A 55,866-nucleotide genomic window follows, 5' to 3' on the forward strand; every position below is an offset into this window, starting at 1 on the left:
GCGTCGACGATGCCCAGCTCGCGCACCATTACGCCGGCGCGGACCTGCTGGTGATGGCCTCGCAGGGTGAAGGCTACGGGCTCCCCATCGGCGAGGCGGCACGCGCCGGCTGTCGGCTGCTGCTGCGGGATATCCCCGTGTTCCGCGAGGTCGCGGGCGAACATGCCGGCTATTTCGGCGCCAGCCGGTCGCTGCAGGCCGCGCTGCGGGATTTCGTGGCGATGGGCGGCGCTGCATTCCCTGATCCCCTGGCCCGCGCCTGGCCTTCCTGGTCCGAGTCTGCCCAGTCGATGGCCCGGGAAGTGATCGAGATCCGGAGGCGGGCATGACGCTGGACGTCGGCAAAGTGATCGCCGAGGTGAGAAGCGAACTCGCCCGTCGGATGGGTCGAGCGAGTGCCGCGGAACCGCGGGCGCCGGCCGACTTCGCCCGGACCTGGACCGGCTCACTGCCGCGCCTTGAGAACAAGGCCGAATATGCGCTCGAGGAGCTGCTGGCCTACTCGGACCGGGCGTTCGTGGAAGCGGCCTATGCCGCCATCCTCCGTCGGACCCCGGACCCCCAGGGGCTTGAAACCCACCTGGGCAAGCTGCGCCGAGGCGAGGCCAGCAAGGTCGAGATCCTTGCCCACCTGCGTTGGTCTCCCGAGGGCGAGGCGCGCGGCGTGCACGTGGACGGGTTGCTGGGCCCCTACAAGCTTCATTGCTGGCGAAGGAAACGCATCATCGGGCCACTGATCGGCTGGGCCCACGGGCTGCTCCGGTTGGGCTCCCTGCCTTCGCGGATGGCGTGGGCCGAGGCGGTGCAGGCGCGCGAAACGTCCGGGCTCGCCGCGCGGGTCGATGAGCTAGCGGCCCGCGTGTTCAGGCGGCTCGACGACATCGAGGAAGAGACGCGCCGCGTCGCTGCCGAACAGGCCCAGGCGAACGACGCCGTGCGGTCGGTGCTGGCGGAGCTGAAGGCGGAAGCCGGGGCCACTTCCGCGGCGGTCGCGGCCGGGCTTCGTCGGGGCGAGCAGCTCACCGCGGACCTTTCGGCAAGTGTCCTGGCGTTAACTGGCCGCGAACAGGAGCTCCGGACCAGCCTGGTGGAGCTCGCGGCGGATGCCGCCGCCCGACGTGAGTCGGTCGAGCGCCAGGCGCAGGCAGTGGCGGCGCTGCGCGAGCTGCTGGAGCAGCGCGAACAGGAGCTGCTGCGCCAGGGGCAGCAGCTCGGTCGCCTGGACGAGTTGGGCCATGCCACGGCCGAGCAACTGCGCCAGATGGTGGCCCTTGGCGAAGCCAATGAGCGCGACGCCTCGCGGCAGCAGCGTTCGCTCGACACCCTGTACGTCGAGTTCGAGGAGCAGTTCCGCGGCAGCCCCGAGCTGATCCGCGAGCGCGCGCTTCCCTATCTCGATTTCCTGCGTGAGGCCGAGGCCGGGGGTCTCTACACTCCGGTGCTGGACCTGGGCTGCGGCCGCGGAGACTGGCTGGACGTCCTGCGGGAGCACGGTTTCAATGCCCACGGCGTCGACAGCAACGAGGCCTTCGTCGGGATCTGCCGTGACCGCGGCCTCGACGTCACGACGGCCGACGTGATCAGCTACCTGCGGTCCCTGCCAGATGCCAGCCAGGGCGCGGTCACGGGCATGCACATCGCCGAGCACCTGCCGTTCGAGGTGCTGATCGAGCTGTTGGACCAATGCCATCGGGTGCTTTGCGTGGGCGGTCTGCTGGCGCTCGAGACCCCCAATCCGGAGAACCTTACCGTGGCAACACTCACTTTCTACATGGATCCCACCCATCGCAATCCCCTGCCGCCGGAGGCGTTGCGCTGGATGGTCCAGTCGCGCGGCTTCGAACGCGTGCACATCGAGCGCTGGACGGTGGCGCGCGACATGGGTGCGCCGCCGCTGCTGGCCGCGGACCTGCCGGGCGCGCCGTCCGTGAACGTGCTGTTGTCCCAGATGCACGCCGCGCCGGACTACGCGATCATCGCGAGGCGACTCTGATGGCCGGGAAACTGATCGTCACCGGCGGCTCGGGCTTCGTTGGCCGGCATGTTCGCGAGGCGTGTACTGCTCACGGCGCCCTGCCGGGCTGGGAATTCGTCGAGGCGCCGGCCGGCCTGGACATACGCGCCGCCGACCAACTCCGGGACTGGGTGGTCGCGGAGGCGCCTGACGCCGTGCTGCATCTGGCGGCCCAGAGCTTTGTTCCGCGCTCGTTCGAGGTCCCCCGGGAAACCCTTGAGATCAACTTGCTCGGGACGCTTGGCCTGCTGGAAGCCCTCAAGGCCGCGAAGTTCACCGGCCGCATGATCTATGTCAGCAGCGGCGACGTTTACGGGCGCGTCCCGGACGATGCGCTGCCCGTCGACGAGACACGCGTGCCCGAGCCCCGCAGCCCGTACGCGGTCAGCAAACTGGCCGCCGAGAGCCTGTGCCTGCAGTGGCATCGCACCGACGCGCTGGACGTGATGGTGGCGCGGCCCTTCAACCACATCGGCCCCGGGCAGGATGCGCGCTTCGTGGTCCCCGCGATGGCGCGCCAGGTCGTCGCGATCGCCGGGGGCAAGCAGGCGCCGGTGGTGGACGCGGGCGACATCGACACCACGCGCGACTTCACCGATGTCCGGGACATCGTTGCCGCCTATGGCGCCATGCTGGCCCGCGGCGCGCCGGGAGCTACCTACCTGGTCGGCAGCGGCATCGAGCGCCGGGTGCGCGACTTGCTCGCGACCATGTGCGCCCTCGAGGGCGTGGACCCGGAGATTCGCCAGGACGCAGCGCGCCTGCGGCCCGCCGAGCAGCGCCGCATGGCCGCCGACGCGGGCCTCCTCCGCCGGCATACCGGCTGGGCGCCGCGTATCGCCATCGAGACAACCCTCAAAGACATTCTGACGGACGCAAGGAAAATTTCATGAGCAACAAAAGTGCATTGATCACGGGAATCACCGGCCAGGACGGCGCCTACCTTTCCAAGCTGCTGCTGTCGAAGGGATACGACGTGTACGGCGTGCTCGCGCGTCGCAGTACCGACACCCTCTGGCGCCTGCGGGAAGTGGGCGTGCAGGACGACGTGCGGCTGATCGATGGCGACCTGACCGACCTGTCCTCGCTGATCCGCGCGATGGAGACGTCCAAGGCGGGCGAGGTCTACAACCTCGGGGCCCAGAGCTTCGTGGGCACCTCCTGGCAGCAACCGCTGCTCACCGCCCAGGTGGATGGCGTGGGTGCGCTGAACGTGCTCGAGGCGGTGCGGATCGTCAACAAGCAGGCCAGGTTCTACCAGGCCAGCACCAGCGAGATGTTTGGCCTCATCCAGGCCGAGATGCAGGACGAAACCACGCCCTTCTATCCCCGCAGCCCCTACGGCGTGGCGAAGCTGATGGCGCACTGGGCCACCGTGAACTACCGCGAGAGCTTCGGCATGCACGCGTCCAGCGGCATCCTGTTCAACCACGAATCGCCGCTGCGCGGCATCGAGTTCGTGACCCGCAAGGTCACCGACGCCGTGGCGCGTATCAAGCTCGGCCGTCAGAAGGAACTGCGACTCGGCAATATCGATTCCAAGCGCGATTGGGGCTTCGCAGGCGACTACGTCGAGGCCATGTGGCTGATGACCCAGCAACCCGCCGGCGACGACTACGTGGTTGCCACCGGTCTCACCACCACGGTGCGCGACATGTGCGAGATCGCCTTCGGCCACGTCGGCCTCAAGGCCGACGAACACCTGGTGATCGATCCGGCGTTCTTCCGGCCCGCCGAAGTGGACGTGCTGCTGGGCAACCCCGCCAAAGCCATGGCCAAGCTGGGCTGGAAGCCAAAGACGTCGCTCGAGCAGTTGATCACGATGATGGTGGACGCGGACATGCGCAGGTTGTCGGCCTGAGTAGGGCAGGGCAGTCCCGGGCCGGAAGGTGGACATGAGAGTCATCATCGATACACAGGCGTGCCAGACCGAGTCCCGTTTCCGCGGAATCGGTCGCTATTCGGCCGACCTGACGGCTGCTTTGCTGACCGAGCTGGGCGACGCCGAAACCCTGCTCGGCATCGATGGCACGTATCCGGACGCGGCTCGGGCCGTGGCGTCTGGGTTGGGCGCCGGCCTGCCTCGCCGGCGGCTCATGCGCTACTACTATCCGGGGCCTAGGCTTCCCCACGGCGACCCGGCCGATGGACTGCGGCCCATCGCCGAACACATCGTGCGCGCCGCCTACGCGTCCGTTTCCGCGGACGTGGTCCACGTCAACAGCCTGTTCGAGGGTTTCGTCGAGCACGCGGCGGGCCTGGGATCGCTGGCCGGGCTGCCGGGCGCAATCTCTTCGGCAACGCTGTATGACCTCATTCCCCTGAAATTCCCGGACCAGTACCTCGTCGACCCCGCCTACCGGGCCTGGTATGAGCGCAAGGTGGCCTGCCTGTCGGATTTCGACGTGCTGCTCTGCCTGTCGGAGGCGACCAAACGGGATGCCATCGAGCTCCTGGGGATTCCGGAAGCCAGGCTGAGCGTGATCCACGCGGGCGTCGCTGACCATTTCAAGCCCGCGACCGACCTGGCGGCCACTCGTGCCCGCGTGCGGCTGCGCTTCGGCATCCGCGGCCGGTTCGCGCTGTATACCGGCAACGATGACTACCGGAAGAACATCGAAGGCGCCGTGGTGGCCTTCGCCAAGGTGCCCAAGGCAGCGCGACGTGGCGTGCAGCTGGTACTGAACCAGGTCGGCGATCGCCATAAGCTCATGAAACTCGCAAGGTCCTGTGGCCTGTCCGCCGACGATGTGGTCATCACCGGGCGCGTTTCCGATAGCGACCTGATCGAGTTGCTCCAGTCCTGCGACGTATTCTTCTTCCCGTCGCTTTACGAGGGCTTTGGACTGCCCTTGCTCGAGGGCATGGCCTGCGGGGCGCCGGTGATCGCCGGCAACAATTCCAGCCTGCCCGAAGTGCTCGATCGCGCCGACTCGCTGTTCGACGCGAACTGCGCGTTGGATACCGCGCGGCTGCTGGAGAGGGTGCTGGTCGACGACGCCTTCAGCGACATGCTTCGAAGCGTCGGGCCGGCGAGGGCGGCCGCCTTCACGTGGCGCAAGTGCGCGCAGGCCAGCGTGCAGGCATGGACTGCGGCGCGCGCGAGACCTGCGGTGAAGGACGGGGCGATCGGCCCGGCCAGGCGCAGGATCGCCGTGGTGACACCGCTGCCGCCGGACCAGAGTGGCATCGCCGACTATGCCGCCGAGATCCTGCCGGCGCTCGCCGAGCACGCGGACGTGGAGGTGTTCACCACGGCGAACGTTCAGGCGCTGGGCGCGATACCCGTGCACCCGTGGACGGCGCTTCCGCAGCAGGCCGCCCGTTTCGACCAGGTGGTCTACCAGTTCGGGAATTCCCCTTTCCACGGGGGCATGGCGGACCTGATCAAGGACATCCCGGGCGTCGTGGTGCTGCACGACTTCTTCCTCAGCTCGATGTACTGGCACAAGCAGTGCCATGAAGGTTTTCCGGACGTCTTCCGCGCGGAGCTCGCGTCCGGCCACGGCCGGCGTGCCGTGCAGGTTCACGATGCCGGGGGCGAGGACAGGCGCGAGGCCCGGGAGCGCTACCCTGCCTGCCGGTCCGTGGTGGAGGGCGCCGACGCGGTGATCGTCCACTCGGCGCACTCGCTGGCGCTTTGTCGCGACTACTACCCCGGCATTCGTCGTGGCCCCTGGTCGGTACTGCCGATGCCCATCGCCGCGCGTGGCATGCCTGGCGACGATGCCTGGCGGGCGGCCCGGCAGCGTCTCGGGATCGGCGACGGCGAACTGTTGCTGGTTTCGTTCGGCTTCATGGCCGACACCAAGCTCAATCTTGAATTGCTCAAGGCGCTGCGCGCCGAAGGCTTCACAGGACGACGTCACATCCGGCTCGTGTTTGTTGGCCAGGCGGCCGGCGGAGCGTATGGCGAACGCGTCGCGAGCGAGATCGCCGACCATCCCCTGCGCGACCGCATCCGGATCACCGGTTTCGCGTCCGCCGAAAGCTACGCCGACTACCTGGCCGCCGCGGACATCGCGATCCAGCTGCGCACCGGCAGTCGCGGCGAGACGTCCAAGGCGGTGCTCGACTGCCTGGCCCACGGTTTGCCGCTGATCGTCAACACCCACGGGTCGTTCGCGGAGTTGCCCGACGATGTCGTGGTCAAGGTTCCTGACCAGTTTTCCGCGCCGGAGCTGACCGAAGCGCTGGCCGGACTGATCGTCGCCCCGTCGCGCCGCACCGAGCTTTCCAGCCGCGCCAAGCAACATGTGCTCGCGCATCACGCCCCGGGCCAGGTCGCCGTGGCCTACCTGGCGGCGATCGAGGCATCACTTGCGTCTCGTCGCGAGCGGACGGGGCAGGCTTTGGTGTCGCCCCTGGTCGACGGCCTGATCGCCGCGGGTGGCCGCGACGACGACCTCTTCGCCATTGAGCACGCCTTGGCGGAAACGGTTGAAGCCCAATCGCCTGGCCGTCTGCTGGTGGACTTGAGTGAAGTGGTGGCCAATGACTACGGCACCGGGATCCATCGCGTCGTGCGGAACCTGGCGCGCGAGCTCGCGCTCTGCGACTCCGCGCTCGCCGCGCCGGTGCGCCTCGTCGCGCACACGCCGGCCGGTGACCTGGTGTCGGCCGAAGCCTTCGGCGAGGCCCGCCTCGGGCTTCCCCGCAGCGCGGACGCCGAGTCCGGGTGGTGCACGGTCCAGGCGGGCGATGATTTCTTCATGCTCGATTCGGCCTGGGAGAATCCCGAGCGCTTCCTGCCGACCATCGCCCGGGTGCGCGCCAAGTCGGGCCGCAACATCGCCATGCTCTACGACCTGATCCCCCTGCGTTTCCCGCAGTACTGCGTCGATTTCATGCCCAAGGTGTTCGAGTACTGGCTGCGGTTCATCGTCAGGGAATGCGATGTGATCCTCTGCATTTCCCGCACGGTGGCCGATGACCTGGCGGCTTGGATAGCCTCGAACGGTGCCGAGCATCGCCCGGGGCTGGCGATCGGCCACAACCTGCTCGGCAGCGACCTCGACGGCGATGTCGCGATCGGAGCGTATCCGACCGGTCCCGGTCGTACCCAGTCCTTCCTCGAGTCGCCGGGACCCGTGACCCTGATGGTGGGCACGGTCGAGCCGCGCAAGCGCCACGACCTCGCGCTGGACGCGTTCGAAACGCTTTGGCGGGCCGGCTCCCGCCAGCGCTTGCTGATCGTGGGCAGGCCGGGCTGGAACGTGGATGCATTGATGCACCGGATCAATCACCACCCGGAGCTGGGCAAGCGCCTGCGCTGGCTCGAGGACGCCTCGGATGCCGAGCTCGCCCAGGCTTACGCGGGCGCGGAACGGGTGCTCATGGCGTCCGATGCGGAGGGATTTGGCCTGCCCATCATCGAAGCGGCGCGGCACGGTCGCCCGCTTCTCCTGTCGGGTATCGATGTCTTCCGCGAGATCGCCGGCGATGCCGCCGATTATTTCGCCGCCGGCGACGCCGCTGACCTGGCGCAGGCACTGGGCCGCGCGCCTAGACCGATGGATCTCCCGACCGATCGTTTCCCGGACTGGGCGAAGTGTGCGCACTCGTTCTTCGAAACGTTGGGTCGTGGCCGGTGGGATCATGTCCATGACGCTTGAGGCGCGAGAGGGCGTGCCCGTGCCCCCCGAGGCCAGTCGCGGCAATCGGCTGCCTGCATGGCTGATCCTGGTGGCCGGATTCGCGGCGTTCTTCGCCGCCTATTTCGCCCCGGTGACCGCCACGGGCGGCCTGCTGGCGCCGGGCGACGGCGCGTTCTTCTACCTTCCGTTCTTCTCGGCGCCGGTGGGTGAGACGTGGAACGACCTGATCCTGTCGGGATATGCCATTGCCACCGATATCCAGGCGCAGAACCTGTACCCGGTCCGATGGCTCAGCCCGACCTTCAACGTGATGGTCATCGTTGCCTACGTGGTTTGCGCCGTATCCACGTTTGGACTGGTGCTACAGCTCACGGGGTCGCGCGTGTCGGCGCTTTACGGCGCGGTGCTGGTGTCCAGCGGTGGCTTCATGGTCGGCCATATCGGCCACCTGAGCATCATTCATGCGGCGGCATGGGTGCCGGCGCTGCTGTGGTCGATCGCTGCAATGCGGCACGGCCCCGGGTGGCGCCCGGTGGCTGCGGGTGCGGCGTCGCTGGCCCTTTGCATCTACGGCGGGCACCCGCAGATTTCCATCATCGGCATCCTGCTGGCAGGGCTCTATGCGAGCAGCGAGCTGGCTGCCATCGCCGCCGCCAAAGGCGCGGCACCGGCGCGTGTCCTGTTCGCCAAGCTGGCCACGATGCTCCTGCTTGGCGTACTTCTGGCGTCCCCGGCCATCGTGGGGCTGGCCGTGTCGGCGTCCGACGGCGTGCGCGGCCAGTGGACCCAGCTCGACTTCAACTCCTTCAGCCATACCCTTTCGTCGCTGAGGATGGCGGTTTTCCCCAACTACTTTGGCGCGCAGCCGCAGGGTCCCTACGGTACTTACTCCGGTCCGTTCAACATCACCGAGCTTTCGATCTACATAGGCATCGCGCCGTGGTTCCTGGCGGTCGCCGCCATCGTGGGCTGGCGGCGTGACCGCCGCCATTTCTTCTGGCTTGGGGCCGCCGTGGTCAGCGGATTGCTGTGCCTGGGCACGATAACGCCCCTGGGCAACCTGCTTTACGAGCTTCCGGTGGTGGGGCAGTTCCGGGCCCAGGCCCGGTTCGGACTCTTGCTCGCCCTGTGCATGGCCGTGCTTGCCGGCCTGGGGCTCTCGGCGCTGCTGCGGGGCGAAGTTGCCCGGGCTCGCCGGATCACCGCCCTCGCCATCTCGGCAGTCCTTTCCGCGGGGGTGTTGCTGCTCTCGCTTGGCGACGACATCCATGCGCAGGCGGTGGCGGCGGCCGGCGACAGCGCGATCTATCGATTCCACCTGCCGCTGCTCCTGGTGGGCCTGTCGCTGGCTGCCTTCGCCTTCCTGCTGTACCGGCCGGGACATCTTTCGGCGATGGTGCTGCTGCTGGTACTGGTGTTGGACCTGGGTAGCTTCGGTTGGTACCACGACTGGCGATATCCGCCTTGGGGCGACGAGTTCCGCGATCGGCAGGAACTGACCCTGCGATTGCCCGACGCGATGCGCCGGGGCGACGGGCGCGTGCTGCCGATGGGTGCGCCGCGTTTCGTGCCGGGCCCGTTCGAGGCCAATGCGAACATGCTTTACGGCGTGCCGATGCCGGTTGGCTACGGTCCCCTGTTGAACCGGGATTACGCCGAACTAACCGGTGCGACGACCACCGGCGATTTCCCGCCGATGTCGGCGAACGCGCCGCTACTGGATGTGCTGGGCGTGCGCTGGCTCGCCGGCGATCCCGCGGAAGAAGGGCCGCTGCTGATCGGCCAGGGCTGCCCGGTCCAGCCTCGACCCATGGCCGTCACCGCCCGCGTTCCCGAGGGTCTCCAGTTCAATGCTTTTCGCCTCGTCACCCACATGAGCTGTTCGCAGTCGCTGTCCTCGGGTGCTCCCGTTGCGACCGTGTCCTGGCTGGCGCCGTCGGGGGAGCCGACCTTCGTCGCGACGTTCGAGGCCGGCACGCACACTGGCGAATGGGCCCTGGATCGTCCGGACGTCAAGGCTGCCGTGAAGCATGGCCGGCCGCCGGTTTACGAAAGCTTCGATGCCGGTGGCTTCCAGGGGCTTTGGTTCGAGGCTCTGTTCCGTGCACCCGAGGGCAGGGAGTTCCAGGGTGGCACGATTTCGCTGGAGATGACGCCGGCCGCCGGCGCGCCGATGCAGCTGCGTTTCATCGAGGTCTTCGACGCCGCCAGCCAATCCTGGCGCCGACTGCCGCTGACGCCGATGCTCGCGGACCGGGATGCCGGCACCCGACCTGTCGCGCCGGTGGAGGGTCTGCCGCCCATCGTCGAGCGCACTGGCTACCGGGGCCCGGCATGGCTTGCCTGCGAGGCCGTGGTGTTGCCCCGTAGCCAGCTTGCCGCGGCTCTCGTCGGCACCGCCGATGCGCTGCCCGGCGGTGGCTTCCAGCCCTATCGGCAAGTCCTGCTGGAGCAGGAATCGTCGCCAGGCAAGCCCGAGCTGGCGTGCAGCGAAGACCAGACGGTCGAAGTGCTGAAGCGACGCCCCGGGCGCTGGACGCTCCGGACGTCGGGCTCCGAACCCAGCATGCTGGTCGTGAGTTCGCGCTTCCTGCCGGGCTGGAGCGCAAGGCTCGATGGCCAGCCCGTCGACCTGGTTGCCGCCAATGGACTGGTACTGGGCGTGGCGGTTCCGGCGGGTGACCATGTCGTAAAGCTGGTCTATCGTCCGCCCTATTTCTATCTGACGCTGTCCCTGGTGCTCGCCGCCCTGCTGGCCGTCACCTTGCTGGCCCTGTCAGGCCGCGCAATCCATTCGAGATTCTGGAGAACACAATGAAACGAGCCGTCATCCTTGCCGGGGGAAGGGGCACCCGCCTTCGCCCCTACACCGTGGCCCTGCCCAAGCCGCTGATGCCGGTCGGTGAATACCCCATCCTGGAAGTGATCATCCGCCAGCTGCGCAAGGTCGGCTTCACGCGGATCACGCTGGCGGTCAACCACCAGGCGGACCTGTTCCGGGCTTTCTTCGGCGACGGCAGCAAGTGGGGTATCGAGATCGACTATTCGCTCGAGACCAAGGCGCTCAGCACGATGGGGCCGCTGAAGCTGATCCGGGACCTGCCCGAGCACTTCCTGGTGATGAATGGCGACATCCTCAGCGACGTGCCATACGGAGAGTTCCTGGATGCCCACATCGCGGCGGACAGGTTGTTCACCATCTCGGCATCGCAGCGCGAACAGCGCGTGGATTACGGCGTGCTGCGGGTGGACGCCGACAGGATCCTGTCCGGGTTCGAAGAGAAGCCGGTGATTCCCTTCCTGGTGAGCATGGGCATCTATGCCGTGTCGCGCCGCGTACTCGATGCGATCCCGGTGGATACGCCCTTCGGCTTCGACCACCTGGTGCTGGGCTACCTCCGCGATGGCCAGCAGGTGCATACGGTGGCGCACGATGGCTACTGGCTGGACATCGGTCGGCCGGACGACTACGAGCGCGCCGTGGACGACTGGCCGATGCTTGCCGAGCGGTTCGCGCTGTGATGGACGCCGTGATGAAACGTGCCGCCCGCCGGGCACTGGTGACGGGCAGCGGGGGCTTCCTCGGGCGCAGGCTGGTGGCGCGGCTTCGCGCCAACGGCTGGGACGTGGTCGAACTGGGGCGCGCCAACGGCTTTGACCTGCTCAGCGACGAGCTGCCCGCCCGCGCCGGCGACCTGGTGTTCCACCTCGCGGCGGAGACCGGCGTGCCCGACTCCTGGGACAATCCGGCGCGGTTCCACCTGGTCAACACCCACGGCACCGTGCGGGTCCTCGATGCCTGCCGCCGTGCCGGTGCCAGCCTCGTCTTCGTCGGCGCGTACATCTACGGCGTCCCGGTACAGCTGCCCATCTCCGAGGCGCACCCGCTGGACCCCAACAACCCGTACGCGTTCTCGAAATGGATGGCCGAGCAGGCCTGCGAGTGGTTCGCGCGGCAGTACTCCATGAACGTGACGGCGGTGCGCCTGTTCAACGTCTACGGTGCGGGGCAGAGCGACCGCTTCATCGTTCCCCGGATACTGACCCAGGCATTGGACGCCAGCGCGCCTGATATCCGGCTGCTGGACCTGGAGCCCCGGCGCGACTACCTCTACGTCGATGACGCCGTCGACGCCCTGTTGGCGTCCGAGTCATCGGGTGGCTACCGGCTTTACAACGTCGGCAGCGGCAGCTCGCACAGCGTCCAGGACGTGGTCGACGCGGTATTCGCCGCGGTTGGCAGTTCCAAGCCCGTGGTCGCCACCGGCGAGAAGCGTCGCAATGAGATACCGGACGTGCGCGCGGACTGTTCGCGATTGCATGCCGACAGCGGATGGTCCCCTCGTTTTTCCCTTGAGGCTGGCATCCGCGCCATGGTCCAGGAGTCGCCCCGATGAAGCACGTACAGGTGCTGTGCCCCGTATTCCGCGAAGACGAAGTCATCCTCGAGTTCCACGCGCGGCTTCGCGCCGCGCTGGAGCCGCTTCGTGACCGCTATCTGTTTTCATTCATCTATGCGATGGATCCTTCGCCGGACCGAACTGAAGAAGTGTTGCAGGGCCTGAGCGAGCGCGATCCGGAGGTGCAGGTGCTGGTGATGTCGCGTCGCTTCGGGCACCAGGCCGCACTGATCGCTGGTATCGAGGTGTGTGACTGCGATGCTTTGGTGATGCTCGACAGCGATGGCCAGCATCCGCCCGAGTTGATCCCGACGCTGCTGGCGCAATGGGAGTCGGGTGCGCAGATCGTCCAAACCCTTCGCAAGGACGGCGGCGAGACCGGGCTCCTGAAACGTTCGGCCTCGGCGGCGTTCTACCGCATCATCTCCCGGATCGGCTCGATCGAGCTGCAGGGAGGCGCGGCGGACTACCGCCTGCTGGATCGAGAGGTGGTGACGGTGCTGCGCGAGCAGTTCGGCGAGCGGAACTTCTTCCTCCGGGGCCTGGTTGCCTGGGTGGGCTATCGCGTCGCCTTCGTCGAATTCGAGCCGCGCAAGCGCATGAGCGGCACGTCCAATTACCGGGCCTCGATCCTGATCAACTTTGCGATACAGGGCATCAGCTCGTTCTCGAAGGTCCCACTGCGCCTTTGCACGATCACCGGGCTGGTCATCGCGGCAGGCAGCGTGCTCGCCGCGACGCTGATGGTCGGCAGCTACCTGATGGGCACCGCCACCGCCCCGGGCTGGGCCTCCCTGCTGGCCTTCGTGGCCTTCCTCGGCGGCGTGCAGCTGTTCTTCATGGGCGTGTTCGGCGAGTACCTGGGCCAGGTGTTCGACGAAGTCAAGGCACGACCCCGCTACCTTATCTCCCGTCGCCACGGCGAAGCGGTGCCCGTGGCCGCGCGCAAGAAGGAACTCCAGCAATGATCGACAGCCAAGCCATTTCCCAGTCGATGCTCGACCAAGCGGTGCTGCAGCGGAAGGCGTCGCACTTCGCACCGGACATCCTCAGTCGCCGCGACGCGCTGCTCGAGGCCGTCGCCGGCCGGCGCGTGCTGGTTGTCGGGGGTGGCGGCACCATCGGCTCGGCCACCACGATGCTGCTGGCCGACCTCGCGCCGGCCTGCCTGCACGTCGTGGACCAGAGCGAGAACTACCTGGCCGAACTCGTGCGCGACCTGCGCGGGCGGCCCGGTGGCCTCGCCGTCGGTGATTTCCGCACCTTGCCGCTCGACTACGGCTCGCCCGTGATGGGCCGATTGCTCGCCGACGAGAAGCCCTATGACCTGGTGCTCAACTTCGCCGCGCTCAAGCACGTGCGTTCGGAGAAGGACGTCTATTCCCTGCTGCAGATGATCGACACCAACGTGGTCCGCCACGTGCGCTTCCGGCGCTGGCTAAACCAGTCGGGCCACGGCCGTCGCTACTTCGCCGTGTCCACCGACAAGGCGGCGAATCCGACCAGCCTGATGGGCGCCAGCAAGCGGGTGATGGAGGACGTGGTGTTCGCGCCCGACCTGGCCGGCGGCGGCGAGCAAACCACGGCGCGCTTCGCCAACGTCGCTTTCTCGAATGGCAGCTTGCTGCAGGGCTTCCTCGTTCGGCTTGCCAAGATGCAGCCGCTCGCCGTCCCGCGCGACACGCGCCGCTACTTCGTCTCCCAGGTCGAGTCGGGCGAGATCTGCCTGTTGGCGGCGGCGCTTGGTCGCGCCGGACACGTGCTGTTCCCGCGCCTGGACCCGGTGAGCGAGCTGCAGCTGCTGGAGGAGGTGGCCGCCCGGGTGCTGCGGCTGCATGGCTACGAGCCGGAACCCTTCTACGATGAGTCACTGGCGCGCGAGTCCGTCGCGGCGCTCGCGAGGGAGAAGCGCTGGCCGCTGCTGCTCACGCCGCTCGATACCAGCGGGGAGAAGCCCTACGAGGAATTCGTTGGGCAGGGTGAGCACCTGGTCGACAGCGGCCTGGAGACGCTCGCCGCGGTGAAGCACCTTTCCACCGGCGCCCTCGACGGCGAGGTGATCGCGATGCTCGAGGACGCCGTTGGCCGGGTCGATGGCCCGGTCAACAAGCAGGCCATCGTGGATGCGATCCAGAGCGTGATTCCGGGCTTCGCGCACCGCGAAACCGGCAAGACTCTCGACGACCGGCTGTAGCGCTTGGCGGCGGCCGTCAGCGGACAGCCGCCCGCGGGCCGTCCGGTGGCAGGCGGAACACGAAGAACTTGTTGAGCAGGAAGGTCACGCCGATGTAAACCACGCCGGCCACCACCTGCGACCATGCCTCGTGCAGCCCGAGGTGCAGGCAGGCCAGCAGTACGGCCAGGTTCGCCAGGTAGGCCACCACGAACGCCGCCACGAAGCGGCCAAGCTCCGCGCCGGCACCGGCCTTGCTCTTGAAGGTGAACGCCTTGTTGAGCGTGAACGAGATCGCGAGGCCGCCGAGATAACCGGCCACGTTGCTCGGCACCGGTCCGATGCCGAGCAGGTACATGCAGCCAAAGATGATCGCGTAGCCGATCGCCGTGTTCAGCACGCCGACGATCACGAAGCGGAACAGTTGCCCGATGATCAAGCGCGGCCCGCCTTCACCCAGTACTGGCCACCCAGCGGCAGCCAGGTCAGGTAGTCCTCGAGCGGTGCCATCCAACCGATCTTCGGCGGGATGAACAGGCAGTAGCCCCGGCCCTGGACCGCCATGCCCGCACCCTTCATCAGCCCCGCCAGTTCGGCGGGCTTAAGCAGGATGGCATCGGCGTCGTAGGGGCAGTTGTCGACGATGCGCCGGGTGACGGGGTTGTACGGGTTGTGCTCGAAAACGCAAAGGGTGCCGCCGGCACGCAGGCGCGTCGACAACAGCGCCAGCGCGCCCGGGCGTTCTGCCGGCGGGATGTGGTGGAAAACGCCGGCGACGAAGATCAGGTCGAAGTCGCCCAGCGCCAGGTTGGCGTGCTCGCCTTCGAAGCGGACGCCGGGATTCTCCGTTCGGGCGATCTCGAGGCTGGCCTCGGAAATGTCGGTGCCGATGATCTCGGCGCCCGGAAATGCCGCCTGCAGGTAGGAAACGTTACGGCCGATGCCACAGCCGTACTCCAGGATCCGCGACACCGGGTGGCGGGTCGACTTCTTCACCAGCTCGACCTTGTACTTGGCGAAGTACTGCTCGCTGGAGGAGAAGAAGCTCGTTCCCTCCCGCAGCAGTTGGTTGTAGTTGTCGGTGTACTTGTCGAAGTCCACTTTGTCGGTCATGGCTTGGTGCTCCTGCGGGCCCGGCGGGCTGCGCTCAGGGAATGCGGTCGAAGAAAGGGTAGCGCTGCGCGCCGGCCTCGAGGTAGCCGGGTTGGCCGGCGCCCAGCGACCGCAGGCGGCGGGCAATGGTCGGCGCCAGCAGCGTGTCGCAGGTTTCGTGGTCCGCGAACAGCAGCTCGACGATCTCGCTGCCATCAGGGCGGAGGGCGCGAGCGGTCGCGTCGTCGAGGGCGTTGCAGTGGAATAGGAAATGCATGGCTTCGCTGAAGCGCTCGCAGGCCGGCACGTAGTCCACGCAGGCCAGGCCGAGGACGGTGGTGGCCAGGCCGATCTCTTCGTGGAGTTCGCGCACCAGCGCCTCGCCGGGGCTTTCACCTTCCTCGACCACGCCGCCCGGCAGCAGCCATTCGGGCCGATAGGAGGGTCTGAGGATCAGCAGCCTCCCCTGGGAATCGTGGATCAGCGCGCCGACCGAACAGCGCTTGCGCGCGAACGACCCGGCCAGCGCCGTGACAGCCTGGCGGGTCATGGCTCGCGTCCGAGCCGGCAATTCGTCACTTGTCGCGCCCGTAGACATCCTCGAACCGCACGATGTCATCCTCGCCCAGGTAGCTGCCGGACTGCACCTCGATCAGCTCCAGCGGCAGCTTGCCCGGGTTCTCGAGCCGGTGCACCACGCCCAGCGGGATGTAGGTGCTCTGGTTCTCGGTGAGCAGGATCACCTCGTCGCCGCGCGTCACCTTGGCGGTGCCGCTGACCACGATCCAGTGCTCGGCGCGGTGGTGGTGCATCTGCAGGCTCAGCGTGCCGCCCGGCTTCACGGTGATGCGCTTGACCTGGAAGCGCTCGCCGTTGTCGATCGAGTCGTAGGCGCCCCAGGGGCGGTAGACCTTGCGGTGCCAGGTGGCGTGCGAGCGGCCGTCGCGCTTGAGGCTGCCGACGATGTCCTTCACTTCCTGGATGCGGTCGCGGTGGCCGACCAGCAGCGCGTCGTCGGTGTCCACCACCACGATGTCCTCCAGGCCCACCATCGCGATCAGGCGCTCGCCGTGGGCGTAGGAATTGCGGCAGCCGATCGAGATCACGTCGCCGTGCCAGGCGTTGCCGTCGGCGTCCTGCGGCGACACTTCCCACAGCGCGGCCCAGGAGCCCACGTCGCTCCAGCCCGAGTCCAGCGGCACCAGCGCGGCGTCGGCAGTCTTCTCCATCACCGCGTAGTCGATGGAGTCGGAGGGGCAGGCGGCGAAGGCCTCGCCGTCGAGGCGGATGAAGTCCTCGTCGCGCTTGGACTTGACCAGCGTCTCGCGGCAGGCGGCGAGGATGTCCGGCTTGAGCCGGCCGAGCTCGGCCAGGTAGCGCGAGGCGCGGAACAGGAACATGCCGCTGTTCCAGTAGTACTGGCCGGACGCCACGTAGGCCTCGGCGGTGGCGCGGTCGGGCTTCTCGACGAACTTCTCGACGGCGCGGACGCCCTCGCCGGTGGCCTTGATGTAGCCGTAGCCGGTTTCGGGCCCCGTGGGCTGGATGCCGAAGGTGACCAGCTTGCCGGCGTCGGCCTGCGCGCGCGCCAGCTGCACCGCGGCGTGGAAGGCGGCGACGTCGACGATCACGTGGTCGGACGGCAGCACCAGCAGCAGCGCGTCCTCGCCTTCGGCCATCGCCTCGAGCGCGGCCACGGCGATCGCGGGCGCGGTGTTTCGGCCCATCGGCTCGAGGATCACGGTGGCGCCTTCGGCACCGGCTTCGCGCAGCTGCTCGGCCACCATGAACCGGTGCTCGGCGTTGGCCACCACCATCGGCGCGTGGCCGGCCAGGCCGGCGACGCGGCGCCAGGTGGCCTGCAGCATCGTGTCCTCGCCGACCAGGGGCAGGAACTGCTTGGGATAGGCCTCGCGCGACAGCGGCCAGAGCCGGGTGCCGGAGCCGCCGGAAAGGATGACGGGAAGGATGTCGGTCATGTCTGGGATGTCCTGTGCGGTCAGGCGCTGATCAGCGCCGCGATGTCCTGGGTGCGATCGTGCATCAGGCGGGGGTTGCCGCGCGACTCTACGTTGAGCCGCAGCAGCGGCTCGGTGTTGGAGCTGCGCAGGTTGAAGCGCCAGTCGCCGAAGTCGGCGCTGAGGCCGTCGGTGCGGTCGTAGGCTGGCGCCAGCGGGTCGAACTTCGCCAGCACCCGCGCGATCGCGGCGCTGGCATCGGCGACCTTGAAGTTGATTTCACCGCTGCAGGGGAAGGCTGCCATGCGGTCCTCCACCAGCTCGGCCAGCGATTGCCCGGTGGCCGATACCAGGCCGGCGATCAGCAGCCACGGGATCATGCCCGAATCGCAGTAGGCGAAATCCTGGAAATAGTGGTGCGCACTCATCTCGCCGCCGTAGATCGCGCCCTCGGCGCGCATGCGTTCCTTGATGAAGGCGTGGCCGGTCTTGCTCATCACCGGCGTGCCGCCGGCGGCCCGGACCATCTCGACGGTGTTCCAGACCAGGCGCGGGTCGTGGATCACCTTGCCGCCGGGGCGCTTGGCGAGCGCGGCCTTCGCCAGCAGGCCCACCAGGTAGTAGCCCTCGATGAAGCGGCCGTCGGCGTCGAAGAAGAAGCAGCGGTCGAAGTCGCCGTCCCAGGCCACGCCGAAATCGGCGCCGCTGGCGCGAACGGCCGCGGCGGTGGCGTCGCGGCACTCGGGCAGCAGCGGGTTGGGGATGCCGTGAGGGAAGGTGCCGTCGGGCTCGTGGTGCAGGCGCACGAATTCGAAGGGCAGGTGCGGCGCCAGCTGGTCGATCACCAGGCCGGCGCCGCCGTTGCCGGCGTTGACGACGATCTTCAGCGGCTTGAGCGCGTCGCGATCGACATAGCCCAGCAGGTGCCGGATGTAGTCGGCCTTGCCATGGTCGGCGCGGACGTGGGCGGAAGGCGCGGCCAGCGCGCCCGTCATCGCCACGGCGGCATCGTGGATCGCGAACAGCCCGGTGTCGCCGCTGATCGGGCGCGACTGCTCCCGGACCAGCTTCATGCCGTTGTAGTCGATCGGGTTGTGGCTGGCGGTGACCATCACGCCGCCGGCGGCCGCGCGGTGGAAGGTCTGGAAGTAGACCTCCTCGGTGCCGCACAGGCCGATGTCGATGATGTCGCGGCCGCGGCTGCGCAGGCCGTCGGACACGGCCTCTTGCAGGCCCGGGCTGCTCAGCCGGATGTCGTGGCCCAGCACCACCGGGCCCGGGCCCAGGACATCGGCCATGGCCGCGCCGATGCGGCCGGCCAGGTCGGCATCGAGCTGGTCGGGCACGCGCCCGCGGATGTCATAGGCCTTGAAGCAGGGGAGTCGGGTCAACAGGGGCTGCCGGGGGTCACGGGGAGTTCGATTATAACGGGCGGCGTCGCGGCCTTGCGTGACTGATGCCTAAGCCAGCCCGTGGGCGGCACGGGGGCGTCGCCCGTGCGGATCGATACAATCCACCCCTTGCCCGCTGCCCGGAGTGCCGTCCCGATGCGTCATTTGCGCCTGGAATCGCCCGAGGGCGCCTGCGTGGACGTCAGCGCCCAGGGCGCCCAGGTCCTGTCCTGGCGGGATGCGTCCGGGCGTGAGCGATTTTTTCTCAGTCCCAATGCGGTGTTCGCGCCCGGCCAGGCGATCCGGGGCGGCGCGCCGGTGGTGTTCCCGCAGTTCTCGGGTCGCGGGGCCCTGCCAAAGCACGGTTTTGCCCGTGGCCTGCCCTGGACCGCCGGTCCCGTCGAAGCCTTGCCCGACGGACTGAGCCGCCTGTCGCTTTCGCTGAACGCCTCCGCCGAAACTCGCGTGCTCTGGGCCCATGAGTTCGAGGCCGTCATGGAGATCACGCTCGGCGCGCGCGAGCTGGAGATGCGCCTTCGGGTTCGCAACACCGGGCCGGCACCGTTTGCGTTCACTGCGGCGCTGCACAGCTACTTCGCCGCGGACCTGTCGGACGCGCGCCTGCGGGGGCTGGCCGGACGGCCCTACGAAGACGCGGCCGACGGCGGACGCTGGCGCCTGCAGGAAGGCGACGAGGTGGCCTTCGGCGCGGAGCTCGACCGCGTCTATCCGGAAGTCGCCGACGAACTGACCCTGGTGGCCGGGGGGCAAGGCCTGCGGATCGCCGCCGATGGGTTCCGCGATGTCGTCGTCTGGAACCCCGGCCCGGTACTGGCCGCCGCGCTGCCCGACCTGGGCGCCGGCCAGCACCTGCACTTCGTCTGCGTGGAAGCAGCCAACGTGCTGCACCCGGTGGTGCTGGCGCCCGGGCAGGCGTGGTCCGGGGCGCAGCGTCTGTTCGCCTGACGGGCGTCAGGGGACCGGCGCGATCCACGCGTCGTCGCGGGCACAGCCTTCGCGACCGCACAGGCGGTCCAGGACGCGTGCATGCAGCGCCGCGTCGGCGAGCAGGTCATGGCGCCACGCCACCCGCGCCTGCGCATCGGATACGACACGGCCATCGGCCGCACGGCTTGAAACCGCCAGGCCACGCGCGCCTGCCGCGCCCGGCAGCGCGAAACGGATCCGGCTTAGGCCCTTGCCGTTCTGCCCGCAGGTAACGCGATGCGCGAACGCGTTCGCGTCGGCGCGGGCAAGCGACAGCGTCCATTCGACGATGATCGTCGTGCCCGGCCGCGGGCATGCAAAGGCCAGCTCCGCTTCGCCCAGGAAATCGGCGTCGCCGACGGGCGCCGCGCGGTGGCCGCCCGCCGCCGGCAGCATCGGGATCCACTCGGGCGACAGGCGATAGAGCCGCGCGGGCCCCGCCTCGGCCAGCACGGATGCGTTTCGCTGCTGCAGATAGGCCGTAAGCGCCGGATCGGCGCCGGCGTCGCGCGCGATCAGCAGGTTGGCGCCGCTTGCCTCGAGCAGGCGGCTCCAGTCGGCACCTTCGCCCGCGTCCAGCAGGCCCGACAGCCGCGGGTTGTACCAGTTGTGCCCGAAAGCGCGGCCCGGGAGTTCGGCGGGGTAGGTGTGCTCGCGGTCGGCGTAAAGCACGCGGTCCCCCGGCAGCGCGAGTTCGCGCACTTGGCGCGCCAGCAGGCGTTCGGGCACGAAGCGCAGCAGCACTTCGTCGGCGCCCTTGCCGACATGGAAACGAACGGCGCCCCAGAGGTGCATCCAGTTCGCGGTGGGCGCCAGCAGCAGCTGCACCGCCACCAGCGCGGCCAGCATGGCCTCCTTCCAGCGCGACGGTGCGGGCACCAGCGCCGCGACCAGGGCCGGGATCACCAGCGCCAGCGACGGGTGCGCGTAGCGCAGGTACTGCACCTGCGAGAACACCAGCAGCCCGCCGGCAAGCCCCACCAGCAGCAGCGGGCGCAGGCGGCGATCGGCCACGCCGACGAGGCCGCCGAGCAGGGCCAGCGTGACCAGCCCCGCGGCGCCCGGCACGGACTCGTAGTAGCGCGGCGTGTCGACGACCAGCCGCCAGGGCAGCCACGCATCGAGGCCGGTCTGCCAGAGCGGGTCGACGAAGGCCTCGCGCGCGAACCACGGCGATGCGAACACGTGGTTGAACAGCGGCAGCACCGGGTTGCCGGTCAGGCCCCACGCGTAGGCATAGCTCGAGCCCGCCGTGAACAGGAACAGGCCCGCCGGCAACGGCAGCGCGCGCAGCGGCGGCAGCCCGCGCCAGCGCACCAGCAGCCACGCGAGGATCGGCAGCAGCAGCAAGGCGTGGCTGGCCTTGGCGCCCATCATCAGGCCGGCCAGCACCGCGCACAGGCGCAGCGTCGCCGGATCGTCGCAGCGGCCGCCGCGCTGCACCACCAGCGCCAGCGCCGCCAGCATCGCCGGGCTCGCAGCCTCGACCTGCAGGCCGCCGGTCATCGCCACCGACACCGGCAGGCTGGCGTAGAGCATCGCCGACAGCCACGCCAGCCGCGGCGAGAGCTGCAGGCCCCGCGCCAGTTCGCGCACCAGCCAGGTCGCGGCCGCGAGCCAGAACACGTTCAAGGGGCCGGTGGTTTCGCTGCCGGCCAGTACCGACACCACGCCGTGCAGCACGTCGGTGGACCACGGCGCCAGCGTCCAGACCTGGGTGCCGACCTCGAAGCGGGAATGACCAAAGTCGAGCAGGCTCCAGATCAGCCCAAGGTGGTAGCCGAGGTCGTCGGACATGCGGATCGGCAGCCAGGCCGGCAGGCTGGCAATGCAGAGCAAGCCCGCGGCGGCGATGCTCGCCCTCGGCGCCGCGCGCCGCGCCTCGGCCAGCGCGTGGCCGGCGTCGCGCAGCTGTACCCACACCGCGTGCCGGCGCCACGCGACCAGCGCCGCGAGCGCGAGAAACCAGACGGCGGCGAAATGAACCGGGAACGGCAGCAGCCAACCCGCCACGGCCGCGACCACGCCCAGGCCCGCAATGACGCGCGCCCACGGCGAAGCCAGCGCAGGCAGCCGCAGCAGGTCCCCCACCGCAAGGCCGGCGGCCAGCAGCAGTGACGTGGCCAGCAGGCCGGGCAGTCCGGCATACGCGATCGCCGGCCCGCCCAGCCCGACCGCCAGCAGCGACAGCGCGCGTGGCCACCGCAGCAGGCGCGCCGGCACTTCGGCCAACAGGGCGATGGCGGCCAGCACCACCAGCATGTCGATCGCGTTGCGTTCGATGCGGTCCCAGGGGATGGCGGCGACGAGCAGCGCCGCGACCGTGGCCGCCAGGCCGCCGGCCAGCAGCAGGCTGCGTGCGAGGGGAAACGACGCCATGGGCTCAGCCGCGCCGGGTCGCGGCCCGGTGCGCCAGGACCTTGTGTAGCGGACGACGCGGCATCGCGGCTATGTCGTGCCCGAGGAATGCCAGCAGCAACTGCAGTCCGCTGACCACCGCCACGGTGGCGATCATGATCGTGCCCACCGGCGTCGCAACGCCGGCCTGTGCCGAATGCCACCAGTGCCAGCCGCCGAAGCCGGCGCCGAAGGCCAGCAGCGAGATACCGAGCACGAGTTCGATCGACGCCAGCGTCAGGTCGCGCAGGAAATAGTTGTAGATGATGCGCTTGAGCAGGTTTCGTGCATGGCCAAGCGAGAACTCGCCCACGGCCCGCGGCAAGCTCAGGTGGCTGGTCTCGTCGCCGTAGCGCGCGTCCATCGGTACGTCGATCACCACCGCGCGCTCGATGTTGAGGCGGAACAGCAGGTCGGATTCGAAGAAATAGCGCTTCGCCACCAGCTCGAACGGCAGCCGCGCGGCGACGTCGGCATGCAGCGCGGTATAGCCGTTGGTCGGGTCGTAAACGTCCCAGTAGCCGGTGCTGGCCTTGGCCATGAAGCCCAGCCCGAGATTGCCGAGGCGACGGAGAAGGGGCATGTCGCCGATCCGGCGCAGGTCCCAGAAGCGGTTGCCCTTGGTGTAGTCGGCCTCGCCGGAAAGGATCGGGGCGACCAGCACACCGAGCATGCCGGGATCCATCTGCCCGTCGCCGTCGAGCTTGACGATCACGCGGGCGCCGTCCTGCACCGCGCGCGCATAACCAGTCATCACCGCGCCGCCCACCCCCTGGTTCACCGGGTGGCACAGCAACTGGACGCGCGGGTCCGTCGCGCCCGCGGCGATGTGGTCGCCGCTGCCGTCCGGGCAGGCGTCGTCGACGCAGTAGATTCGGTCGACTTCGGGGCCGATGCGCGCCAGCAGCGGCAGGATGTGCCGGACCACCCGGTAGCACGGCATCACCACGGCGATGCCGGAGCGCCAGGCCGGAAGCGCAGCGTCGGCTTCGGGAGGGCGGGTTTCCACGGCGGCAGGGGTGGTCGGGGCGGGGGTCATCCGTCGCGGGTCGAAGTCCGGGAATGTCTGTGCGGGAGGATAACGCAAGGCCGCACGGGCGCCCCGGCGCGCCGGCCGAAAGTACGATCCCCGGCTGGGGGCGCAGCCGCTAGAATGGCGGCTTCCAGACGCTGAGGATGCCCATGACGTCGCCAAGCCCCCAGGCCGCCGGTGCCCGCCGGTCCGGCAAGCTCTATCCCGATGCCGCCGCCGCACTCGCCGGCCTCGTCGCCAACGGCCAGACCCTCGCGGTCGGCGGTTTCGGCCTCTGCGGCATTCCCGAGGCGCTGATCGCCGCGCTGCGCGACTCCGGCGTCAGCGGGCTCACCGCGATCTCGAACAACGCCGGCGTCGACGGCTTTGGCCTGGGCCAGCTGCTGGCCACGCGCCAGATCAGCCGGATGATTTCGTCCTACGTCGGCGAGAACAAGGAGTTCGAACGGCAGTACCTTGCCGGTGAACTGCAGCTGGAATTCAACCCGCAGGGCACGCTGGCCGAACGCCTGCGCGCCGGCGGCGCCGGCATCGCGGCGTTCTTCACCCGCACCGGCTACGGCACCATCGTCGCCGAAGGCAAGGAAACGCGGCAGTTCGACGACGGGCACTGGTACGTGCTCGAGACCGCGCTCAAGGCCGACGTGTCGCTGGTGAAGGCGTGGAAGGCCGACACTGCCGGCAACCTGGTGTTCCGCAAGACCGCGCGCAACTTCAACCCGGCCTGCGCGATGGCCGGCAAGGTCTGCGTGGCGGAAGTGGAGGAGCTGGTGGACGTCGGCAGCCTCGATCCCGACCAGGTGCACCTGCCGGGCATCTACGTCGACCGCATCGTGGTCAACCCCACCCCCGAGAAGCGCATCGAGCAGCGCACCGTGCGAGGAGCGAAGTAATGGCCTGGAATCGTGACGAGATGGCCGCCCGCGCCGCGCGCGAGCTCAGCGACGGCGCCTACGTGAACCTGGGCATCGGCCTGCCGACCCTGGTGGCCAACCATATTCCGGAAGGCATGGACGTGTGGCTGCAGTCCGAGAACGGCCTGCTCGGCATCGGCCCGTTCCCGACCGAGGACGAGGTGGACGCCGACCTGATCAACGCCGGCAAGCAGACCGTCACCGCGCGCGCAGGCGCCAGCTATTTCGGCAGCCACGATTCGTTCGCGATGATCCGCGGCGGCCACATCGACCTGGCGATCCTGGGCGCGATGGAAGTGACCGACCGCGGCGACCTCGCCAACTGGATGGTGCCCGGCAAGATGGTCAAGGGCATGGGCGGCGCAATGGACCTCGTGGCCGGCGTGAAGCGCGTGGTGGTGCTGATGGAGCACACCACCAAGAACGGCGAGCCGAAGATCCTGCCCCAGTGCACGCTGCCGCTGACCGGCGTCGGCGTGGTCAACCGCATCATCACCGAGCTGGCCGTGATGGATGTGACCGGCGACGGCCTGGTGCTGGTGGAGATGGCGCCCGGTGTCACCGAGGACGAGCTGGCCACCAAGACCGGATGCGCGTTCCGCCGGGCGGGCTGAGCCCGTGGTGTTGCGCCAGCTGGTGGGCTTCGGCCTGGTGGGCGGCGCGCAGCTGGTGCTGGACTGGGCCTGCTTCGTGTTGCTGACCATGGCCGGCATGCCGGTGGTGCCCGCCAACCTGGTCGGACGCGTCGCGGGCGCCTCAATCGGATTCTGGCTCAACGGGCGCTACACCTTCGCCGGACCGGGGCGCCCGCCGCTCGGGCGACGCCAGGCGCTGCGCTTCGCGCTGTTCTGGCTGGTGATGTCGACCGCCAGCACCGGCGCCGTGCAGCTGCTCGATGCGCAGCAGGGCCTGCACGCCGCATGGCTTGGAAAACCGCTGGTGGACGGCCTGCTGGCCGCGCTGGGCTTCGTCGCCTCGAAGTTCTGGATCTACCGCTGAGGCTTCACGCGATCGCCGGCAGCGGCTAGATTGACGGGCCGGCGGGGAGCCGGAGCCATCCCGGGGACCCGATGAGCTACGAGCAAGACCCGACCACGCCGGGCGCCCAGCCGCCGGCGCTGCCGCCGCCGCCCCGGGTTCCCGGGCCGCCGCCGATCCCGGGCCCCGTCCGCCATCCGCTGCAATTCACCGGGGATGCGAAGGAGTTCTTCGGCATCTGGTTCGTGAACCTGGTGCTGTCGGTGCTGACGCTGGGCATCTATTCGGCCTGGGCCAAGGTGCGCACCGAGCGCTACTTCTACGGCAACACCCGCCTGGCGGGCGCGCCGTTCGAATACCTGGCCGACCCGATCGCCATCCTCAAGGGCCGGCTGATCGCGTACGCCGTCGCGATCGGCCTCGGCCTGTCGGCGCATTTCCAGGTCTGGGTGGTCTACATCCCGCTGATCCTGTTCGTGCTGGTGATGTTCCCGTGGCTGATCCACCGCACGCTGCGCTTCCGCGCGCGCTACTCGGCCTGGCGCGGGCTGCGCTTCCGCTTCGTCGAGGGCGTGTACGAGGCCTACGTGAACTTCATGTTCCGGCCGGCGCTGCAGATCCTCACCGCCTACATGGTGCTGCCGTGGGTGCGCATGCACCAGCACGACTACACCGTCAGCGGCCATCGCTTCGGCGGAAAGCGCTTCCGGTTCGCAGGCGACCTGGGCACGTACTACATCCCGTTCCTGATCTGCATCGGGCTGGGCTTCGGGGCCTACCTGCTGATGATCCTGGTCGTCATCGCGGGCGCCGCCCTCGGCGCCGCGCTGTCGGGCGACAGCAGCGTCGGCGGCGAGCCGCCGATCGGCGTGATGATCGGTATCTTCGCGCCACTGGCCGCGGTGTACCTGGCGCTGCTGGCGCTGCCAATCTACCTGCGCACCAAGTACATCAACCTGATGTGGCGCTATTCCAGCCTCGGCGGGCATCGCTTCGAGAGCACCCTGCGCGCCCGCGACATGATCTGGATCTACTTCAGCAACGGCGTCGCGATCGTCGCCACGGTCGGCCTGCTGGTGCCGTGGGCGATGGTGCGCATCGCGCGCTATCGCGCCGCGCACTTCGCCCTGCTGGCCGACGGCGAGCTCGACCACTTCGTCGCCGAGGCCGAGCGCGCCGAGGGCGCCGCCGGCGCCGAGCTCACCGATGCGCTGGACCTCGACGTGGACATCGGCATTTGAACGCGCTCGACGCCACCTGGTACGACGGCCGCGGCAGCCGGCCGCGCGCGGCGCGGATCAGCGAGCCGTCGCCGGGCACCGTGCGGCTGGAGTCCGAGGGCATGGTGCTGGAGTTCGCCGCGGCCGAGCTGACGCTCAGCCCGCGGCTGGGCCGCATGCCGCGCACGCTGCGCCTGCCCGGCGAAGGCCACCTCGAGATCGCCGACACGCCGGCGCTCGAGGCCTGGCTGGGCGGCCGCGACCAGGTCGAGGGCTGGGCCGACTGGCTGGAGCGGCGCCGCGGCGCGGCGATCGGCGCCGGCGTGGCGACGGTGCTGGGCGTCGTCGGCTTCTTCCAGCTCGGCCTGCCGTGGATGGCGGACCGGCTCGCGCCGGCGATTCCCGCGGCCGTCGAGCGGACCATCAGCAGCCAGGCGATGGAGCTGCTCGACCGCATGCATTTCAAGCCGACGCGGCTGCCGGAGAAGCGCCGGCGCACGCTGCAGGCGAAGTTCGGGGCGCTGGTCCAGGAGCTGCCGCGGGCCGCCGATTTCCGGCTGGAGTTCCGCAGCGCGCCGACGCTGGGGGCGAACGCGCTGGCCTTGCCCGACGGCCTGGTGGTGGTGACCGACGAGCTGGTGGCGCTGGCCGAGTCCGACGCCCAGGTGCTGGCGGTGCTGGCGCACGAGGCCGGCCACCACGAGCAGCGCCACGGCATGCGCCGCGGCCTGCAGAGCTCGGCGGTGGTCGTGGTGGCGGGCTTCCTGTTCGGCGACCTGTCGGGTACCGGCTCGCTGTCGGTGTCGATCCCGGTGATCCTGATCGAGAGCGGGTTCTCCCGCGAGTTCGAGCGCGAGGCCGACGCCTTCGCTTTCGCGCTGCTCGCGCGCAAGGGGCAGTCGCCGGCGGACTTCGCCGAGATCATGAAGCGGCTGTCGGATTCGCACGGCGGCGACAGCGACGGCGGCCCGGTCGGCTACCTGTCCACGCATCCGCCCAGCGCCGAGCGCATCGAGGCGGCGCGCCGGGCCGCGGACGCCACCAACGAAAACGCCGACGGGCCGTAGCCGCGTCGGCGTGGTTTCCGCAGGCCGGCCGGGGCCGGCGCGGAGTTCAGCTCAGAGCGACTTCTCCAGCTCCGGCACGATCTGGAACAGGTCGCCGACCAAGCCGAAATCGGCGATCTCGAAGATCGGCGCCTCGGCATCCTTGTTGATCGCGACGATGGTGCCCGCGTCCTTGATGCCGGTGAGGTGCTGGATCGCGCCCGAGATGCCGATCGCGACGTAGAGTTCCGGCGCGATGATCTTGCCGGTCTGCCCGACCTGCAGCTCGTTGGGCACGTAGCCGGCATCCACCGCGGCGCGCGAGGCGCCGACGCCGGCGCCGAGCTTGTCGGCCAGCGAGTAGATGATCTTGAATGCGTCGGCCGAGCCGAGCGCGCGGCCGCCGGAGACCACCTTGCCGGCGCTCTGCAGGTCGGGGCGGTCGGACTTGCCCTGCTGCAGCGACACGAAGCGGGTATGCGTGGGCAGCGCGGCGTCGACCGACGCGGCTTCCACCGCAGCGCTGCCGCCGTTGGCCGCGGCGGGCCACGAGGCCGTGCGCACGGTGCCGACCACGGCCATCGAGGACGGCGCCTGGACGGTGATGATCGCGTTGCCCGCGTAGATCGGCCGCTTGAACACGTGGCTCGATTCCACCGCCATGATGTCGCTGACCTGGGCCACGCCCAGCAGGGCCGCGACGCAGGGCATCAGGTCCTTGCCGAAGGTGGTGGAGGCGCCGAGCACGTGGCTGTAGCCGGCCGCGAGCTTCGCGACCTGCGGCGCCAGCACCTGCGCGATCGGATTCGCGTTGGCGGCGTTGGCGACGGTGATCACCTTGGCGACGCCGGCGATCTTCGCGGCCTCGGCGGCGACCGCATCGGGCGCGTCCGACAGCACGACGACGTGGATCTCGCCGCCGATGGCCGCGGCGCAGCTGACGCAGCGCGCGGTGGAGGAGTTCAGCTGGCCGCCGAGGTGCTCGGCGACGATCAGGATCTTGCTCATCGTCATGGTCTCCTTACACCAGGCCCTTGGCCTTGAGCGCCGAAACCAGCTCGGCGACGTCCTTCACCATCACGCCCTTGCTGCGCTTGGCGGGCGGGGCGAAGTGGCTGGTCTTGAGATGGTCGCCGCTGTCTACGCCGAGGTCGGCGAAGGCGATGGTTTCCATCGGCTTGGACTTGGCCTTCATGATGTCGGGCAGCTTGATGAAGCGCGGCTCGTTCAGGCGCAGGTCGGTGGTGACGACGGCGGGCAGGTCGACCTCGAGGGTTTCCAGGCCGGCGTCGACTTCGCGCACCACGGTGGCCTTGCCGTCGGCGACGTCGAGCTTGCCGGCGAAAGTGGCCTGCGGGCGGCCCCAAAGCGTGGCCAGCATCTGGCCAGTCTGGTTGGCGTCGTCGTCGATCGCCTGCTTGCCCAGCAGCACCAGCTGCGGCTGCTCCTTCTCGATCAGCTTGAGCAGGGCGCGGGCCGCGGTGAGCGGCTGCACGGCCTGGTCGGTGACCACGTGGATGGCGCGGTTGGCGCCCATCGCCAGGCCGTTGCGCAGGTGCGCCTGGCAGTCGGCCGGGCCCATCGTGCAGACGATCACTTCGGTGGCGATGCCCTTGTCGCGCAGGCGCAGGGCTTCTTCCAGCGCGATGTCGTCGAAGGGGTTGGGCGAGAGCTTCACGCCCTCGGTGACCACGCCCGAACCATCGGGCTTGACCTGGATGCGGACGTTGTAGTCCACCACCCGCTTGTAACCGACCAGAATCTTCATCGTCGCGACGTTCCTGTGGGGCAGGCCGGCGCACGGCGTGGGGCCGCGCGGCGGGCTTCGAAGGGACCGCAATTCTACCCTTTCCCCCCGTCACTGTAGGAGGGACTTCAGTCCCGAAGCCCCTCGCCGAAAAGCTTCGGGCCTGAAGGCCCTCCTACATGGTCTTCACGCGGCGGCGGGGGGTGTCCTCCAGCCCCGCCAGCCAGTCCTCGTCGCTGCCTTCGTTCACGCCCTCGAACAGGAGCGTGCTGAGGTAGCGCTCGCCGGTGTCGGGCAGCATGGCCAGGAGCACGCTGCCGTCCGGGGCGTCCCGGGCGACCTGCAGGGCCGCGGCCACGGTGGCGCCGGCGCTCAGGCCCACGAACACACCCTCTTCGGCGGCGAGTCGGCGGGCGGTGTCGCGGGCGGTGAGGTCGTCCACGGGGCGGACCTGGTCGGCGAGGCCGCGGTCGAGCACGGCCGGCACGAAGTCGGGCGTCCAGCCCTGGATCTTGTGCGGGGCCCAGTCCTTGCCGTTGAGCAGCTGGGCGCCGGCCGGCTCGCTGGTGACGACCTGGATGCCCGGCCGGGCCAGCTTCAGCACCTGGCCCACGCCGGTGAGGGTGCCGCCGGTGCCCCAGCCGGTGACGAAGTAGTCGAGCCGCTTTCCCGCGAAATCACTGAGGATCTCGGGGCCGGTGGTGCTGCGGTGGTAGGCCGGGTTGGCCTCGTTCTCGAACTGGCGCGCCAGGAACCAGCCGTGCTTCTGCGCCAGCTCGGCGGCCTTGCGCACCATGCCGCTGCCGCGCTCGGCGGCCGGCGTCAGGATCACCTTCGCGCCGTAGGCCCGCATCAGCTTGCGGCGTTCGATCGAGAAGGTTTCCGTCATCACGGCCACGAAGGGATAGCCGCGCGCCGCGCAGACCATGGCCAGCGCGATGCCGGTGTTGCCCGAGGTCGCTTCGACCACCGTCTGGCCGGGCTTGAGCAGCCCGCGCTGCTCGGCATCGAGGATGATCGCCAGCGCCAGCCGGTCCTTCACCGAGCCGCCGGGGTTGAAGGACTCGACCTTCACGTAGAGCGACACGTGCGCCGGCGCGATGCGATGCAGCCGCACGATGGGCGTGCGGCCGATGGTGTCGAGGATGCTGTCGTAAATCGCCATGGCGTTCTCCAAAAACGGGGTCAGGTTCAGTTCCAGCGGCTGGGCCAAAGCGCCAGGAACGGGGTCAGGTTCACTTTCCCGGCTAGGCGGCGTCGGCGATCGCCGGGACGGGTTCGGGAAAGTGAACCTGAACCCGTTCCTGCAGGGGTTCGGTGCCAAACCAGTGCAGGGTCGTCGCGAGCGCGGCGACTTCGCCGAGGATGAGCAGGGCGGGGGACTGCACGGCGTGCGCGGCCGCGGTTTCAGGCAAGCGGTCCAGCGTGCCGATGACCACGCGCTGTTCGGGCCGCGAGCCGTTCTCCACCAGGGCGAAGGGCGTGCTGGCCGCGCGGCCGTGGGCCAGCAGGCGATCGCGGAAAGACGCCAGGCCGGCCACGCCCATGTACACCGCCAGCGTCTGCTTCTCCTGCGCCAGCGCGCGCCAGTCGAGGGTGTCCAGCGAGTCCTTGCAGTGCGCGGTGACGAAGCGCACGGATTGCGCATGGTCGCGATGCGTCAGCGGCACGCCGGCGTAGGCGGCGCAGGCGAGCGCGGCGGTCACGCCCGGCACCACTTCGAAGGCGATGCCGTGCGCGTGCAGGAACTCGAGCTCCTCGCCGCCGCGTCCGAACACGAACGGATCGCCGCCCTTGAGCCGCACCACGCGGCGGCCGGCGCGCGCGTGCTCGAGCATCAGTGCGTGGATGCCGTCCTGGGTGACGTGGTGGTTGGCGGCCTGTTTGCCCACTTCGATGAACTCGGCGTCGCGGCGCGCCAGCGCCAGCACGCCGGGGCCCACGAGGCGGTCGTGCAGGATCACGTCGGCCTGGTTGAGCAGGCGCAGCGCGCGCAGCGTGAGCAGGCCCGGGTCGCCGGGGCCGGCGCCGACCAGGGCGACCGTGCCGATGTCGCGCGAGGGCGGCGCTTCGCCCAGGGCGGATTCAAAGGCCGCCCGTGCACCGGCAGCGTCACCCGCGCGAAACCGCTCGGCGACCGGTCCGGCCAGCAGCTTCTCGAAGAAGCGCCGCCGCTCGGGCAGGCGCGGATGCCGCTGCCGGATGCGCGCGCGCTCGTGCAGCAGCAGCGTGGCCAGCGCGCCGATGGACTCATCGAGTTCGGTCTCGAGCTTCTCGCGCAGGTACCGCGCCAGCATCGGCGCACCGCCGCCGCTGGAAATCGCGATCTGCAGCGGCCCGCGCTCGATGCGGGCCGGCGACTGGTAGCTCGACAGTTCGAGGTCGTCCACCACGTTGGCCCAGATCCGCCGCGCCTCGGCGGCCGCGGCGACCGCGCGGTTGACCGCGCCTTCGTCGGTGGCGGCGACCACCAGCCAAGCGCCGTCGAGCCAGTCGGGCGTGAAGCGCCCCGCGAGATGTTCGATGCGGCCTTCAGCCCACAGCGCGGCTACGTCCGCATCCAGCCGCGGCGCACCGACCACCACCCGCGCGCCCGCCGCCAGCAGCGGCTCGAGCTTGCGCCGCGCCACCGCGCCGCCGCCCACGACCAGCACGCGCCGGCCGCGCAGGTCGGCGAACAGGGGAAACAGCGGAAGCGGGGCGGTGTCCATGGCCAGACCCTAGGCCGCGGCCCGCCGCCGGTGAAATGACGGCTGCAACGGTGCATATGCCCTGCGGTTATCAAACCTGTCTGGACGCGGCCGGCGACGCCGGGTTACGGTCGGTGCACGTCATCGGCGCCCCGCGCGCGCCTCCGGAAATCCCCGTGAAACCGAGCCGTTCCAGCAAATGTTGTCGCCCGCCCGTGCCCTGAGCCGCGCCTGCGCCACCCTTTGCCTGGAACCGCCATGACCCTCACCCAGCTCCGCTACCTGGTCGCGATCGCCGACTCGGGCCTGAACATCACCCTCGCCGCCGAGAAGGTGCACGCCACCCAGCCCGGCCTGTCCAAGCAGCTCAAGCAGCTCGAGGACGAACTCGGCTTCCTGCTGTTCCAGCGCAAGGGCCGCAGCCTCGAGGCCATCACACCCTCGGGCCAGGAAGTGCTGGCCCACGCCCGCCGCGTGCTGGCCGAGGCCGGCAACATCCGCGCCTTCGCCGCCAACCAGCGCGGCGAGACCCAGGGCCGGCTGACCCTCGTCACCACGCACACGCAGGCGCGCTTCGTGCTGCCGCCCGCGATCGCGGCGCTGGCCCGGCGTTTCCCCGAGGTGAGCATCCACCTGCAGCCCGCGTCCGAGGGCGAGGCGCTGAATGCGCTGGCGCAAGGCCAGGCCGACTTCGCCGTGGTCAGCACCGCCGGCGATACGCCGCCGGGCGGGCTGGCGGTGCCGCTGTACCGCTGGCGCCGGCAGGTGCTGGTGCCGGACGCGCATCCGCTGGCCACGCTGGAACGCGCGCCCACGCTGGCCGAACTCGCCGCGCTGCCGCTCATCAGCTACGAGTCCACCAACAAGCCGGAGTCCTCGCTCCGCCGCGCCTTCGCCGACGCCGGCCTCGAGCCGCAGATCGCCATGACCGCGCGCGACGCCGACCTGATCAAGACCTACGTGCGCGCCGGCCTCGGCGTCGGCCTGCTCGCGGAAATGGCGGTCAGCGCCCGCGACGACGGCGACCTGCGCGCGCTGCCCGCACCCGTCGCCATCCCCGACTGCACCAGCTGGGCCGTCCTGCCGCGCGAACGCGTGCTGCGCGACTACGCGCTGGAGCTGCTGCTGGCCCTGGCCCCGCAGCTCGACCGCGCCGACCTCAAGCGCGCGGTGGCGGGGCACGATTCGCCCGCGTGGCCCCAGCCGCCGACGTGGGTCGACTTGAGCCAGGCCATCACCAACTGACAAACTCGCGGCATGATGAAAACCGCGAAAGTGAGCACCTGGATCGCCCTGGCCCTGCTGCCGGTGGCGGTGTTGCTGTTGGGCCGGCATTTCAGGCTGGTGTTCCTCGCCGGCATGGCCGCGGTGCCGCTGATGCTGTTCCTGGCGGCCGCGCACTGGCCCGCGCGCAAGTTCCTGCGCTGGTGCGCTCTGGGCCTGAACGGGTTCGTGGCGCTGCTGATGGTGCCGGCCTTCGCCTACATGCTGGCGAAAGTGGACGCGCCGCCGGGTGTCGTGGCCTTGCTCCCGGTGCTGGCGGTTGCGCAGGTGCTGTTGATCGCGCCGGTGCTTAACGTGCTGGCGCTGGTGGCCGGCGTTCGCGCGCGCGCGGCGGCACCGGCCTCGGCCTGAATCCCGTTCGTTTCAGGCGGGGATAGCTTCGCCGGCCCGGATCATCGCCTCGGCCACCCACTCCGCCGCACGGATGCCGTCCACGCCCGCGGAAAGAATGCCGCCCGCGTAGCCCGCGCCTTCGCCGGCCGGGAACAGCCCGCGGGTGTTTAGGCTCTGGCCGTCTTCGCCGCGGGTCAGGCGCAGCGGTGACGAGGTGCGGGTCTCGACGCCGGTCAGCACCGCGTCGGCCATGTCGAAGCCCTTGATCTGCTTGCCGAAGGCCGGCAGCGCTTCGCGGATCGCGTCCACGGCGTACTTCGGCAGCGCCTGCGCCAGGTCGGTGGGCGTGACGCCCGGGGTGTACGAGGGCAGCACGGCGCCCAGCGTGGTGGAGGGCTGGCCCGCGAGGAAATCGCCGACGCGCTGGCCCGGCGCTTCATAGGTGCCGCCACCGAGCTTGAACGCCACTTCCTCCCAGTACCGCTGCAGCGCGATGCCCGCCAGCGGGCTGCCGCTCGGGTCGTGCTCGGCGTAGTCCTCGGGCGTGATGCCGACCACGATCGCCGCGTTGGCGTTGCGCTCGTTGCGCGAGTACTGGCTCATGCCATTGGTGACCACGCGCCCCGGCTCGCTGGCCGCGGCCACCACGGTGCCGCCCGGGCACATGCAGAAGCTGTAGACCGAGCGGCCGTTGCGGCAGTGGTGCACCAGCTTGTAGTCGGCCGCGCCCAGGATCGGGTGGCCGGCCTGGGGGCCGAAGCGCGCTTCGTCGATCACCGACTGCGGGTGCTCGATGCGGAAGCCGATCGAGAACGGCTTGGCTTCCATGTACACGCCGCGCGCGTGCAGCATCGCGAAGGTGTCGCGGGCGCTGTGGCCCAGCGCCATCACCACGTGGTCGGCGCGGATCGTTTCGCCATTGGCCAACGCCACGCCGCGGACGCGGCGGTCGCCGTCGGCGTCCAGTTCGATCACCAGGTCTTCGACGCGGTGCGAGAAGCGGATCTCGCCGCCCAGCGATTCAATCGTGGCGCGCATGTGCTCGACCATCGAGACCAGCCGGAAGGTGCCGATGTGCGGCTTGCTGACGTACAGGATTTCGTCGGGTGCACCGGCTTTGACGAACTCGTCGAGCACCTTGCGGCCCAGGTGGCGCTTGTCGCTGATCTGGCTGTAGAGCTTGCCGTCCGAAAACGTGCCGGCGCCGCCCTCGCCGTACTGCACGTTCGATTCGGGGTTGAGCACCTTCTTGCGCCACAGGCCGAAGGTGTCCACCGTGCGTTCGCGCACCTGCTTACCGCGCTCGAGGATGATCGGCCGCAGGCCCATCTGCGCCAGCACCAGCCCGGCGAACAGGCCGCAGGGGCCCATGCCGACCACGATCGGGCGCAGCTTTTGTTCCGGCGAAGGCTTGGCGATGAAGCGGTAGGTGGTGTCGGGCGTCGGCATCACCTTGACCCGGTTCGGCCGGGTCTCGGCCGCGACGCGCTTGAGCACCGCGGCCTCGTTGGCCACGTCCACGTCCACCGAGTAGATCAGCTGGATGTGGCCGCGCTTGCGGGCGTCGTAGCTGCGCTTGGCCACGGTCATGCCGCGCAGGTCGGCCGCGGGCAGCTTCAGCCGCGCAAGCACGGCCTCGCGCAGGGCCGGCTCGGCGTGTTCCAGCGGCAGGGTGATGTCGGTGAGTCGGAGCATGGGGCAGGGACAGCGGCAGCAGGTGGCCTATCGTCCCATGGACCTGCCCATGGCGGCCACGTCGCGCGGCGGCCCTTGGGATACGATCCAGGCACGTCCTCCGGAGCCCGCTCGAATGCCGCAGACCGTTCCGCCTGCCCGCCTGTTTCGACCCAAGCTACGGTTGGGCCTGTTTGCCGCGTTGGCCACGGGCCTGGCCTGCGCCAGCGCCACCGCTTCGGAGGCCGGGTCCTGGACGCCGGATGAGGCAACGGCCGCTGGCATCGCCGCCTGCGAGGGCGACGCGGCCAGCACCGGCTTGCTGGCCTCGCTGTGCAAGAACCGCCGCGAGACGGTCGCGCTGATCCGGCTTTGCGAAGGCTTCGGGGACGCGTCCACCGCCATGGACGCCGCGATGCTGGCGCGCTGGGACCGGCGCAACGCGCCCTACCTTCGCTGGGTGGGCGAGCAGGCGGCCAAGGTCGCGTCGGCGCCGCCGCCGGACGAGCAGTGGCTTTGGGATCCCTCCGCTGCGGAGGACGGGATGGACAGCCTTGTTTCCGCCACCTTCGAGGTTCAGTTCCGGTCACTGTCCCGCGAAGAGCAGGCAAAGCTTTGCGCGCATTCGCGCCGGTCCATCGACGGCGGCGCTTACGACCTGCAGCCTCCGGGGCCCTAGGCGCGCCGCGCCGCCGGCTCGTCGAAGTGCAGCCCGCATTCGCGCTTGAGGCCAAAGAAGCGGGTGTCTTCCTCGCGCATCCCGGGGGCCAGGGGCCGGGTGGTGTGCATGTCGCCGATCGACACGTAGCCCTGCTCCCACAGCGGGTGGTAGGGCAGGTCGTGGCGGGCGAGGTACTGGCCCAGGTCGCGGTCGCTCCAGTCGGCCAGCGGGTGCAGCTTCCAGCGGCCGTCCTTGATTTCCAGGAAGTCGATGTGGGCGCGGGTGCTGGCCTGGCTGCGGCGCAGCCCGGCGATCCAGGTGCGCACGCCCAGCTCGGCCAGCGCGCGCTGCATCGGCTCGACCTTGCGCAGGCGGTTGTAGCGGTCCAGGCCCTCCAGGCCCTGCTCCCAGAGCTTGCCGTGGCGCGCCTCCATCCAGCCGATGCCGATCTGCGGGCGGTAGGTCTGGAGGTTCAGCTGCAGCCGCTCCGTGAGCTCGTCGATGAAGCGGTAGGTTTCGGGGAACAGGTAGCCGGTGTCGACCAGGATCACGGGCAGGTCGCCGCGCAGGCGCGTGGCCATGTGCAGGGCCACCGCCGATTGCGCGCCGAAGCTGGAGGAAAGCGCGTGTTCGCCGCTCAGCGACTGCAGCGCCCACTCGATGCGCTGCTCGGCGCGCAGGCCGGCGAGCCAGGCGTTGAGTTCGGCCAGGGATTGGGCCGATTCGGCGGCGGCGGTGGGGTCGGGGACGAGGCTCATGCTTGCAGCTCCAGGGGGATGCCGGTGCGTGGCTTCACCACGCCGGCGCGGACGAGGAAATCACCGAAGCCTTCGCCGGGGGCGCGCTCGGCGGCGTAGCGCGCGAACAGCGGGTCGAGCGCGGCGAGGATTTCCGGTTCCGCGATGTTTTCGCGGTAAAGGGTGTTCAGGCGCTGGCCGCGGTGGTCGGCGCCGAGCATCAGGTTGTAGCGGCCGGGCGCCTTGCCCACGAGCGCGATCTCGGCGAGGTAGGGGCGCGAGCAGCCGTTGGGGCAGCCGCTGATGCGCAGGAGGATCGGCGCGTCGATCAGGCCGTGGGCTTCGAGCAGCGCCTCGACCTTCGTGGTCAGCGTCGGCAGGTAGCGCTCGGCCTCGGCCATCGCGAGGCCGCAGGTGGGCAGGGCGACGCAGGCGACCGATTTCAACCGCAGCGGGCTGGCCGTGCGGTAGCCGTCGAGGCCATGTGCCTGAACCAGCGCATCGATGCGCGCGCGCTCGCCGGCCGGCACGCCCGCGATGACCAGGTTCTGGTTCGGCGTCATGCGGAAGTCGCCCTCGTGCACGCGCGCGATCTCGCGCAGGCCAGTCAGGTGCGCGCCGTCCGCGCCATCGAGGATGCGGCCCGACAGCAGCCGCAGCGTCAGGTGCCAGCGGCCGTCGTGGCCTTCGACCCAGCCGAAGCGGTCGCCCGAGTGCTCGAAGGCGAAGGGCCGCGCCGCGGCCAGGGGAAACCCGGCGCGGCCCTCCACCTGCGAGGTGAACCAGTCCAGCCCGCGGTCGTCGATCGTGTACTTGAGCCGGGCGCGCTTGCGCACCGTGCGGTTGCCGAAGTCGCGCTGCGCGGTGACCACGGCGGTCGCGACGGCGATCACCTGGTCCGGCGTCACGAAGCCGATGACGTCGGCGAGCCGCGGATTGGTGTCCGCGTCGCCGTGCGTCGCGCCCATGCCGCCGCCGATGGCGACGTTGTAGCCCACCACCTCGCTGCCTTCGAGCACGGCGATGAAGCCCAGGTCCTGGGCGAACACGTCCACGTCGTTCACCGGCGGGATCGCGAAACCGATCTTGAACTTGCGCGGCAGGTAGGCGTTGCCGTACACCGGCTCGTCCTCCTCGCCGCTGCCGGCCACGCGCTGCTCGTCGAGCCAGATCTCGTAGTAGGCGCGGGTGTTGGGCAACAAGTGCCGTGACAGCGCCGCGGCCTGCGCGTACACGGCGGCGTGCGCGCGCGACTCCAGCGGGTTCGCCGCCACCGCCACGTTGCGGTTGACGTCGCCGCAGGCCGCCAGCGTGTCGATCAGCTGGGCGTTGATCGCCTGCATCGTCGCCTTCAGCCGGCCCTTGATGACGCCGTGGAACTGGAAGGCCTGGCGCGTGGTGATGCGCAGGCCGCGCTCGGCATAGGTGGTGGCGATGGCGTCCAGGCCCAGCCACTGCGCCGGCGTCACCACGCCGCCGGGCGTGCGGGTGCGGATCATGAAGCTGTAGTCGGGCTCGAGCCTGGCGACGCGACGTTCCTCGCGAAGGTCGCGATCGTCCTGCTGGTAGCTGCCGTGGTACTTGATCAAAACTTGGTCGGCTTCGGCCAGCGCGCCGGTGACCGGGTTGGCCAGGCTGTCGAGCAGGGTGCCGCGCAGGCGGCCGCTGGCCTGCTTGATGTCTTCGACGGAGTGCGCGCTCATCAGTAGACGTCCCGGGCATAGCGGCCCTGCTGCTGCAGCGTGGCGAGGTAGTCCCGCGCGGCGTCCTGGTCGCGCCCGCCGTGGGTCGTGACGACATCGAGCAGGGCGGCTTCGACGTCGCGCCCCATCGCCGTCGCGCCGCAGACGTACAAGTGCGTGCCGCCTTCGAGCCAGTCGAAAAGCGTGCGGCCGTGTTCGCGCAGGCGATGCTGCACGTACACCTTGTCGGCCTGGTCGCGCGAGAAGGCGAGGTCGAGCCGATGCAGCTGGCCCGCCTTGAGCGCCTGCTGCCACTCGAGCTGGTAGAGGAAATCGTGGCGCGCATAAGGGGCGCCGAACAGCAGCCAGTTGCGGCCGGTGGCGCCACTCGCCGCGCGTTCCTGCACGAAGCCGCGGAACGGCGCGACGCCCGTGCCGGGCCCGATCATGATCACGTCGCGCCCGCCGTCGCGCGGCAGGCGGAAGCGCTCGTTGGCTTCGATGAAGACCGGCAACGCCTCGCCTTCCTCCGATGACGCGAGCTGGTGCGAGGCCGCGCCCCAGCGCCGGCCGCCGGGCGCGTCCCACTGGACGTGGTCGACCGTCAGGTGGGCTTCGGCACCGACCACGCTCTGGCTCGAAGCAATGGAATAGAGCCGCGGTGCCAGCGGCCGCAGCGCGGCGACCAGGTCCGGCGCGGTCCACGCGGCCGGGAAGGCCTGCAGCAAGTCGATAAGTTGGTGCGTGCCCAGCAGCGTGGCCAAGGCCTCGGCGTGGTTCGGTTCAAGCGTGCGTGCCAACGCGTCGTGCCCGCCGCGCTCGGCCTGCTTCGCCAGGAAGGGGCGCGCCAGCTTTGTAAGCTCCCGCCGTTCGGACAGCCAGGTGCGCAGCGGCACGCCATCCACTTCCGCGTCGCCGTCGAGCGAGAGTTCGGCCAGCACGGCGTCCACCAGCGCCGGCGGATTGCGCGGCCACAGCCCCAGCGCGTCGCCGGGCTGGTAGGTCAGCCCCGAGCCCTCGAGCGAAAGTTCGAGATGGCGCACGTCCTTGCGGCTGCCGCGTCCGGTCAGGCGCTGGTTGGCCAGCACTTCGGCGGCGAAGGGTTTCTCGCGCGACCACGGGGATACAGGCGCGACGGCACGCAGCGGCGTCACCGTGGCCGAAGGCGTCGCGGCCAGCGCGATGCGCGCGTGCTCCAGCGCCTGCCCGAGCCACGGCGTCGCCACCGCCCCGACGTCCACGTCGGCCTCGCCGCGCGCGAACAGTCGCTTCGCGCCCAGCCCGGCCAGGCGTTCGTCGATCTCGCGCCCGGTGGCGTTGAACAGCGGATAGCTCGAATCGCCCAGGCCCAGCACCGCGTACTGCAGCTGCGGCAGCTTCGGCGCGCGCTTGCCGAGCAGGTGCGACACGAAGCCGCGGGCATCGTCCGGCGGCTCGCCTTCGCCCTGCGTGCTGATCACCACGTACAGCAGCCGCTCGTCCTTGAGCTCGGGCAGCGGGTAGGCATCGGCGCGCAGCAGGCGCACCGCGAGGCCGCCGGTCTCGGCCTGCCGGGCCAGCTGTTCGGCCACGCGCCGCGCATTGCCGGTCTGGCTGCCGAAGACGACGGTGAGGCGGGCGCCGGCCTGCGGCTCCGCGGCCGCCGGCCGGGCGCCCGGGCGGGCGGCCAGGCCGGCGGCGTAACCCGAAAGCCACCACAGGCCGGGGGCATCCAGCCCGTCGGTCAGGCGCGCCAGCAGGTCGACCTTGTCACCGGGCAGGGGCGGCACGGGCAGGGCGGCGGGGGCGGGAGGCATGGGCGTCGGGTTCCTGGAAGCGATGGACCGACGCTACGCGCGGGATTTCCCGCGCGGAAAGGAACAGGCGGCATGCCGACATGCCCGGCGCTTATTTGCCGGCGCGAAAAGGGCGCACGATAGTCGCCGCACCCTCCCCGCGGCCGCCCCATGGACCTGCCCCCCGAGTTCTTCATCTTCGTCGCCATCGGCCTCGCGGCACAGCTGGTCGACGGCGCGCTGGGCATGGCCTACGGCGTCACCAGCTCCAGCCTGCTGCTGGCCTTCGGGCTGCCGCCGGCGGTGGCCAGCGCCAGCGTGCATGCGGCCGAAGTGGCCACCACCGGCGTGTCCGGCCTGAGCCACGGCTACTTCGGCAACGTCGACCGCAAGCTGATGTGGTCGCTGGTGCTGCCCGGCGTGCTGGGCGCGGTCACCGGTGCCTGGCTGCTGGCTTCGGTGGACTGGAGCTGGCTGCGGCCGCTGGTGGCGGCCTACCTGCTGGCCTTGGGCCTGATGCTGGTCTGGCGCGCGTGGCGCGGCCAGCGGCGTGCGCCCCGGCACGGCGGCAACGTGCCGCTGGGGCTGGGCGCCGGCTTCCTCGATGCCGTGGGTGGCGGCGGCTGGGGCCCGCTGACCACCACCCACCTGATGGCCCGGCACCTCGAGCCGCGCATCGCGATCGGCACGGCGAATGCGGCGGAGTTCTTCATCAGCCTGGCGGTGTCGCTGGTGTTCCTGGCCACGCTGGGCGTCAGCCACGTGCACGTGGTGCTGGGGCTGCTGGTGGGCGGCGTGATCGCGGCGCCCTTCGCCGCCTGGCTGACGCGGCGGGTGCCGGCGCGCCCGCTGATGGCCTTCGTCGGCCTGCTGGTCAGCGCGGTCAGCCTCTACAACCTGCTGCGTTGATATCCTGCCCGCCATGAGCGAACCCGCCCTGTCCCACCTCGACCGCCTCGAAGCCGAGGCCATCCACGTCCTGCGCGAGGTCGCGGCCTCCTTCCGCAACCCGGTGATGCTGTATTCCGTGGGCAAGGACAGCTCGGTGCTGCTGCACCTGCTGGTGAAGGCCTTCCACCCCGCGAAGCCGCCGATCCCGCTGCTGCACGTGGACACCGGCTGGAAGTTCCGCGAGATGATCGAATTCCGCGACCGCCGCGCCGCCGAGACGGGCGTCGAGCTGCGCACGCACACCAACCCCGAGGGCCTGGCCCAGGGCGTCAGCCCGGTGACCCACGGCGCCACCGTGCACACCGACGTGATGAAGACGCAGGCGCTGAAGCAGGCGCTGGACCTGCACCAGTTCGACGCGGCCATCGGAGGCGCGCGCCGCGACGAGGAGAAGTCGCGGGCCAAGGAGCGCATCTTCTCGTTCCGCACCGCCCAGCACCGCTGGGACCCGAAGAACCAGCGGCCCGAGCTGTGGGACCTGTACAACACCCGCATCGAGAAGGGCGAGAGCGTGCGCGTGTTCCCGATCTCGAACTGGACCGAGCTCGACGTCTGGCTCTACGTCTACCGCGAGAAGATCCCGGTGCCATCGCTGTACTTCGCGGCCGAGCGGCCGGTGGTCGAGCGCGACGGCGCGCTCATCATGGTGGACGACGCGCGCCTGCCGCTGCGGCCGGGCGAAGTGCCGGTGATGCGCAAGGTGCGCTTCCGCACGCTGGGCTGCTACCCGCTCACGGGCGCCATCGAGTCCGAGGCCGACACGCTGGAGAAGGTCATCGCCGAGATGCTGGTCGCCACCACCTCCGAGCGCCAGGGCCGCGTGATCGACCACGACCCCGGCGCGTCGATGGAGAAGAAGAAGCAGGAGGGCTACTTCTGATGGCCACCAACAAGCCGCTTTCTGTAGGAGGGACTTCAGTCCCGAAGCCCTTCGCCGAAAGCTTCGGGACTGAAGTCCCTCCTACAGGGAGCGTTGCGGCTTACCTGAAACAGCACGAAGCCAAACCGCTGCTGCGCTTCATCACCTGCGGCAGCGTGGACGACGGCAAGTCCACGCTGATCGGGCGGCTGCTGCACGACACCCGCCTGCTGCTCGACGATCAGCTGGCCGCGCTGGCCAAGGACAGCCGCCGCCACGGCACCCAGGGCGAGGACATCGACTTCGCGCTGCTGGTGGACGGCCTCGAGGCCGAGCGCGAGCAGGGCATCACCATCGACGTCGCCTACCGGTTCTTCAGCACCGACAAGCGCAAGTTCATCGTCGCCGACTGCCCGGGCCACGAGCAGTACACCCGCAACATGGCCACGGGCGCATCCACTGCCGACCTGGCCGTGGTGCTGGTGGATGCACGCAAGGGCCTGCTGACGCAGACGCGCCGGCACAGCTACATCGTCTCGCTGCTGGGCATCCGCCACGTGGTGCTGGCGGTGAACAAGATGGACGTGGCCGGCTACGACCAGGCCACGTTCGAGCGCATCGTCGCCGACTACGCCGCGCTGGCCGCGAGCCTGGGCATCACCCGCGTGCAGGCGATCCCGCTGTCGGCGCTGCGCGGCGACAACCTGCTGGCGCCGTCGCCGGCGATGCCCTGGTACACGGGCCCGAGCCTGCTGGAGGCGCTGGAAGCCGCCGAGCCCGCGCAGGACGATCCGCGCGCGCCGATGCGCCTGCCGGTGCAGTGGGTGAACCGCCCGAGCCAGGACTTCCGCGGCTTCGCCGGCACGCTGGCGGCCGGCGCGGTGTCGCCGGGCGACGAGGTGGTGGTGCTGCCCTCGGGCCGCCGTTCGCGCGTGGCCCGCCTCGTCACCGCCGATGGCGACCTGCCGCGTGCGGTGGCCGGGCAGGCCATCACGCTGGTGCTGGAGGACGAAGTGGACGTGAGCCGCGGCGACGTGATCGCCGCCGCTGGCGACCCGCCGCAGGTGGCCGACCAGTTCGCCGCGCACCTGCTGTGGATGGGCGCGCAATCGCTGCTGCCCGGCCGGCCCTACCTGCTCAAGATCGGCGCGCGCACCGTCACCGCCCAGGTCACCGAGATCAAGCACAAGGTCGACGTGAACACGCAGGCGGCGCTGGCCGCCAAGCACCTCGAGCTCAACGAGGTCGGCGTGGTCAACCTCAGCCTCGACCAGGCCATCGCCTTCGAACCCTATGCCGCCAACCGGCGACTGGGCGGCTTCATCCTGATCGACCGGCAGTCCAACGCCACCGTCGCCGCGGGCACGCTCGACTTCGCGCTGCGCCGCGCGGCCAACATCCACTGGCAGCACCTGGACGTGGACCGCACGGCGCGTGCCCGCATCAAGGGCCAGCAGCCGCGGGTGCTGTGGTTCACCGGCCTGTCGGGCGCCGGCAAGTCCACCATCGCCAACCTGGTGGACAAGCAGCTGCATGCGCAGGGCTTCCACACCTTCATCCTCGATGGCGACAACGTGCGCCACGGGCTCAACCGTGACCTCGGCTTCACCGACGAGGACCGCGTCGAGAACATCCGCCGCGTGGCCGAAGTGGCGAAGCTGATGGCCGACGCGGGCCTGATCGTGCTGGTGAGCTTCATCTCGCCGTTCCGCGCCGAGCGGCGGATGGCGCGCGAACTGTTCGCGCCGGGCGAGTTCCTCGAAGTGCACGTGGACACGCCGCTGGCCGAAGCCGAGCGCCGCGATGCCAAGGGGCTTTACGCGAAGGCGCGCGCCGGGCAGATCCGCAACTTCACCGGCATCGATTCGCCGTACGAGGCGCCGGAGGCGGCGGAGCTGGTGCTCGATACGGTGTCGCAGACTCCGGAGCAGCTGGCGGCCGTTGTCGTCGCGCGGGTGTTGGAGGAGTAGGCCAAAGGCTTCGGGCCTGAAGGCCCTCCTACAGGGCCTCGTGTAGGAGGGACTTCAGTCCCGAAGCTTTTCAGCCAGCACGGCCGCATACCGCGCCGCCGCACCCTCGCCGTAAGGCAGGAACACCGACGGCTCCGTCAGCTCGAGCTCGAGCAGCTGCGGCCCGGTTTCGGACGGCAGCAGGTCCACGCGCGCATACACCAGCGGCCCGAAGGGCAGGGCGGCCAGCACCTGGCGCGCGACGGCGTGCTCCGCCTCGGACGGCGTGCGCGGCTGGAGGTGCTCGTCGTTGAACAGTGCGCGCGTCGCGTCCTTGCCGCGCTTGAGCAGCGGCGCCTTGCGGATGGCGTGGCTGAACTGGCCGCCGAAGAACAGCAGCGCGGTCTCGCCCTGCTCGTCGACCGCGCGCAGGTAGGGCTGCACCATCACGTGGCGGCCCTGGTCGAGCAGGCGACGCGCGTGCGCGATCGCCGCGGGGCGGTCTTCGCGCAGGTAGCGCTGGGCGTCGCGCGAGCCGGCGCCGACGGTGGGCTTGACCACGTATTCGGCGAGGTCGGGGAAGCCGGCCGGATCCTCGCCCGGCGCGATGAAGTGGCTTTCGATCACCGGCACGCCTTTCGCGGCCAGTTCGCCCAGGTAGCGCTTGTCGGTGTTCCAGCGCACCACGTCGGGGCCGTTCCACAGCTTCGTGAGCGCGGCGGTGCGGTCGCACCAGGCCAGGAATTCCGGCAGGCGGTCGATGTAGTCCCAGGTCGAGCGCAGCAGCACCGCGTCGAAGCGCGCCCAGCTCACGGTCGGGTCGTCCCACGCGACGACGGAGACGTCGATGCCCGCGGCGTCGCAGGCCTCGCGCAGCGGCGTCAGGTCTTCGTCGAGCCCGTAGGCGGCAATCGCAGTCGCAAGCGCAAGCTTCATGATGCTTCCCTGTAGGAGGGCCTTCAGGCCCGAAGCTTTCCGGCCAAAAGCTTCGGGCCTGAAGGCCCTCCTACATGATTCAGAGGTTCTGGTAGTTGGGGCCGGCGCCGCCCTCGGGCGTCACCCAGGTGATGATCTGGTACGGATCCTTGATGTCGCAGGTCTTGCAGTGCACGCAGTTGGCGGCGTTGATCTGCAGGCGCTTTCCCTCGGTGTCCTCGACGATCTCGTACACGCCGGCGGGGCAGAAGCGCTGGCAGGGGTTGCCGTATTCCTCGGCGCACTTCGTGATGCAGACGTCGGTGTCGGCGACCTTCAGGTGCACCGGCTGGTCTTCGTCGTGCTCGGTGGCGGCGAAGTAGACGCCGGCCAGGCGGTCGCGCGGCACCAGCGTGCGCTCGACGTAGTCGCGCTTGGGCTTCTCGGCCACGTCGAGCTTCTGCAGCGAGCTCCAGTCGGGCTTGCAGCGCCAGGTCCAGGGCGAGAGGCCCGCGGTGGCGGTTTCCCACGCGGAGTTCACCAGGCCGAACCACAGGCCTTTCTTGAAGCCGGGCTTGATGTTGCGGACTTTCCTGAGCTCGGCCATCGCCGGCGAGGCGCGCAGCTTGGCGTCGAAGCCGGCCGCGACCGGGGTTTCCTGCGCCGCCAGGTGTTCGGCCGCGAGCATGCCGCTGCGGATCGCCTGGTGCGTGCCCTTGATCTTGGGCACGTTGAGCAGGCCGGCGGTGTCGCCGATCAACAGCGCGCCGGGCATCTCGACCTTGGGCAGCGACTGCCAGCCGCCGGTGACGATGGCGCGGGCGCCGGCGCTGAGGATGTTGCCGCCCTCGAGCAGGCCCTTCACCTGCGGGTGGTGCTTCCACTGCTGGAAGGCCTCGTAGGGCTGGTAGTTCGGGTCGCGGTAGTCGAGGCCCGAGACGTAGCCCAGCGCGATGCGGTCGCCGTCGAGGTGGTAGAGGAAGCTGCCACCGTAGGTGTGGCTGTCGGCCGGCCACCCGAGCGTGTGCACGATCTTGCCGGGCGTGACGCGGCCCGGCGGCACCTGCCAGAGTTCCTTGATGCCGATCGAGTAGTTCTGCGGGTCGGACTCGGCGTCGAGGCCGTACTTGCGCACCAGCTGCTTGGTCAGGTGGCCGCGCGCGCCCTCGGCCAGCACGGTGACCTTGGCCCGGATGTCGATGCCCTGGGTGTAGCCGGACTTCTGCGAACCGTCCTTGGCCACGCCCATGTCGCCGATGCGCACGCCGGCGACCGCGCCGTTCTCGTCAAACAGCGGCTCGGCGGCGGCGAAGCCCGGGTAGATCTCGACGCCCAGCGCCTCGGCCTGCGGCGCCAGCCAGGCGCACATCGCGCCCAGGCTGACGATGAAGTTGCCGTGGTTGGACATCTGCGGCGGCACGAACGGGAACCGGGTGCCGCCGTCCTTGGTGAGGAACCAGAACTCGTCCTCGGTGGCCGGCACGCAGACCGGTGGCGGGTTGTCGCGCCAGCCGGGCAGCAGGGCGTCCAGCGGGCCGGGCTCGATGACGGCGCCGGAGAGGATGTGGGCGCCGATGACCGAGGACTTCTCGATCACGCACACCGACAGCTCGGGTTTGAGCTGCTTGAGCCGGATCGCGAAGGACAGGCCGGCCGGGCCTGCGCCCACGGCGACCACGTCATATTCCATCACGTCACGTTCACTCATTTTCCAAGGCTCCGTACGGCAAGGTTCGGATTGTCCCGGTTTGCCCGGGGCCGGGCAATCAAGGACACTTCACGCAGCCCTGACCGGACGCCCGCCCGCATGACAGCCAGCCCCGACGCCCTTCGCCAGGCCCCGCTCTACCGCGTGCTGCACGCCCTGGCCAAAGGGGAAACCAGCAGCGAGGCCCTGACCGGCGCCTGCCTGGCCGCGATCGCGCGCGATGGCAACCTCAACGCCTGGACCTGGGTGGACGCCGCCGGTGCCCTGGCCGCCGCCCGTGCCAGCGACGAGCGCCGCGCCGAAGGCAAGCCGCTGGGCCGTCTGGACGGCGTGCCGATCGCGGTGAACGACAACTTCGACATCGCCGGCATGCCCACCGGCCTGGGCCTGCCGGGCCACCCGGGCCTGGCCGAGGAAGACGCCCACGCGGTGCGGCGCCTGCGCGGCGCCGGCGCGGTGTTCCTGGGCAAGACCAATATCGACGAGGCGGCGTTCGGAACCGTGGGCCGCAACCCGCACCACGGCGACGTGCGCAACCCGGTGCATCCGGACCGCGCGGCCGGCGGTGCCTCCGCGGGTGCGGCAGTCGCGGTGGCCGCGGGCCACGCGATCGCGGCGCTGGGCTCGGACACGCTGGGCGCGGTGCGCATCCCGGCGGCGTTCTGCGGGCTGGTGGCGCACAAGCCCACCTTCGGCGAAATCAGCTGCCGCGGCATGGCCGCCGCGCTGCGCCGGCTCGATTGCGTGGGCCTGGTCACGCGCACCGTGCAGGACGCCGGGCTGCTGCTGCCGGTGCTCACCGGCTACGACGCCGGCGACCCGCGCTCGCGCAAGCGCCGTGTTCCGCTGTCGCCGCCGGACTGGGTGCCGGGTGAACTCAAGGCCGGCGTGGTCGCCGACCTGTCCGTGCTGGGCGTGGATGCCGCGGTCGCCGAGAGCTTCAGCGCGGTGATGGCGCGGGTGGCGCCGGTGTTCGGCAGCGCGCTGCCGGTGGCGCTGGAAGTGGCGCCGCTGGAAGTCGCCGCCACCCGTCGCGCGGCGCTGCTGCTGATGGAGGCCGAGATCCTGGCCGCGCATGAGCCTCGCCTCGAGGGTGCTTCCACCCGCCTGCGCTGGCTGCTCGATTTCGCAAAGCGCAAGACCGCGGCCGATTTCGCGCGCGCCGACCTGCGCCTGGACCAGCACGTGGTGCGCGTGCGCCGCCTGTTCGAACAGTTCGACGTGCTGCTGCTGCCGACCACCGCGGCGGCGCCGCCGGCCTACGGCGCCGACGAGCCGGCCAACCTGGCCGACCTCACCGCACTTGCCTCCCTGGCCGGCTGCCCGGCACTGAGCCTGCCGCTGCCCGGCGGCCTGGGCCTCCAGCTCGTCGGCGCCCCGGGCTCCGACCTGCGCCTCCTCGAACTTGCCGGCGTGATTGCGGCGGTCGCCGACACCGGGGAATAGTTTTTTAGCCACGGATGAACACAGATGAACACAGATGTGGTCCGGCAAGCGTTTGATGGCTGGCAAAGAGCGCTTCCGACGTTGACTTGAGCCACCCTGGCTTCTTCTTTATCCGTGTTCATCTGTGTTCATCCGTGGCTGAAGAATGCTCTACCCCATCCCCGACGGAACGCTCAGCTTCAAGCCCGACTGGCTGCCGCGCGCGGAGGCGGATGAGTTGCTGGCGGGGTTGATGGATTCGATCCGGTGGGAGACGCATCGGATCCGGATGTTCGGGCGGGAGGTGGATTCGCCGCGGTTGAGCTGCTGGATCGGTGATCCCGGCGCTTCCTATGTCTATTCGCGCACGCGCTTCGAGCCGCGGCCCTGGCCGGCGGCGCTGCAGGCGCTGCGGCCGCGCATCGATGCCGCCGCGGGCGTGGTCATGAACAGCGTGCTGGCGAACCTCTACCGCGATGGCCGCGATGCCATGGGCTGGCACAGCGACGACGAACCCGAACTCGGTCCGCGCCCGGTGATTGCCTCCTTGAGCCTCGGCGGCACCCGCCGCTTCGCCTTCAAGCACCGCCGCGACCCCACCAAGAAATTCGCGCTCGACCTCCCGCACGGCAGCCTGCTCGTGATGTCCGGCGAAACCCAGGCCCACTGGCGCCACGCCCTGCCCCGCACCACCCGCGAAGTCGCCCCCCGCCTGAACCTAACCTTCCGCCAAATCAAACCAAATGAACCAGGTTCATTTGTTTAATGAACCTGGTTCATTTGATTGGGAGAGCGGTAGCGGGTTCGGGTCACTCGGTGGCCGGGTGGGTCACGGCGTATCGCCGGGTGGTGCCCATTTTGTCGTCGTAGCACTCTGCCTCGACGCCGCCTTGCGGGGTCGCGAACAGCCGCAGGCAGAGCCCGGCGCCTTGCTGTCTTGAATCGAATATCCGCAGGCCGTTGCGCATCACGGTGTTGTAGCCGCCACCCTTCCGGTGGAAGCCGAGCAGGTAGGTGTCGTCCGCGACCTTCAGGCGCTGGACGATTTCAGGAGGTGGCTCGCGGCTGGGGACCAGCAGCAGGGCTATCTGGATGGCGGCGCCCACCAGCACGATGGTTCCAATCACGTCGGGGCGCTTCCAGAAACGCTGGTAGGCGGTCAGCGGTGGCTCGGCGGCCTGGCCGGTGTCGCCCGGCGACGGTGCTCCCATCAGCGCGGCGTGTCCGTTGATGGCGTTTCGCGATTCGCCTCTTGCAGGGTCCAGCCGACGAGGTCGGTGGTGAGGGCGGACATCGCGGTGCCGAAGGCGGCGACCATGTCGTCGATTTCGGGGGAGGTGCCGGGGACGGCGTGGCGGAAGCGCCTGGCGGCGACCGTGCCGCCGCCGCGGAACTGGACCAGGCGGGCCTGCACTTCGATCACGGCCTCGGGGCGGCCGTCGACGTAGACGGTTTCGAAGGCGCGCACTTCCACCAGCAGGCCGGCGTCGCCGCGCGAGCCGCCGCCGAAGCGGCCGACGGCGGCGAGCTTGCCGGCGTCCTCGAAGCCTTCGATCAGCGCGGTCTGCAGCAGCTCCGGCGCATCGTCGGCCCAGGCGGCGCCCTTGTAGACCTGGAAGCGGTCGGGCGTGGGCCGCACCGCGATGCGCGAGGAGTCGAGCATCTGGTTGGCGGCGCTGGTGACCACCGTCAGGTGCCAGTCCACGGCGGGCCAGGCCGCATCGACCGTGACCGAGGACGCCGGCGCGAAGATCTTCACGTCGGTCTTCGGCCCGCCGATCGCGGCGCAGCCGGCCAGCAGGGTGGTGGCGCCGAGCAGGGCGATGGCACGGATCATGGTTCGAACTCCTCGGGTTGTTCGCGGCCCAGCAGGAAGCCGGCGGGGTTGCCCTCGACCCGTTCGACCAGGTCGTCGAGCTCGCGGATCAGGCCGCGCAGCTGGCGCATGGTCGGGCCGACCTGGGACAGGCCGTCCTGGCTGAAATCGGAGATGGCGTCGCGGTTGTCGGTGAGGATGGCGTCGGCGCTGGTGCTGGCCGATTCGAGCTTGGCCAGCGTGCGGTCCAGGCGCGCGACCAGGGCCGGCAGCTCCTGCACCAGGTTGGCGTCGAGGTTGTTGATGGTGCGGTCGGCGCTGGTCAGCGTCTGCTCGAGCTTCTCGCTGGCGGCGCGGGCGTTGCGCACCAGGGCGGCGATGTCGTCGCGTTCGCTGGCGATCGAGCCGGTGATCTGGTCGAGCTGGTCGAGCGTGCGCGTCACCCGCGCCACGTTCTCGTCGCTGAGCAGCTCGTTGATGCGGTTGACGATCTCGCTGGCGTTGGCGGCGATGTTCTGCAGCGCCGACGGCTCGGTCTGGATGACGGCCACGCGCTGGCCCTCGCGCCGCTCGAGCGGCGGGCTGCCGGGGCTGCCGCCGGTGAGCTGGATGATGGCGACGCCGGTGAGGCCGGTGAGCGCCAGCTTGGCGCGGGTGTCGGTCTTCACCGGCGTGTCGGCCGCCAGGCGGATGCGGGCGATCACCTTGCGCGGGTCGTCCTTGTCGAGCGAGAGCCGCCGCACGGCGCCGACGCTGATGCCGTTGTACAGCACCTGGCTGCCGACGCTCAGGCCGGTCACCGCCTCCACGAACACCACGTCGTATTCGGTGAAGGATTTCTCGGTGGTGTACTTCGCGGCCCACAGCGCGAACAGCACCGCGAGCAGGCAGACGGCGAGCGTGAACGCGCCGATGAGCACATGGTTGGCACGGGTTTCCATGGTCAAGCCTCCTTGGCCCGGGCGGCCTGCGCGGCGCGTCCGCGCGGGCCGTGGAAATAATCCTGCACCCACGGGTGGTCGAAGCGTTCGACCTCGGCCAGCGGGGCGTTGATGAGCACGCGCCGGTCGCCGATGACGGCGACGCGGTCGCAGATGGTGTAAAGCGTGTCGAGGTCGTGGGTGATCAGGAAGACGGTCAGCCCCAGCGCCTTCTGCAGGGTCTTGATGAGGTCGTCGAACGCGGCGGCACCGATGGGGTCGAGGCCGGCGGTGGGTTCGTCGAGGAACAGCAGCGCCGGATCCAGCGCCAAGGCCCGCGCCAGCGCCGCGCGCTTGCGCATGCCGCCCGAGAGCTGCGAAGGCAGCTTGGCGCCCGCGTCCTCGCCCAGGCCGGCCATGCGGATCTTGAGCATGGCCAGGTCGTGGATCATGTCGGGCGGCAGCGCGCCGTAGTGCTCCTTCAGCGGCACCGAGACGTTCTCCGCCACGGTGAGCGAGGAAAACAGCGCGCCGTTCTGGAACAGCACGCCGGTGTTGAGCTCGATCACGCCGCTGGCCCGGGCGCGGTCGGACAGCGCGTCCACGCCCAGCACCTCGATGCTGCCGCCCTGCGGTTCACGCAGCCCGAGCACGGCGCGCATCAGCACCGACTTGCCGGTGCCCGAGCCGCCGACCACGCCGATGATCTCGCCGCGGCGCACGTCCAGGTCCAGGTCCTGGTGCACCACCTGCTCGCCGAAGGCGTTGCGCAGGCCGCGCACGCGGATGGCGAGTTCGGCGGCGTCGGCGGCTTCCGTGCTCACCAGTCCATCTCCATGAAGAACAGCGCGGCGAAGGCGTCGAGCAGGATCACCAGCGAGATCGTCTGCACCACGCTCGAGGTGGTGCGTTCGCCCACCGACTGCGCCGTGCCCTGCACCTGGAAGCCCTCGAGGCAGCCGATGAGGCCGATGATCATCGCGAACATCGGCGCCTTCGACACGCCGACCCAGAAGTGGCGCACCTCGATGGTCTCGTGCAGGCGGGTGATGAACATCTCGGGCGTGAACCCGAGGCTGGCCACGCTGACCGCCAGGCCGCCGGCGATGCCCGCGATCATCGCCAGGAAGGTCAGCAGCGGCAGCATCACCAGCAGGGCGGCCAGGCGCGGGATCACCAGCAGTTCGATCGGATCGAGGCCGAGGGTGCGGATGGCGTCGATTTCCTCGCCCGACTGCATCGCGCCGATCTGCGCGGTGAAGGCGCTGGCGGTGCGGCCGGCCAGCAGGATGGCGGTCAGCAGCACGGCGAATTCGCGCAGGAAGGCGATGCCGACCAGTTCGACCACGAAGATCTCGGCGCCGAAATCGCGCAGCACGGTGGCGCCGAGGAAGGCGATCACCGCGCCCACCATGAAGCTCAGCAGCAGCACCAGCGGCACGGCGTCGAGGCCGACCTGCTCCATGTGGTGCACGGTGGGCGTGAGCCGGAAGCGGGCCGGGCGCAGCAGCACGCCCAGCGCGGTCTTGAGCGTGAGGCCGAGGAAGCCAACCAGGGCGAGGATCTCGCGGGTGTAGTCCTCGACCGCGAAGCCCATGCGCGCCAGCATCTCGCGGAAGCCGTAGTCGGTGCGCCGCACCCGGCGCGGGTTCTCGCAGATCGCCTGCACGGTGCCGGTGAGCGGCTGGTAGGCCGGCTGCACCTCGACCGTGGCCAGGCCCAGGCCGACCTTCACCGCGTAGCGCGAGAGCATCATGGCGCCGGCTGAATCGAGCCGGCCGATGTCGCGGCCGTCGATGTCCTCGGCCGACTCGGGCGCGGCCTCGAGCAGGGCGAGCAGGGTCGCGGCGTGCGCCAGGGTCCAGTCGCCGCGCGCGACGAGGATGCCGGGCTGGCGCTCGCTGGGTTCGATGCTGGGCGGGGGGCTCATGCCGTCGGCGTTTCCTCAGCTTTGCCCGAGGATAGCCGCCAGCGGAGGCTCGTGCCATGCTTTGCGCGCGATGACTGCCCCCGTCCTGAACAGCCAATCCAACTACGAGGCGCAGGCCGGTTTCGTCGCCGAGCTCGCCACCCGCCTGCACGCCTACGGCACCACCTCCCAGCGCCTCGAGGGCGCGGTGATGGGCGTGGCGCAGCGCCTGGGCCTGGAGTGCGAGGTCTGGTCGAACCCGACCGGCATCATCCTGAGCTTCGCCGACCCGGTGCGCGGGCAGCAGAACGGCATCACCCGCGTGCTGCGGCTGGCGCCCGGCGACCAGAACCTGGGCCGCCTGGCCGCCACCGATGCGATCGCCGAGGACGTGCTGGCCGGCCGCATGGATCCGGCCGCGGGCCTGGCCGCGCTGAAGGCGCTCGATCGCCCCGCCAGCCGGCTGTCGCAGGCGCTGAATGCTTTCAGCTTCGGCCTGTCGGCGGCGGCGGTGTCGGCCCTGCTGGGCTCGGCCTGGGCCGGCGTGGCCACCGCGGGCGTCATCGGCATGCTGATCGGCGTGATGTTCGTGCTGGGCGCGGGCCGGCCGCGGCTGTCCGAGGCCCTCGAGGCGCTCGCCGCGCTGGTGGCGACCCTGTTGGCCGCCGCCGTGGCGACCTGGATCACGCCGATCTCGCTCAACACGGTGATCATTTCCTCGCTGATCGTGCTGATGCCCGGCCTGATGCTGACCAACGCCGTCAGCGAACTCTCGAGCCAGCAGCTGATGTCCGGCACCGCGCGCTTCGCCGGCGCGCTGATGATCCTGATGAAGCTGACCTTCGGCACCGTGGCGGCGATGCAGGTCGTCGGGCTGCTGGGCTGGGTGCCGCAGGAGGCCGCGGCCCAGCCGCCGTCGCTGCTGCCGTCGCTGGTGGCGCTGGGCGTGGCGGCGTACGCGTTCGCGGTGCTGTTCCAGGCCTCGGCGCGCGACTACCCGCTGGTGATGGCGGCGGTGCTGCTGGGCTACGGCCTCACCCGCGTGGGCGGCGAGCTGCTGGGCCTGGCTTCGGACAACTTCGCGGGCGGCGCCTTCTTCGCCAGCATGGGCGTGGCCGCCATCAGCAATATCTACGGCCGCTGGCGCAATCGCCCGGGCGCGCTGATCCGGGTGCCGGGCATCATCCTGCTGGTGCCGGGCAGCGTCGGCTTCCGCAGCCTGAACTTCGTGATGGAGCGCGACGTCTGGCTGGGCCTGGACACGGCCTTCGTGCTGCTGTCGGCCCTGATCGCGATCGTCGCCGGGTTGCTGTTCGGCAACCTGATCGTCCCGTCGCGGCGGAATATCTGATTCTTTGACGCGGATTTACGCGGATGAACGCGGATAGAGCGGAAGCCGGAGTGGGCTGTCGCGAGCTCGGCGGGCGAGCGTAAAAAAGGGGTCAGAGTGATTTACCGTTTGAAACGGAAAATTACTCTGACCCCATTTTTTTGACTGCGTTTCGCCTTGGGCCCGCTTTCTTGCGGGTAACCAGTTTCGCGTTTGCTCTATCCGCTTTTATCCGCGTAAATCCGCGTCAAAAAACGCGGTTACCTGGCGATGGCGAAGTCTTCGAGCTTGCGGCCGCGGGCGAGTTCGGCGGCCAGCCACTTCGGGGGCATGCCGCGGCCGGCCCAGGTCTGGGTGGCGTCGGCGGGGTTGCGGTACTTGGGCTCGACCTTGGTGCCCTTCTGGCTGGACTTCTTGCCCGGGGTTTTCTTGGCCGGCACGCCGGTCTTCTCGCGGACCATGCGGGCGGTGCCGAACAGCTCGTCGACGGTGTAGCCCTCGGCCTTGGCCAGGGAGACGATCTTCTTGCGCACCGCGGCGATCGGCTTGCGCTTGGCCAGCGACTTCTTGCGCTGGTTGGCCTTGGCGATCAGGGCCTGGAGTTCCTTGGCCGAGAGGCCTTCGAGGTTGATGCTCATGGGGTTTCCTTGGATGCCTGGCAGGGTGGGGTTTCCGGGCGGCTGCCCGGGATACCTCGATGTTACCCCTGCCAAAGGCACCGCTGGAACCCGCGCGGGGGTTTGCGCGGGGTTTGAGCACGGTTCGCCGGGTGGTTTTCTCAGGCGACGCCGAGGCGAGCCAGCAGCGCGGCCTTGTCCAGGTTCTCGCTGTCGGCGGCGCGGCGGGCGCGGTATTCGAACTGGCCCGACTCCAGGCCGCGGCCGGAAACCACCACGCGGTGCGGGATGCCGATCAGCTCGATGTCGCCGAACATCACGCCCGGGCGCAGCCCGCGGTCGTCGATCACCACGTCCAGGCCGGCCTGCTGCAGCTCGGCGTAGAGCGCGTCGGCGGCCTCGACCACGGCCGGGTCGTTCTTCGGGTTGATGATGCACACCGCCACCTGCCAGGGCGCCATCGGCGCCGGCCAGCAGATGCCGTTGGCGTCGAAGTTCTGCTCGATCGCGGCGGCGACGATGCGCGAGACGCCGATGCCGTAGCAGCCCATGTGCATCACTTGCGCCTTGCCCTCGGCGTCGAGCACGGTGGCCTTGAGCGCCTCGGCGTATTTCTGCCCAAGCTGGAACACGTGGCCGACCTCGATGCCGCGGGCGATCTTGAGCACGCCCTTGCCGTCGGGCGAGGGGTCGCCCTCGACCACGTTGCGCAGGTCGGCGACCAGCGCCGGCTCGGGCAGGTCGCGGCCCCAGTTCACGCCGGCGAGGTGGAAGCCCTTGCGGTTGGCGCCGACCACGAAGTCGGCCATCGCGGCGACGCTGCGGTCGGCGATGATCGTGACCGTCGCCTTGGCGGGCTTCACCGGGCCGATGAAACCGGGCTCGCAGCCCATGTGTTCGTTGATCTCGGCCTCGGTGGCGAGGCGGAAATCGGCCAGGCCCGGCACCTTCGACAGCTTGATCTCGTTGACCATGTGGTCGCCGCGCACCAGCGCCAGCACGAAGCCCTGCTCGCCGACCACGGCGACCGACTTCACGGTGCGCGACAGCGCGAGGCCCATCAGCTTGGCCACTTCCTCGCAGGTGCGCTGCCAGGGCGTTTCCACCTCGCGCATCGCCTCGGCGGCGGCGGGGCGGGCGCCGGGCGCCACCGCCTCGGCCATCTCGACGTTGGCGGCGTAGTCGCTGCCGTCGGAGAACGCGATCGCGTCCTCGCCCGAGTCGGCCAGCACGTGGAACTCATGCGAGGCGCTGCCGCCGATCGCGCCGGTGTCCGCATTGACCGCGCGGAACACCAGGCCGAGGCGGGTGAAGATGCGCGAATAGGCGTCGTACATCGCCTGGTAGGTCTCGCGCAGGCTTTCGGCGCCGAGGTGGAAGGAGTAGGCGTCCTTCATCAGGAACTCGCGCGCGCGCATGACGCCGAAGCGCGGGCGGATCTCGTCGCGGAACTTGGTCTGGATCTGGTAGAAATTCAGCGGCAGCTGCTTGTAGCTGCGAAGCTCGTTGCGCGCGAAGTCGGTGACCACTTCCTCGTGCGTGGGGCCGTAGCAGAACTCGCCGTCCTTGCGGTCCTTGATCTTGAGCAGCTGGCCGCCGAATTTCTGCCAGCGGCCGGTTTCTTCCCACAGCTCGCGCGGCTGGATGGACGGCATCAGCATCTCGATGGCGCCGGCGCGGTCCA

The 55,866-nt window shown here is 69.9% G+C and carries 49 protein-coding genes (2 of these 49 running past the window's edge); 25 read left to right on the top strand and 24 right to left on the bottom strand.

Annotation, left to right across the window (positions count from 1 at the left end):
- The 10 genes in view from N787_RS11950 to N787_RS11995 are tightly spaced (at most 38 nt apart) and all read left to right on the top strand, a layout consistent with a single transcriptional unit that may run on beyond the window.
- Positions 1–329 carry the final stretch of a glycosyltransferase family 4 protein gene (locus N787_RS11950; protein WP_052575429.1) on the top strand. 1,066 nt of this gene lie to the left of the window's left edge, so the window shows 329 of its 1,395 coding nt (coding positions 1,067–1,395); its start codon lies off the left edge, out of view; it ends in the stop codon at positions 327–329.
- Positions 326–1,993, top strand: a complete 1,668-nt coding sequence (locus N787_RS14485; RefSeq protein ID WP_052575430.1) for a methyltransferase domain-containing protein — start codon at positions 326–328, stop codon at positions 1,991–1,993. The genes N787_RS11950 and N787_RS14485 overlap by 4 nt, the downstream gene beginning before the upstream one ends.
- Positions 1,993–2,907 carry a GDP-mannose 4,6-dehydratase gene (locus N787_RS11960; protein ID WP_034214448.1) on the top strand — a complete coding sequence of 305 codons (915 nt, stop codon included), beginning with the start codon at positions 1,993–1,995 and terminating at the stop codon, positions 2,905–2,907. The genes N787_RS14485 and N787_RS11960 overlap by 1 nt, the downstream gene beginning before the upstream one ends.
- Positions 2,904–3,875, top strand: a complete 972-nt coding sequence (locus N787_RS11965) for a GDP-mannose 4,6-dehydratase (RefSeq protein ID WP_034214450.1) — start codon at positions 2,904–2,906, stop codon at positions 3,873–3,875. Before N787_RS11960 ends, N787_RS11965 begins: the two co-directional genes overlap by 4 nt.
- A gap of 34 nt (positions 3,876–3,909) precedes the next feature.
- The gene (locus tag N787_RS11970; protein ID WP_084590790.1) at positions 3,910–7,629 is read left to right on the top strand and encodes a glycosyltransferase; all 3,720 of its coding nucleotides are present in this window, start codon (positions 3,910–3,912) and stop codon (positions 7,627–7,629) included.
- Positions 7,613–10,429 (top strand): YfhO family protein, encoded by a 2,817-nt coding sequence (locus tag N787_RS11975; RefSeq protein WP_156969027.1) that lies wholly within the window; start codon positions 7,613–7,615, stop codon positions 10,427–10,429. Before N787_RS11970 ends, N787_RS11975 begins: the two co-directional genes overlap by 17 nt.
- Positions 10,426–11,133 carry a nucleotidyltransferase family protein gene (locus N787_RS11980; RefSeq protein ID WP_034214456.1) on the top strand — a complete coding sequence of 236 codons (708 nt, stop codon included), beginning with the start codon at positions 10,426–10,428 and terminating at the stop codon, positions 11,131–11,133. Before N787_RS11975 ends, N787_RS11980 begins: the two co-directional genes overlap by 4 nt.
- Positions 11,134–11,171: 38 nt before the next feature.
- On the top strand, positions 11,172–12,008 hold the full coding sequence (locus N787_RS11985) for an NAD-dependent epimerase/dehydratase family protein (protein ID WP_211252167.1): 837 nt from the start codon (positions 11,172–11,174) through the stop codon (positions 12,006–12,008).
- Complete coding sequence (locus N787_RS11990; protein WP_052575432.1) at positions 12,005–12,979, top strand: glycosyltransferase family 2 protein; 975 nt, start codon at positions 12,005–12,007, stop codon at positions 12,977–12,979. The genes N787_RS11985 and N787_RS11990 overlap by 4 nt, the downstream gene beginning before the upstream one ends.
- Positions 12,976–14,205: a polysaccharide biosynthesis protein gene (locus N787_RS11995; protein ID WP_034214459.1), complete on the top strand. Its 1,230-nt coding sequence runs from the start codon at positions 12,976–12,978 to the stop codon at positions 14,203–14,205. The genes N787_RS11990 and N787_RS11995 overlap by 4 nt, the downstream gene beginning before the upstream one ends.
- Before the next feature lie 16 nt (positions 14,206–14,221).
- On the opposite strand, the gene N787_RS12000 is transcribed toward N787_RS11995, so the two are convergent.
- The 5 genes from N787_RS12000 to N787_RS12020 are packed head-to-tail and all read right to left on the bottom strand — an operon-like array spanning position 14,222 to position 18,625.
- A complete protein-coding gene (locus N787_RS12000; RefSeq protein WP_052575433.1) occupies positions 14,222–14,623 on the bottom strand; it encodes a GtrA family protein in 402 nt (133 codons plus the stop codon).
- Entirely contained in the window at positions 14,620–15,297 is a 678-nt protein-coding gene (locus N787_RS12005) for a class I SAM-dependent methyltransferase (protein WP_034214461.1), read from the bottom strand. Before N787_RS12005 ends, N787_RS12000 begins: the two co-directional genes overlap by 4 nt.
- A gap of 34 nt (positions 15,298–15,331) precedes the next feature.
- Positions 15,332–15,826, bottom strand: a complete 495-nt coding sequence (locus tag N787_RS12010) for an NUDIX domain-containing protein (protein ID WP_052575434.1) — start codon at positions 15,824–15,826, stop codon at positions 15,332–15,334.
- 25 nt (positions 15,827–15,851) lie between these two features.
- Positions 15,852–17,255: a mannose-1-phosphate guanylyltransferase/mannose-6-phosphate isomerase gene (locus N787_RS12015; RefSeq protein WP_034214464.1), complete on the bottom strand. Its 1,404-nt coding sequence runs from the start codon at positions 17,253–17,255 to the stop codon at positions 15,852–15,854.
- A 20-nt stretch (positions 17,256–17,275) separates the two neighbouring features.
- Entirely contained in the window at positions 17,276–18,625 is a 1,350-nt protein-coding gene (locus N787_RS12020) for a phosphohexomutase domain-containing protein (protein ID WP_034214466.1), read from the bottom strand.
- Between the two features lie 156 nt (positions 18,626–18,781).
- Between N787_RS12020 and N787_RS12025 the strand changes: the two genes are divergently transcribed.
- Positions 18,782–19,591: a D-hexose-6-phosphate mutarotase gene (locus N787_RS12025; protein WP_052575435.1), complete on the top strand. Its 810-nt coding sequence runs from the start codon at positions 18,782–18,784 to the stop codon at positions 19,589–19,591.
- 6 nt (positions 19,592–19,597) lie between these two features.
- Here N787_RS12025 and N787_RS12030 read toward each other — a convergent pair whose 3' ends face one another.
- A complete protein-coding gene (locus N787_RS12030) occupies positions 19,598–21,991 on the bottom strand; it encodes a hypothetical protein (protein ID WP_034214471.1) in 2,394 nt (797 codons plus the stop codon).
- A gap of 4 nt (positions 21,992–21,995) precedes the next feature.
- Entirely contained in the window at positions 21,996–23,048 is a 1,053-nt protein-coding gene (locus N787_RS12035) for a glycosyltransferase family 2 protein (RefSeq protein WP_034214474.1), read from the bottom strand.
- A 143-nt stretch (positions 23,049–23,191) separates the two neighbouring features.
- On the opposite strand from N787_RS12035, the gene N787_RS12040 reads away from it, so the two are divergent.
- The 5 genes from N787_RS12040 (at position 23,192) to N787_RS12060 (ending at position 27,221) form a co-directional block, all read left to right on the top strand.
- The gene (locus N787_RS12040; protein WP_034214477.1) at positions 23,192–23,935 is read left to right on the top strand and encodes a CoA transferase subunit A; all 744 of its coding nucleotides are present in this window, start codon (positions 23,192–23,194) and stop codon (positions 23,933–23,935) included.
- On the top strand, positions 23,935–24,570 hold the full coding sequence (locus N787_RS12045; RefSeq protein ID WP_034214481.1) for a CoA transferase subunit B: 636 nt from the start codon (positions 23,935–23,937) through the stop codon (positions 24,568–24,570). Before N787_RS12040 ends, N787_RS12045 begins: the two co-directional genes overlap by 1 nt.
- Before the next feature lie 7 nt (positions 24,571–24,577).
- Complete coding sequence (locus N787_RS12050; protein ID WP_245594012.1) at positions 24,578–24,955, top strand: GtrA family protein; 378 nt, start codon at positions 24,578–24,580, stop codon at positions 24,953–24,955.
- Between the two features lie 71 nt (positions 24,956–25,026).
- Positions 25,027–26,175 (top strand): YjgN family protein, encoded by a 1,149-nt coding sequence (locus tag N787_RS12055; protein ID WP_052575436.1) that lies wholly within the window; start codon positions 25,027–25,029, stop codon positions 26,173–26,175.
- Positions 26,172–27,221, top strand: coding sequence for a M48 family metallopeptidase (locus N787_RS12060; protein WP_034214489.1), 1,050 nt, complete (start codon positions 26,172–26,174; stop codon positions 27,219–27,221). Before N787_RS12055 ends, N787_RS12060 begins: the two co-directional genes overlap by 4 nt.
- A 51-nt stretch (positions 27,222–27,272) precedes the next feature.
- On the opposite strand, the gene N787_RS12065 is transcribed toward N787_RS12060, so the two are convergent.
- From N787_RS12065 to cysG, 4 genes are all read right to left on the bottom strand, one after another.
- Entirely contained in the window at positions 27,273–28,208 is a 936-nt protein-coding gene (locus N787_RS12065; protein WP_034214493.1) for an electron transfer flavoprotein subunit alpha/FixB family protein, read from the bottom strand.
- A 13-nt stretch (positions 28,209–28,221) separates the two neighbouring features.
- Positions 28,222–28,968 carry an electron transfer flavoprotein subunit beta/FixA family protein gene (locus N787_RS12070; RefSeq protein ID WP_034214496.1) on the bottom strand — a complete coding sequence of 249 codons (747 nt, stop codon included), beginning with the start codon at positions 28,966–28,968 and terminating at the stop codon, positions 28,222–28,224.
- A 154-nt stretch (positions 28,969–29,122) separates the two neighbouring features.
- Complete coding sequence (gene cysK / locus N787_RS12075) at positions 29,123–30,112, bottom strand: cysteine synthase A (RefSeq protein WP_034214868.1); 990 nt, start codon at positions 30,110–30,112, stop codon at positions 29,123–29,125.
- Positions 30,113–30,194: 82 nt separating this feature from the next.
- Positions 30,195–31,658 (bottom strand): siroheme synthase CysG, encoded by a 1,464-nt coding sequence (gene cysG, locus N787_RS12080; protein WP_034214498.1) that lies wholly within the window; start codon positions 31,656–31,658, stop codon positions 30,195–30,197.
- Positions 31,659–31,895: 237 nt separating this feature from the next.
- On the opposite strand from cysG, the gene N787_RS12085 reads away from it, so the two are divergent.
- Together N787_RS12085 and N787_RS12090 are read left to right on the top strand one after the other, a co-directional pair.
- On the top strand, positions 31,896–32,882 hold the full coding sequence (locus tag N787_RS12085) for a LysR family transcriptional regulator (protein WP_034214500.1): 987 nt from the start codon (positions 31,896–31,898) through the stop codon (positions 32,880–32,882).
- 15 nt (positions 32,883–32,897) lie between these two features.
- Positions 32,898–33,272 carry a hypothetical protein gene (locus N787_RS12090; RefSeq protein WP_169742306.1) on the top strand — a complete coding sequence of 125 codons (375 nt, stop codon included), beginning with the start codon at positions 32,898–32,900 and terminating at the stop codon, positions 33,270–33,272.
- A gap of 12 nt (positions 33,273–33,284) precedes the next feature.
- Here N787_RS12090 and N787_RS12095 read toward each other — a convergent pair whose 3' ends face one another.
- On the bottom strand, positions 33,285–34,949 hold the full coding sequence (locus tag N787_RS12095; protein ID WP_034214506.1) for an NAD(P)/FAD-dependent oxidoreductase: 1,665 nt from the start codon (positions 34,947–34,949) through the stop codon (positions 33,285–33,287).
- A gap of 115 nt (positions 34,950–35,064) precedes the next feature.
- Between N787_RS12095 and N787_RS12100 the strand changes: the two genes are divergently transcribed.
- Positions 35,065–35,607 carry a hypothetical protein gene (locus N787_RS12100; RefSeq protein WP_034214509.1) on the top strand — a complete coding sequence of 181 codons (543 nt, stop codon included), beginning with the start codon at positions 35,065–35,067 and terminating at the stop codon, positions 35,605–35,607.
- Here the strand turns inward: N787_RS12100 and N787_RS12105 are convergent.
- The 3 genes from N787_RS12105 to N787_RS12115 are packed head-to-tail and all read right to left on the bottom strand — an operon-like array spanning position 35,604 to position 39,804.
- A complete protein-coding gene (locus tag N787_RS12105; protein WP_034214511.1) occupies positions 35,604–36,347 on the bottom strand; it encodes a phosphoadenylyl-sulfate reductase in 744 nt (247 codons plus the stop codon). The genes N787_RS12100 and N787_RS12105 overlap by 4 nt on opposite strands.
- Positions 36,344–38,029, bottom strand: a complete 1,686-nt coding sequence (gene cysI / locus N787_RS12110) for an assimilatory sulfite reductase (NADPH) hemoprotein subunit (protein WP_052575437.1) — start codon at positions 38,027–38,029, stop codon at positions 36,344–36,346. Before cysI ends, N787_RS12105 begins: the two co-directional genes overlap by 4 nt.
- Complete coding sequence (locus N787_RS12115) at positions 38,029–39,804, bottom strand: assimilatory sulfite reductase (NADPH) flavoprotein subunit (RefSeq protein WP_034214514.1); 1,776 nt, start codon at positions 39,802–39,804, stop codon at positions 38,029–38,031. Before N787_RS12115 ends, cysI begins: the two co-directional genes overlap by 1 nt.
- A gap of 150 nt (positions 39,805–39,954) precedes the next feature.
- Here N787_RS12115 and N787_RS12120 point away from each other — a divergent pair, with 150 nt between their 5' ends.
- From N787_RS12120 to cysN, 3 genes are read left to right on the top strand one after another with little or no spacing between them, the layout of a single operon-like run.
- Positions 39,955–40,692: a sulfite exporter TauE/SafE family protein gene (locus N787_RS12120; protein WP_034214516.1), complete on the top strand. Its 738-nt coding sequence runs from the start codon at positions 39,955–39,957 to the stop codon at positions 40,690–40,692.
- Between the two features lie 13 nt (positions 40,693–40,705).
- Positions 40,706–41,614: a sulfate adenylyltransferase subunit CysD gene (cysD, locus tag N787_RS12125; RefSeq protein WP_034214519.1), complete on the top strand. Its 909-nt coding sequence runs from the start codon at positions 40,706–40,708 to the stop codon at positions 41,612–41,614.
- Positions 41,614–43,563 carry a sulfate adenylyltransferase subunit CysN gene (gene cysN, locus N787_RS12130; RefSeq protein WP_084590794.1) on the top strand — a complete coding sequence of 650 codons (1,950 nt, stop codon included), beginning with the start codon at positions 41,614–41,616 and terminating at the stop codon, positions 43,561–43,563. Before cysD ends, cysN begins: the two co-directional genes overlap by 1 nt.
- Positions 43,564–43,617: 54 nt before the next feature.
- Here cysN and N787_RS12135 read toward each other — a convergent pair whose 3' ends face one another.
- Positions 43,618–44,478 carry an ATP-grasp domain-containing protein gene (locus tag N787_RS12135; RefSeq protein WP_052575438.1) on the bottom strand — a complete coding sequence of 287 codons (861 nt, stop codon included), beginning with the start codon at positions 44,476–44,478 and terminating at the stop codon, positions 43,618–43,620.
- A gap of 79 nt (positions 44,479–44,557) precedes the next feature.
- On the bottom strand, positions 44,558–46,165 hold the full coding sequence (locus N787_RS12140) for an electron transfer flavoprotein-ubiquinone oxidoreductase (protein ID WP_034214527.1): 1,608 nt from the start codon (positions 46,163–46,165) through the stop codon (positions 44,558–44,560).
- A 99-nt stretch (positions 46,166–46,264) separates the two neighbouring features.
- On the opposite strand from N787_RS12140, the gene N787_RS12145 reads away from it, so the two are divergent.
- Together N787_RS12145 and N787_RS12150 are read left to right on the top strand one after the other, a co-directional pair.
- Entirely contained in the window at positions 46,265–47,611 is a 1,347-nt protein-coding gene (locus N787_RS12145; protein WP_034214529.1) for an amidase, read from the top strand.
- Between the two features lie 145 nt (positions 47,612–47,756).
- Entirely contained in the window at positions 47,757–48,356 is a 600-nt protein-coding gene (locus N787_RS12150) for an alpha-ketoglutarate-dependent dioxygenase AlkB family protein (RefSeq protein ID WP_034214531.1), read from the top strand.
- A gap of 43 nt (positions 48,357–48,399) precedes the next feature.
- On the opposite strand, the gene N787_RS12155 is transcribed toward N787_RS12150, so the two are convergent.
- From N787_RS12155 to N787_RS12175, 5 genes are read right to left on the bottom strand one after another with little or no spacing between them, the layout of a single operon-like run.
- Positions 48,400–48,801, bottom strand: coding sequence for a hypothetical protein (locus N787_RS12155; protein WP_034214533.1), 402 nt, complete (start codon positions 48,799–48,801; stop codon positions 48,400–48,402).
- A complete protein-coding gene (locus N787_RS12160; RefSeq protein ID WP_034214535.1) occupies positions 48,801–49,427 on the bottom strand; it encodes an ABC-type transport auxiliary lipoprotein family protein in 627 nt (208 codons plus the stop codon). Before N787_RS12160 ends, N787_RS12155 begins: the two co-directional genes overlap by 1 nt.
- Positions 49,424–50,347, bottom strand: coding sequence for an MlaD family protein (locus N787_RS12165; RefSeq protein ID WP_034214537.1), 924 nt, complete (start codon positions 50,345–50,347; stop codon positions 49,424–49,426). Before N787_RS12165 ends, N787_RS12160 begins: the two co-directional genes overlap by 4 nt.
- A gap of 2 nt (positions 50,348–50,349) precedes the next feature.
- Positions 50,350–51,150, bottom strand: a complete 801-nt coding sequence (locus N787_RS12170; protein ID WP_245594013.1) for an ABC transporter ATP-binding protein — start codon at positions 51,148–51,150, stop codon at positions 50,350–50,352.
- Complete coding sequence (locus tag N787_RS12175; RefSeq protein ID WP_034214540.1) at positions 51,147–52,256, bottom strand: MlaE family ABC transporter permease; 1,110 nt, start codon at positions 52,254–52,256, stop codon at positions 51,147–51,149. The genes N787_RS12170 and N787_RS12175 overlap by 4 nt, the downstream gene beginning before the upstream one ends.
- Positions 52,257–52,326: 70 nt before the next feature.
- Here N787_RS12175 and N787_RS12180 point away from each other — a divergent pair, with 70 nt between their 5' ends.
- Complete coding sequence (locus N787_RS12180) at positions 52,327–53,586, top strand: threonine/serine exporter family protein (RefSeq protein ID WP_034214875.1); 1,260 nt, start codon at positions 52,327–52,329, stop codon at positions 53,584–53,586.
- A 239-nt stretch (positions 53,587–53,825) separates the two neighbouring features.
- Here N787_RS12180 and N787_RS12185 read toward each other — a convergent pair whose 3' ends face one another.
- A complete protein-coding gene (locus N787_RS12185) occupies positions 53,826–54,203 on the bottom strand; it encodes an H-NS histone family protein (protein ID WP_034214542.1) in 378 nt (125 codons plus the stop codon).
- Between the two features lie 140 nt (positions 54,204–54,343).
- Positions 54,344–55,866, bottom strand: partial view of a proline--tRNA ligase gene (locus tag N787_RS12190; RefSeq protein WP_034214544.1) — the 3' portion only. The gene runs 181 nt beyond the window's last position; only the last 1,523 of its 1,704 coding nucleotides appear in the window; its start codon lies beyond the right edge, outside the window; the stop codon is at positions 54,344–54,346.

It is taken from the genome of Arenimonas metalli CF5-1, assembly GCF_000747155.1.
GTDB classification, from domain to species: Bacteria; Pseudomonadota; Gammaproteobacteria; order Xanthomonadales; family Xanthomonadaceae; genus Arenimonas; species Arenimonas metalli.

What these genes read in the sequence shown, in the direction of transcription:
- N787_RS14485 (WP_052575430.1), top strand. Translation starts at nt 326, where the DNA reads ATGACGCTGGACGTCGGCAAAGTGATCGCCGAGGTGAGAAGCGAACTC.
- N787_RS11960 (WP_034214448.1), top strand. Translation starts at nt 1,993, where the DNA reads ATGGCCGGGAAACTGATCGTCACCGGCGGCTCGGGCTTCGTTGGCCGG.
- N787_RS11965 (WP_034214450.1), top strand. Translation starts at nt 2,904, where the DNA reads ATGAGCAACAAAAGTGCATTGATCACGGGAATCACCGGCCAGGACGGC.
- N787_RS11970 (WP_084590790.1), top strand. Translation starts at nt 3,910, where the DNA reads ATGAGAGTCATCATCGATACACAGGCGTGCCAGACCGAGTCCCGTTTC.
- N787_RS11975 (WP_156969027.1), top strand. Translation starts at nt 7,613, where the DNA reads ATGTCCATGACGCTTGAGGCGCGAGAGGGCGTGCCCGTGCCCCCCGAG.
- N787_RS11980 (WP_034214456.1), top strand. Translation starts at nt 10,426, where the DNA reads ATGAAACGAGCCGTCATCCTTGCCGGGGGAAGGGGCACCCGCCTTCGC.
- N787_RS11990 (WP_052575432.1), top strand. Translation starts at nt 12,005, where the DNA reads ATGAAGCACGTACAGGTGCTGTGCCCCGTATTCCGCGAAGACGAAGTC.
- N787_RS11995 (WP_034214459.1), top strand. Translation starts at nt 12,976, where the DNA reads ATGATCGACAGCCAAGCCATTTCCCAGTCGATGCTCGACCAAGCGGTG.
- N787_RS12005 (WP_034214461.1), bottom strand. Translation starts at nt 15,297, where the DNA reads ATGACCGACAAAGTGGACTTCGACAAGTACACCGACAACTACAACCAA.
- N787_RS12010 (WP_052575434.1), bottom strand. Translation starts at nt 15,826, where the DNA reads ATGACCCGCCAGGCTGTCACGGCGCTGGCCGGGTCGTTCGCGCGCAAG.
- N787_RS12015 (WP_034214464.1), bottom strand. Translation starts at nt 17,255, where the DNA reads ATGACCGACATCCTTCCCGTCATCCTTTCCGGCGGCTCCGGCACCCGG.
- N787_RS12025 (WP_052575435.1), top strand. Translation starts at nt 18,782, where the DNA reads ATGCGTCATTTGCGCCTGGAATCGCCCGAGGGCGCCTGCGTGGACGTC.
- N787_RS12030 (WP_034214471.1), bottom strand. Translation starts at nt 21,991, where the DNA reads ATGGCGTCGTTTCCCCTCGCACGCAGCCTGCTGCTGGCCGGCGGCCTG.
- N787_RS12035 (WP_034214474.1), bottom strand. Translation starts at nt 23,048, where the DNA reads ATGACCCCCGCCCCGACCACCCCTGCCGCCGTGGAAACCCGCCCTCCC.
- N787_RS12040 (WP_034214477.1), top strand. Translation starts at nt 23,192, where the DNA reads ATGACGTCGCCAAGCCCCCAGGCCGCCGGTGCCCGCCGGTCCGGCAAG.
- N787_RS12045 (WP_034214481.1), top strand. Translation starts at nt 23,935, where the DNA reads ATGGCCTGGAATCGTGACGAGATGGCCGCCCGCGCCGCGCGCGAGCTC.
- N787_RS12055 (WP_052575436.1), top strand. Translation starts at nt 25,027, where the DNA reads ATGAGCTACGAGCAAGACCCGACCACGCCGGGCGCCCAGCCGCCGGCG.
- N787_RS12065 (WP_034214493.1), bottom strand. Translation starts at nt 28,208, where the DNA reads ATGAGCAAGATCCTGATCGTCGCCGAGCACCTCGGCGGCCAGCTGAAC.
- N787_RS12070 (WP_034214496.1), bottom strand. Translation starts at nt 28,968, where the DNA reads ATGAAGATTCTGGTCGGTTACAAGCGGGTGGTGGACTACAACGTCCGC.
- cysK (WP_034214868.1), bottom strand. Translation starts at nt 30,112, where the DNA reads ATGGCGATTTACGACAGCATCCTCGACACCATCGGCCGCACGCCCATC.
- cysG (WP_034214498.1), bottom strand. Translation starts at nt 31,658, where the DNA reads ATGGACACCGCCCCGCTTCCGCTGTTTCCCCTGTTCGCCGACCTGCGC.
- N787_RS12085 (WP_034214500.1), top strand. Translation starts at nt 31,896, where the DNA reads ATGACCCTCACCCAGCTCCGCTACCTGGTCGCGATCGCCGACTCGGGC.
- N787_RS12090 (WP_169742306.1), top strand. Translation starts at nt 32,898, where the DNA reads ATGAAAACCGCGAAAGTGAGCACCTGGATCGCCCTGGCCCTGCTGCCG.
- N787_RS12095 (WP_034214506.1), bottom strand. Translation starts at nt 34,949, where the DNA reads ATGCTCCGACTCACCGACATCACCCTGCCGCTGGAACACGCCGAGCCG.
- N787_RS12100 (WP_034214509.1), top strand. Translation starts at nt 35,065, where the DNA reads ATGCCGCAGACCGTTCCGCCTGCCCGCCTGTTTCGACCCAAGCTACGG.
- N787_RS12105 (WP_034214511.1), bottom strand. Translation starts at nt 36,347, where the DNA reads ATGAGCCTCGTCCCCGACCCCACCGCCGCCGCCGAATCGGCCCAATCC.
- cysI (WP_052575437.1), bottom strand. Translation starts at nt 38,029, where the DNA reads ATGAGCGCGCACTCCGTCGAAGACATCAAGCAGGCCAGCGGCCGCCTG.
- N787_RS12115 (WP_034214514.1), bottom strand. Translation starts at nt 39,804, where the DNA reads ATGCCTCCCGCCCCCGCCGCCCTGCCCGTGCCGCCCCTGCCCGGTGAC.
- N787_RS12120 (WP_034214516.1), top strand. Translation starts at nt 39,955, where the DNA reads ATGGACCTGCCCCCCGAGTTCTTCATCTTCGTCGCCATCGGCCTCGCG.
- cysD (WP_034214519.1), top strand. Translation starts at nt 40,706, where the DNA reads ATGAGCGAACCCGCCCTGTCCCACCTCGACCGCCTCGAAGCCGAGGCC.
- cysN (WP_084590794.1), top strand. Translation starts at nt 41,614, where the DNA reads ATGGCCACCAACAAGCCGCTTTCTGTAGGAGGGACTTCAGTCCCGAAG.
- N787_RS12135 (WP_052575438.1), bottom strand. Translation starts at nt 44,478, where the DNA reads ATGAAGCTTGCGCTTGCGACTGCGATTGCCGCCTACGGGCTCGACGAA.
- N787_RS12140 (WP_034214527.1), bottom strand. Translation starts at nt 46,165, where the DNA reads ATGAGTGAACGTGACGTGATGGAATATGACGTGGTCGCCGTGGGCGCA.
- N787_RS12145 (WP_034214529.1), top strand. Translation starts at nt 46,265, where the DNA reads ATGACAGCCAGCCCCGACGCCCTTCGCCAGGCCCCGCTCTACCGCGTG.
- N787_RS12150 (WP_034214531.1), top strand. Translation starts at nt 47,757, where the DNA reads ATGCTCTACCCCATCCCCGACGGAACGCTCAGCTTCAAGCCCGACTGG.
- N787_RS12155 (WP_034214533.1), bottom strand. Translation starts at nt 48,801, where the DNA reads ATGGGAGCACCGTCGCCGGGCGACACCGGCCAGGCCGCCGAGCCACCG.
- N787_RS12160 (WP_034214535.1), bottom strand. Translation starts at nt 49,427, where the DNA reads ATGATCCGTGCCATCGCCCTGCTCGGCGCCACCACCCTGCTGGCCGGC.
- N787_RS12165 (WP_034214537.1), bottom strand. Translation starts at nt 50,347, where the DNA reads ATGGAAACCCGTGCCAACCATGTGCTCATCGGCGCGTTCACGCTCGCC.
- N787_RS12175 (WP_034214540.1), bottom strand. Translation starts at nt 52,256, where the DNA reads ATGAGCCCCCCGCCCAGCATCGAACCCAGCGAGCGCCAGCCCGGCATC.
- N787_RS12180 (WP_034214875.1), top strand. Translation starts at nt 52,327, where the DNA reads ATGACTGCCCCCGTCCTGAACAGCCAATCCAACTACGAGGCGCAGGCC.
- N787_RS12185 (WP_034214542.1), bottom strand. Translation starts at nt 54,203, where the DNA reads ATGAGCATCAACCTCGAAGGCCTCTCGGCCAAGGAACTCCAGGCCCTG.